At 33.0% G+C, this 57,671-nt stretch carries 51 protein-coding genes and 1 tRNA gene (2 of these 52 cut by a window edge); 35 read left to right on the plus strand and 17 right to left on the minus strand.

Translation table 11 applies throughout. The features are described from left to right. The 5 genes from VDP25_RS06505 to VDP25_RS06525 all read right to left on the minus strand — a co-directional run. Positions 1–160 carry the beginning of a hypothetical protein gene (locus tag VDP25_RS06505; protein ID WP_334468010.1) on the minus strand. It extends 281 nt beyond the left edge of the window, so the window shows 160 of its 441 coding nt (coding positions 1–160); its start codon is at positions 158–160; the stop codon falls past the left edge of the window. A 9-nt stretch (positions 161–169) separates the two neighbouring features. Next, positions 170–937: a MotA/TolQ/ExbB proton channel family protein gene (locus tag VDP25_RS06510; RefSeq protein ID WP_215927972.1), complete on the minus strand. Its 768-nt coding sequence runs from the start codon at positions 935–937 to the stop codon at positions 170–172. A gap of 75 nt (positions 938–1,012) precedes the next feature. Further along, positions 1,013–1,100: transfer RNA gene (locus VDP25_RS06515), tRNA-Ser, on the minus strand. Positions 1,101–1,174: 74 nt separating this feature from the next. Next, entirely contained in the window at positions 1,175–2,203 is a 1,029-nt protein-coding gene (locus VDP25_RS06520) for an asparaginase (RefSeq protein WP_215927974.1), read from the minus strand. Between the two features lies 1 nt (position 2,204). Beyond that, positions 2,205–2,972 carry a TatD family hydrolase gene (locus VDP25_RS06525; RefSeq protein WP_334468013.1) on the minus strand — a complete coding sequence of 256 codons (768 nt, stop codon included), beginning with the start codon at positions 2,970–2,972 and terminating at the stop codon, positions 2,205–2,207. 60 nt (positions 2,973–3,032) lie between these two features. Here VDP25_RS06525 and VDP25_RS06530 point away from each other — a divergent pair, with 60 nt between their 5' ends. Both VDP25_RS06530 and VDP25_RS06535 read left to right on the plus strand, forming a co-directional pair. Next, a complete protein-coding gene (locus VDP25_RS06530) occupies positions 3,033–3,485 on the plus strand; it encodes a retropepsin-like aspartic protease (protein ID WP_334468391.1) in 453 nt (150 codons plus the stop codon). Between the two features lie 57 nt (positions 3,486–3,542). Beyond that, the gene (locus VDP25_RS06535; protein WP_334468015.1) at positions 3,543–4,178 is read left to right on the plus strand and encodes a response regulator transcription factor; all 636 of its coding nucleotides are present in this window, start codon (positions 3,543–3,545) and stop codon (positions 4,176–4,178) included. A gap of 530 nt (positions 4,179–4,708) precedes the next feature. Here VDP25_RS06535 and odhB read toward each other — a convergent pair. Both odhB and VDP25_RS06545 read right to left on the minus strand, forming a co-directional pair. Further along, a complete protein-coding gene (gene odhB / locus VDP25_RS06540; RefSeq protein ID WP_215927981.1) occupies positions 4,709–5,923 on the minus strand; it encodes a 2-oxoglutarate dehydrogenase complex dihydrolipoyllysine-residue succinyltransferase in 1,215 nt (404 codons plus the stop codon). Positions 5,924–5,972: 49 nt separating this feature from the next. Continuing rightward, positions 5,973–8,729 (minus strand): 2-oxoglutarate dehydrogenase E1 component, encoded by a 2,757-nt coding sequence (locus VDP25_RS06545; RefSeq protein WP_334468018.1) that lies wholly within the window; start codon positions 8,727–8,729, stop codon positions 5,973–5,975. Between the two features lie 117 nt (positions 8,730–8,846). Between VDP25_RS06545 and VDP25_RS06550 the strand changes: the two genes are divergently transcribed. The 13 genes from VDP25_RS06550 (at position 8,847) to VDP25_RS06610 (ending at position 20,643) form a co-directional block, all read left to right on the plus strand. Beyond that, positions 8,847–9,389: an alpha-ketoglutarate decarboxylase gene (locus tag VDP25_RS06550; protein WP_334468020.1), complete on the plus strand. Its 543-nt coding sequence runs from the start codon at positions 8,847–8,849 to the stop codon at positions 9,387–9,389. Positions 9,390–9,696: 307 nt separating this feature from the next. After that, a complete protein-coding gene (locus VDP25_RS06555; RefSeq protein WP_334468022.1) occupies positions 9,697–10,182 on the plus strand; it encodes a c-type cytochrome in 486 nt (161 codons plus the stop codon). Between the two features lie 6 nt (positions 10,183–10,188). After that, positions 10,189–10,761, plus strand: coding sequence for a fasciclin domain-containing protein (locus VDP25_RS06560; protein WP_334468024.1), 573 nt, complete (start codon positions 10,189–10,191; stop codon positions 10,759–10,761). A 27-nt stretch (positions 10,762–10,788) separates the two neighbouring features. Further along, positions 10,789–12,747: a Sec-dependent nitrous-oxide reductase gene (nosZ, locus tag VDP25_RS06565; protein ID WP_334468027.1), complete on the plus strand. Its 1,959-nt coding sequence runs from the start codon at positions 10,789–10,791 to the stop codon at positions 12,745–12,747. 140 nt (positions 12,748–12,887) lie between these two features. Further along, entirely contained in the window at positions 12,888–13,502 is a 615-nt protein-coding gene (locus VDP25_RS06570) for a hypothetical protein (protein ID WP_334468028.1), read from the plus strand. A gap of 27 nt (positions 13,503–13,529) precedes the next feature. Then, positions 13,530–13,967, plus strand: coding sequence for a nitrous oxide reductase accessory protein NosL (locus tag VDP25_RS06575; protein WP_334468030.1), 438 nt, complete (start codon positions 13,530–13,532; stop codon positions 13,965–13,967). 4 nt (positions 13,968–13,971) lie between these two features. Next, positions 13,972–15,207, plus strand: coding sequence for a nitrous oxide reductase family maturation protein NosD (locus VDP25_RS06580; protein WP_334468033.1), 1,236 nt, complete (start codon positions 13,972–13,974; stop codon positions 15,205–15,207). After that, positions 15,201–15,908 (plus strand): ABC transporter ATP-binding protein, encoded by a 708-nt coding sequence (locus VDP25_RS06585; protein WP_334468034.1) that lies wholly within the window; start codon positions 15,201–15,203, stop codon positions 15,906–15,908. Before VDP25_RS06580 ends, VDP25_RS06585 begins: the two co-directional genes overlap by 7 nt. After that, positions 15,901–16,683: an ABC transporter permease gene (locus VDP25_RS06590; RefSeq protein ID WP_334468035.1), complete on the plus strand. Its 783-nt coding sequence runs from the start codon at positions 15,901–15,903 to the stop codon at positions 16,681–16,683. Before VDP25_RS06585 ends, VDP25_RS06590 begins: the two co-directional genes overlap by 8 nt. Before the next feature lie 2 nt (positions 16,684–16,685). Then, positions 16,686–17,108, plus strand: a complete 423-nt coding sequence (locus VDP25_RS06595) for a hypothetical protein (protein ID WP_334468037.1) — start codon at positions 16,686–16,688, stop codon at positions 17,106–17,108. 54 nt (positions 17,109–17,162) lie between these two features. Next, on the plus strand, positions 17,163–17,561 hold the full coding sequence (locus VDP25_RS06600) for a hypothetical protein (RefSeq protein ID WP_334468039.1): 399 nt from the start codon (positions 17,163–17,165) through the stop codon (positions 17,559–17,561). A gap of 99 nt (positions 17,562–17,660) precedes the next feature. Beyond that, the gene (locus VDP25_RS06605; RefSeq protein ID WP_334468041.1) at positions 17,661–18,506 is read left to right on the plus strand and encodes a hypothetical protein; all 846 of its coding nucleotides are present in this window, start codon (positions 17,661–17,663) and stop codon (positions 18,504–18,506) included. A 136-nt stretch (positions 18,507–18,642) separates the two neighbouring features. Further along, positions 18,643–20,643, plus strand: coding sequence for a TonB-dependent receptor plug domain-containing protein (locus tag VDP25_RS06610; protein WP_334468043.1), 2,001 nt, complete (start codon positions 18,643–18,645; stop codon positions 20,641–20,643). A gap of 19 nt (positions 20,644–20,662) precedes the next feature. On the opposite strand, the gene VDP25_RS06615 is transcribed toward VDP25_RS06610, so the two are convergent. After that, complete coding sequence (locus VDP25_RS06615; RefSeq protein ID WP_334468045.1) at positions 20,663–21,013, minus strand: hypothetical protein; 351 nt, start codon at positions 21,011–21,013, stop codon at positions 20,663–20,665. Positions 21,014–21,020: 7 nt separating this feature from the next. Beyond that, positions 21,021–21,995 carry a polyprenyl synthetase family protein gene (locus tag VDP25_RS06620; protein ID WP_334468047.1) on the minus strand — a complete coding sequence of 325 codons (975 nt, stop codon included), beginning with the start codon at positions 21,993–21,995 and terminating at the stop codon, positions 21,021–21,023. 150 nt (positions 21,996–22,145) lie between these two features. Here VDP25_RS06620 and VDP25_RS06625 point away from each other — a divergent pair, with 150 nt between their 5' ends. The 8 genes from VDP25_RS06625 to VDP25_RS06660 all read left to right on the plus strand — a co-directional run bounded on the left by VDP25_RS06625 (position 22,146) and on the right by VDP25_RS06660 (position 33,292). Beyond that, positions 22,146–22,754 carry a TetR/AcrR family transcriptional regulator gene (locus VDP25_RS06625; protein ID WP_215928002.1) on the plus strand — a complete coding sequence of 203 codons (609 nt, stop codon included), beginning with the start codon at positions 22,146–22,148 and terminating at the stop codon, positions 22,752–22,754. Beyond that, positions 22,751–24,076, plus strand: a complete 1,326-nt coding sequence (locus VDP25_RS06630) for a TolC family protein (RefSeq protein ID WP_334468050.1) — start codon at positions 22,751–22,753, stop codon at positions 24,074–24,076. The genes VDP25_RS06625 and VDP25_RS06630 overlap by 4 nt, the downstream gene beginning before the upstream one ends. A gap of 18 nt (positions 24,077–24,094) precedes the next feature. Next, positions 24,095–25,273, plus strand: coding sequence for an efflux RND transporter periplasmic adaptor subunit (locus VDP25_RS06635; protein ID WP_215928005.1), 1,179 nt, complete (start codon positions 24,095–24,097; stop codon positions 25,271–25,273). Between the two features lie 64 nt (positions 25,274–25,337). After that, entirely contained in the window at positions 25,338–28,871 is a 3,534-nt protein-coding gene (locus tag VDP25_RS06640) for an efflux RND transporter permease subunit (protein ID WP_334468053.1), read from the plus strand. Positions 28,872–29,011: 140 nt separating this feature from the next. Then, positions 29,012–30,766, plus strand: a complete 1,755-nt coding sequence (gene aspS, locus VDP25_RS06645) for an aspartate--tRNA ligase (RefSeq protein WP_334468055.1) — start codon at positions 29,012–29,014, stop codon at positions 30,764–30,766. Positions 30,767–30,908: 142 nt separating this feature from the next. Continuing rightward, positions 30,909–32,711 (plus strand): chloride channel protein, encoded by a 1,803-nt coding sequence (locus VDP25_RS06650; RefSeq protein WP_215928010.1) that lies wholly within the window; start codon positions 30,909–30,911, stop codon positions 32,709–32,711. 32 nt (positions 32,712–32,743) lie between these two features. Then, positions 32,744–32,989 carry a hypothetical protein gene (locus VDP25_RS06655; RefSeq protein WP_215928011.1) on the plus strand — a complete coding sequence of 82 codons (246 nt, stop codon included), beginning with the start codon at positions 32,744–32,746 and terminating at the stop codon, positions 32,987–32,989. A gap of 111 nt (positions 32,990–33,100) precedes the next feature. Next, positions 33,101–33,292: a cold-shock protein gene (locus VDP25_RS06660; RefSeq protein ID WP_020898101.1), complete on the plus strand. Its 192-nt coding sequence runs from the start codon at positions 33,101–33,103 to the stop codon at positions 33,290–33,292. An 83-nt stretch (positions 33,293–33,375) separates the two neighbouring features. Here the strand turns inward: VDP25_RS06660 and VDP25_RS06665 are convergent, their stop codons facing one another. Together VDP25_RS06665 and VDP25_RS06670 are read right to left on the minus strand one after the other, a co-directional pair. After that, entirely contained in the window at positions 33,376–33,843 is a 468-nt protein-coding gene (locus VDP25_RS06665) for a hypothetical protein (protein WP_334468065.1), read from the minus strand. 25 nt (positions 33,844–33,868) lie between these two features. Then, a complete protein-coding gene (locus VDP25_RS06670) occupies positions 33,869–34,318 on the minus strand; it encodes a nucleoside deaminase (protein WP_334468067.1) in 450 nt (149 codons plus the stop codon). Positions 34,319–34,383: 65 nt separating this feature from the next. Here VDP25_RS06670 and VDP25_RS06675 point away from each other — a divergent pair, with 65 nt between their 5' ends. Then, the gene (locus VDP25_RS06675; protein ID WP_334468069.1) at positions 34,384–36,165 is read left to right on the plus strand and encodes a 1-deoxy-D-xylulose-5-phosphate synthase; all 1,782 of its coding nucleotides are present in this window, start codon (positions 34,384–34,386) and stop codon (positions 36,163–36,165) included. On the opposite strand, the gene VDP25_RS06680 is transcribed toward VDP25_RS06675, so the two are convergent. Both VDP25_RS06680 and VDP25_RS06685 read right to left on the minus strand, forming a co-directional pair. Beyond that, positions 36,139–36,309: a hypothetical protein gene (locus VDP25_RS06680; protein ID WP_215928018.1), complete on the minus strand. Its 171-nt coding sequence runs from the start codon at positions 36,307–36,309 to the stop codon at positions 36,139–36,141. The two genes, VDP25_RS06675 and VDP25_RS06680, sit on opposite strands and share 27 nt — an antisense overlap. Positions 36,310–36,394: 85 nt before the next feature. Next, positions 36,395–37,735 carry a deoxyguanosinetriphosphate triphosphohydrolase gene (locus VDP25_RS06685; protein WP_334468072.1) on the minus strand — a complete coding sequence of 447 codons (1,341 nt, stop codon included), beginning with the start codon at positions 37,733–37,735 and terminating at the stop codon, positions 36,395–36,397. Between the two features lie 235 nt (positions 37,736–37,970). Between VDP25_RS06685 and VDP25_RS06690 the strand changes: the two genes are divergently transcribed. From VDP25_RS06690 to VDP25_RS06700, 3 genes are all read left to right on the plus strand, one after another. Continuing rightward, positions 37,971–39,275 carry a hypothetical protein gene (locus tag VDP25_RS06690; RefSeq protein WP_334468074.1) on the plus strand — a complete coding sequence of 435 codons (1,305 nt, stop codon included), beginning with the start codon at positions 37,971–37,973 and terminating at the stop codon, positions 39,273–39,275. A gap of 110 nt (positions 39,276–39,385) precedes the next feature. Further along, positions 39,386–42,187, plus strand: a complete 2,802-nt coding sequence (locus VDP25_RS06695) for a TonB-dependent receptor (protein ID WP_334468076.1) — start codon at positions 39,386–39,388, stop codon at positions 42,185–42,187. A gap of 311 nt (positions 42,188–42,498) precedes the next feature. Continuing rightward, positions 42,499–43,929, plus strand: coding sequence for a thrombospondin type 3 repeat-containing protein (locus tag VDP25_RS06700; RefSeq protein ID WP_334468078.1), 1,431 nt, complete (start codon positions 42,499–42,501; stop codon positions 43,927–43,929). A 75-nt stretch (positions 43,930–44,004) separates the two neighbouring features. Here VDP25_RS06700 and VDP25_RS06705 read toward each other — a convergent pair whose 3' ends face one another. Continuing rightward, positions 44,005–44,361 carry a toxin-antitoxin system YwqK family antitoxin gene (locus VDP25_RS06705; protein ID WP_334468080.1) on the minus strand — a complete coding sequence of 119 codons (357 nt, stop codon included), beginning with the start codon at positions 44,359–44,361 and terminating at the stop codon, positions 44,005–44,007. Between the two features lie 424 nt (positions 44,362–44,785). Between VDP25_RS06705 and VDP25_RS06710 the strand changes: the two genes are divergently transcribed. The 3 genes from VDP25_RS06710 (at position 44,786) to VDP25_RS06720 (ending at position 48,884) form a co-directional block, all read left to right on the plus strand. Continuing rightward, complete coding sequence (locus VDP25_RS06710) at positions 44,786–47,059, plus strand: inorganic phosphate transporter (RefSeq protein ID WP_334468082.1); 2,274 nt, start codon at positions 44,786–44,788, stop codon at positions 47,057–47,059. A gap of 149 nt (positions 47,060–47,208) precedes the next feature. Further along, the gene (locus tag VDP25_RS06715) at positions 47,209–48,060 is read left to right on the plus strand and encodes an OmpA/MotB family protein (protein WP_334468084.1); all 852 of its coding nucleotides are present in this window, start codon (positions 47,209–47,211) and stop codon (positions 48,058–48,060) included. Between the two features lie 104 nt (positions 48,061–48,164). Next, positions 48,165–48,884, plus strand: a complete 720-nt coding sequence (locus VDP25_RS06720; protein ID WP_334468086.1) for a DUF6503 family protein — start codon at positions 48,165–48,167, stop codon at positions 48,882–48,884. Between the two features lie 95 nt (positions 48,885–48,979). Here VDP25_RS06720 and VDP25_RS06725 read toward each other — a convergent pair whose 3' ends face one another. Both VDP25_RS06725 and VDP25_RS06730 read right to left on the minus strand, forming a co-directional pair. Continuing rightward, on the minus strand, positions 48,980–50,779 hold the full coding sequence (locus tag VDP25_RS06725) for a ribonucleoside-diphosphate reductase subunit alpha (protein ID WP_334468088.1): 1,800 nt from the start codon (positions 50,777–50,779) through the stop codon (positions 48,980–48,982). 3 nt (positions 50,780–50,782) lie between these two features. After that, complete coding sequence (locus VDP25_RS06730) at positions 50,783–52,057, minus strand: ribonucleotide-diphosphate reductase subunit beta (protein WP_215928035.1); 1,275 nt, start codon at positions 52,055–52,057, stop codon at positions 50,783–50,785. An 844-nt stretch (positions 52,058–52,901) separates the two neighbouring features. Between VDP25_RS06730 and VDP25_RS06735 the strand changes: the two genes are divergently transcribed. Together VDP25_RS06735 and VDP25_RS06740 are read left to right on the plus strand one after the other, a co-directional pair. Then, the gene (locus VDP25_RS06735; RefSeq protein ID WP_334468091.1) at positions 52,902–53,636 is read left to right on the plus strand and encodes a LytR/AlgR family response regulator transcription factor; all 735 of its coding nucleotides are present in this window, start codon (positions 52,902–52,904) and stop codon (positions 53,634–53,636) included. A gap of 192 nt (positions 53,637–53,828) precedes the next feature. After that, entirely contained in the window at positions 53,829–55,598 is a 1,770-nt protein-coding gene (locus tag VDP25_RS06740; RefSeq protein ID WP_334468093.1) for a tetratricopeptide repeat-containing sensor histidine kinase, read from the plus strand. Between the two features lie 40 nt (positions 55,599–55,638). Here the strand turns inward: VDP25_RS06740 and VDP25_RS06745 are convergent, their stop codons facing one another. Beyond that, complete coding sequence (locus tag VDP25_RS06745) at positions 55,639–56,211, minus strand: DUF3109 family protein (RefSeq protein ID WP_334468095.1); 573 nt, start codon at positions 56,209–56,211, stop codon at positions 55,639–55,641. A 170-nt stretch (positions 56,212–56,381) separates the two neighbouring features. Here VDP25_RS06745 and VDP25_RS06750 point away from each other — a divergent pair, with 170 nt between their 5' ends. The 3 genes in view from VDP25_RS06750 to VDP25_RS06760 are tightly spaced (at most 10 nt apart) and all read left to right on the plus strand, a layout consistent with a single transcriptional unit that may run on beyond the window. Beyond that, a complete protein-coding gene (locus tag VDP25_RS06750) occupies positions 56,382–56,963 on the plus strand; it encodes a MarC family protein (protein WP_215928049.1) in 582 nt (193 codons plus the stop codon). 10 nt (positions 56,964–56,973) lie between these two features. Continuing rightward, positions 56,974–57,174, plus strand: a complete 201-nt coding sequence (locus VDP25_RS06755) for a hypothetical protein (protein ID WP_215928050.1) — start codon at positions 56,974–56,976, stop codon at positions 57,172–57,174. After that, positions 57,174–57,671, plus strand: the 5' portion of a protein-coding gene (locus tag VDP25_RS06760) for an FAD-dependent oxidoreductase (RefSeq protein WP_334468103.1). It continues 108 nt past the right edge of the window; only the first 498 of its 606 coding nucleotides appear in the window; the start codon lies at positions 57,174–57,176; the stop codon falls past the right edge of the window. Before VDP25_RS06755 ends, VDP25_RS06760 begins: the two co-directional genes overlap by 1 nt.

The raw sequence follows: 57,671 nt of genomic DNA on the forward strand, positions 1-57,671 counted from the left end.
TTAGACCTAAGATAATATAACCTACCCAAGCCATAGGCTCAAAGAGACCGTCTTCTCCACCTGTTTTGATGGCTTCGTCACCAGCTGAGATAATTCTAATCAGAGATACAATTCCAATTAAACTTAAAACAGCGGCTACTATTTTTAATATTTTGTGCATAATTGTTTTTTATTTTTTGTGTCTTACTAATAAATCCATCAATGTAATTGATGCATCTTCCATATCATTTACAATGCTATCTATCTTAGCGATGATATAATTATAAAAAATTTGAAGTATAATTGCTACAATAAGACCAAATACTGTTGTTAAAAGTGCTACTTTAATACCACCTGCTACTAAAGAAGGTTGCATATCACCAGCTGCTTCAATTTTATCGAAGGCTTGAATCATACCAATTACCGTACCCATGAAACCAAGCATTGGTGCCAAAGCGATAAATAAAGAAATCCAAGATACATTCTTTTCTAATTGTCCCATTTGTACTCCACCGTAAGCTACAACAGCTTTTTCAGCAGCATCGATATCTTCGTCTGCTCTGTCTAAACCTTGATAGAATATAGAAGCAACAGGTCCTTTTGTATTTCTACATACTTCCTTAGCAGCTTCAATACCACCTGAGTTTAGTGCATCTTCTACATTTTGAGTTAATTTCTTTGTGTTTGTTGTTGATAGATTTAAAAAGATAATTCTTTCAATAGCAATTGCTAATCCAAGAATTAAACATAGTAGTACAATACCCATAAAGCCTGGACCACCTTCTATAAAACGCTTTTTTAATTCTTGATGAAACGTCAAGTCTTCTGCCGCAGCGTCGTCTTGAGTTACAGTTGTTACAGTTGCTGTTGCGCTTGCAAAGGCTGTTGTTGCGTTTGCATTAACAGTTCCGATAGCCATTAAACATGTTATGGCAAGGATAGAAAATAATCTTTTCATTGTTCTGAATCTTAATTTTATTAGTTAAAGTGTTAAAGATAAAAAAAAATATGTAATTCTATCATAAAATATCAGCAGAGAGGAAGGGATTCGAACCCTCGATACCCTTTTGGAGTATACACACTTTCCAGGCGTGCGCCTTCGACCACTCGGCCACCTCTCTGTAATTTATATTTAAAATTACACGATGCCAAATAACGAAAAAAACTTCAAACCCTAAAATTTATAATGTTATTTTTAAGACATTTCTCCTCTTAGAGGTGTTTCAAAATAAAATTGAAATTTTTCAGCTTCTACTTTTTCTCCTAAAAGGTACATCATTTTAGCTATTGCTGCCTCTGTAGTGATATCTTTCCCTGAGATAACTCCAATAGATTTTAACTGTGAACTTGTTTCATACTGTCCCATGTTTACACTACCTCCAATACATTGCGTAACATTTACAATATGTAGTCCATTCTTAATCGCATTTTCCAATGCTTGAATAAACCAAGATTCTGTTGTTGCATTCCCAGAACCATAGCTCTCAATAATTAGTCCTTTTATTAGCTTACTTGTTAGAATAGCTTCGCAAATTGGTCTAGATATTCCTGGAAACAATTTTAAAACACCTATATCAGAATCCATAACAGTACGTACAATAAGTTCTGTATTTGGTATAGGCTTCCAAAGCTGTTTTGTGTTTACATTTAAGTGTACTCCTGACTCAGCTAAATGAGGATAATTGAGCGACTCAAATGCTTCAAAATGTTCAGCATTTACTTTTGTGGTTCTATTACCTCTATATAATTTATATTCAAAATAAAGACCAACCTCTCTAATTACTGGCACTCCATTATCTTGAAGTGATGCCATCTGAATAGATGTAATTAAATTTTCCTTAGCATCTGTTCGCAAATCTCCTATAGGTAACTGAGAACCTGTAAATATCACTGGTTTTGCAAGATTCTCTAACATAAAACTAAGCGCAGAAGCAGAGTAACTCATTGTATCACTGCCGTGTAACACTACAAAACCATCAAACTTCTCATAATTATCTCCAATAATACTAGCAATATCTGCCCAATATTTAGGATTCATATTAGATGAATCAATGGGTTCTTCAAAAGAAATTGTTTTAATCGTACAATCCAAAAGACGTAATTCTGGAATTTTAATAAGCAAACTATCAAAATCGAATGCTTTTAGCGCACCAGTAAATGCGTCTTTAATCATACCAATGGTTCCTCCGGTGTAAATTAGTAGAATGTGTGGTTGTGTTGTCATTTTAAATTCCGAATATAGCTTTTGAATTTTCTGTAGTAATATGTGCAACTTCATCTGCACTCATTTGATAAAGTTCGGCTAACTTTTCTAATACCTTGTATATGTATGAGCTTTCATTTCGTTTTCCACGATATGGTTTTGGTGCTAAATAAGGAGAGTCGGTTTCTAAAACAATATGCTTTAAGTCTATTTGATTGATAAACTGATCTATTTTACCATTCTTAAACGTGACAACTCCACCAATACCCAATTTCATATTATACGAAATGGCTTTTTGTGCTTGTTCTAAATTTCCTGTAAAGCAATGAAAAATCCCATACAAATCATCTGACTTTTCTTGTTCTAAAACTTCAAAAATTTCATCAAAAGCTTCTCTACAGTGAATTACTATTGGCAATTGATATTGTTTGGCTAAATGTATTTGATGTCTAAAAGCTTCTATCTGAATATCTAAAGTAGATTTATCCCAATATAAATCTATACCTATTTCTCCTATGGCATAGAAAGACCTTGCCGCTAACTGTGCTTCTACATGAGCTAACTCATCTTTATAATTTTCTTTAACATGCGTTGGATGCAATCCCATCATTAAAAATACATGTTCAGGGAAATCTTTTTCTAATTGAAGCATAGATGCTGTATAAGTAGAATCTATCGCAGGAATAAAAAACCGTTTAACATTTGCATCAATGGCTCTATGGATCATTTCTGCTCTATCCTCATCAAAAGCTTCACTATATAAATGGGTATGTGTATCTGTAATAATCATATTGCAAAAGTAAGCGTTTACAGTATGATACCAATTCTTATATTTGTACAAATTGAAAAAATGGAAACACTAAAAGACTTCCTAATTGAAAAAGGGTATTCTAAAATTAAGCTAAAGCTCACAAAGACAAATCATTTTGAAATAAAGGCATCTATTAATGGTATTAAAGGACGATTTATTTTAGATACAGGCGCCTCTAGCAGCTGTGTTGGTTTTGAAGCCATTGAGCGTTTCAATTTAAGAGTAAAAGATTCTGAAATTAAAGCGGTTGGTGCTGGCGCCACTAATATGATGACTAAGATTTCTAAATCAAACGATTTAAAAATTGGAAAATGGAAAAAGAAACGTGTGGCTTTAATACTATTTAATCTTACTCATGTTAACACCGGACTTATCAGCCATAATGCACAACCTGTAGATGGTATCATTGGAGCTGATATCTTAAAAAAAGGTAAAGCCATTATAGACTACGAAAAAAAATATCTATATTTAAAATTAAAAGAAATTTTATAAGCAAAGGATTCTTAGTATATTCACACAACACTATATTTTAGTTGAATTAATAGCCAAATGAACCCTACCATCATTATAGCAGATGACCACCCGCTTGTACTTAAAGGTCTTCAAGATTTTTTAATTGAAAAAAAATTCAATGTTTTAGCAAGTGCTAAAAATGGAAAAGAAGCTCTAGCTTTAATTAAAGCTCATACGCCCGATATTGCTGTTTTAGATATTAAAATGCCTTTTTTTACTGGCCTTGAAATTGCAGAAAAATGTAAAGCAGACAAACTACCAACTAAAATTATACTTATTACTTTTGAAAAAGATGAAAAAACCTACAATGATGCTAAAGCATTAGGCGCTTATGGTTATATCTTAAAAGAATTTGCCCTCGAGGAAATTGAAAATTGTATAGCGTCTGTTATTAAAAATAAAACCTATTTTAGTCCAGACTTACTAAAATTTATAGAACTACAAGAACCTCCTAAATATTTTGAAGCATTAACTAAACACGAACAAAATATTGTTAAATTAATATCTAACAATAAAACAGGTGTTGAAATTGCAAACCTACTTAACATATCTACTAGAACCGTAGAAAAGCACAAAAGCAATATTATAAAGAAGTTAAAATTAGAAAGCAAACAAAACAGTCTGCTTATATGGGCTAAGGAAAATTCAGATTTTTTAAATACTCAAACCTAAATTAAACCTAAATTAATTTAAAAAATACGTAAAGTTACGTATAGTATGGTACCACATTTATTCAGACCTTTACATCAGTGATTTTATTATTATTTAATTGAATCGCTGTTATTAATTAAGGGTTAATAACGAGCTATTAGTTAGTTCTTAGGGGATTATTTAAGTCTCGGACATTTGTCCGAGACTTTTTTTTATAAAAAATACGTAAAGTTACGTATAGTATGGTATCACATTTATTCAGAAATTTACATCAGCTATTAATTAACACCTCAAATTAAATTCTTACTGCTCTGAATTAACTTATAATTCAGGACTTTTCTAAAACCATCATATTATGGAAACAATGAAAAATGAATCATCTACAAAAAGGGACAAAATTTTTATCATCTTGCTAATAGTAAGTTCTATAATTATTATCTCAGCAAATATTGCCGTTAATTTTTTCAGTTAGTTAATCTCTTGTTAGTTAGGAGTAAAAAAAAGCGCAATTCCAATGGAATTGCGCTTTTTAAATTTTATTAGCTTAAGATTTACATCTCTAAAGCCTTCTTTATGTTATTATCCATTAATAATTCTTCTGGATTTTCTAATGCTTCTTTTACAGCGACTAAGAAACCTACAGATTCTTTACCATCAATAATTCTGTGATCATAAGATAAAGCCACATACATCATTGGATGAATTTCAACATTACCATTTACAGCTATAGGACGCTCAATAATATTATGCATTCCTAAAATTCCACTTTGAGGTGGGTTAATAATAGGTGTCGATAACATACTACCAAATACTCCACCATTAGTAATAGTAAATGTACCGCCTGTCATTTCATCTACAGTGATTTGACCATCTCTAGCTCTTAATGCTAAACGTTTAACTTCAGATTCTATACCTCTAAATGATAAATTCTCAGCATTTCTAATTACTGGCACCATTAATCCTTTTGGCCCTGAAACTGCAATACTTATATCTACAAAATCGTAAGTCAACATTTCCTTACCATCTATCATTGAGTTTACAGCAGGATACATTTTTAATGCTCTAACTACCGCTAAAGAAAAGAAGCTCATAAATCCAAGACTAACACCATGCTTAGCCTTAAAGTCTTCTTTATACTGCTTACGTAATTCAAATATTGGCGTCATATTAACCTCATTAAATGTGGTTAACATTGCTGTTGTGTTTTTAGCTTCTACTAATCGCTCAGCAACTTTACGACGTAACATTGACATTTTACTACGAGTAGTTCCTCTATTACCTCCTGTTGGAGTTCCCATAGATGGCACTGCGTTTACAGCATCATCTTTGGTAATACGACCATCTTTTCCAGTTCCCGAAATAGAACTTGCATCAATTCCTTTTTCAGCTAACACTTTTTTAGCGGCAGGGCTTGCAGTTCCTGTTGCATAAGTTTTAGACGCTGCTGTAGTTGGTTTTGACTCTTCTTTTTTAGGAGCTTGCTCTACCTTAGCTTCTTCAGCTGGTGCTTCACCACCTTCTGGTTTTGCTGCGCTAGTATCAATTAAACAAACTATAGCACCAACAGCAACGGCATCACCTTCCTCGGCTTTTAGTGTAATTGTTCCACTAGCTTCTGCTGGCAACTCTAAAGTTGCTTTGTCACTATCTACCTCAGCAATGGCTTGGTCTTTTTCTACATAGTCACCATCTTGCACTAACCATTCTGCAATTTCTACCTCAGTAATTGATTCGCCTGGTGAAGGCACTTTCATTTCTAAAATCATGCTTTATTGTTTTATTTAAGCTCTAATTTGCGTTGTATTAATTCTCTTTTTATCTCTGGTTGTTTTTGGTGATATCAAAAACGTAATCTATAACCTCTTGGTGTCTCTTTTTAGAACGAACAGAACTACCAGCTGCTGGAGCTCCATAAGGCCTTCTACTTGCCACTCTAAATTGCTTAGCTTCATCTAAATGCATTAACATATGACTATAAGCTCCCATGTTTCTTGGTTCTTCTTGAGCCCAAACAATATCTTCTGCGTTTTTATACTTTGCTAAAACAGCTCTAATGTCTTCTGCTGGTAGTGGAAATAATTGCTCTATTCTTACTAATGCAACATCTTCTCTTCCTAGTTTTTCTTGCGCTTCTAATAAGTCATAATAAAACTTACCAGTCATAAAAACTAATGTTTTCACTTTATCAGCTTTAGCATTAGCATCATCAATTAGCATTTTAAAACTTCCGTTTGCAAATTCATCTACTGTAGACACTACTTTTGGGTGGCGTAACAAACTCTTAGGTGTAAAAACAATTAACGGCTTTCTGTAATCGGCTATCATTTGTCTTCTTAATAAATGAAACATGTTAGCAGGTGTTGTACAATCTGCTACAAACATGTTATCTTTTGCACATAATTGTAAATAGCGCTCCATACGTGCCGAAGAATGTTCTGCTCCTTGACCTTCATAACCGTGAGGTAATAACATCACCAATCCGTTTTGGAGTTTCCATTTATCTTCTGCAGCAGAAATATATTGATCTAACATTATTTGTGCTCCGTTGCTAAAATCACCAAACTGAGCTTCCCATATAGTTAATGTTTTAGGACTTGCCATAGCATAACCATAATCAAAACCTACAACTCCGTATTCAGATAATAATGAGTTATAGATGAAAAACTTCCCTTGGGTATCACTTAAAGTATTGTGAAGAATAATTTCCTCCTCACTATCTTCAACTTTAACAACAGCATGACGATGCGAAAACGTACCACGTTCTACATCTTGGCCTGATATACGAACATCATTACCTTCTAACAAAATAGAGCCATAAGCTAAATGTTCTGCCATTGCCCAATCCAAACGATTTTCATCAAACATCGTTTGTCTCGATTCAATTAAGCGCTGAATCTTTCTAATAAATTTCTTATCCTTTGGTAAATTAGAAATGGATTTTGTAATATTCTCTAGTCTTTCCTTAGGATAACGAGTATCTACAGGAAGCATCATTTTATCTTCTTCTGCAGTTTTAAAATCTACCCATTCATTTTGCATAAATGGAGTAATCTCTGTTTTCTTTATCTTACGAGAATCTTCAAGTTTTTCTTCAAGCTTATCCTTGTATTCTTTTTCTATTTTAGTAACAAAGTTTTTATCAATAACGCCTTCATTCATTAATCGCTGCGCATAAATATCTCTTGGATTATTGTGCTTTGCTATTGCTTTGTATAATAATGGCTGTGTAAATTTAGGCTCATCACCTTCATTATGTCCATATTTTCTATACCCTAGCATATCAATAAAGACATCACGCTTAAATTTCATTCTAAAATGTAATGCAAATAATGTAGCATGTACTACAGCTTCAACATCATCTGCGTTTACATGCAAAACAGGTGAAAGTGTAACCTTACCAACATCTGTACAATACGTACTAGAACGTGCATCTAAATAATTAGTAGTAAAACCAATTTGGTTATTAACTACAATATGTATCGTTCCGTTGGTTTTGTATCCATCGAGTTGCGCCATTTGAATCAACTCATATACTAAACCTTGACCTGCAATTGCAGCATCACCATGAACAATAATAGGTAATACTTGAGATGGGTTATCAGAATATTTGTCGTCTTGTTTAGCTCTAACAATTCCTTCTACAACAGCTCCAACCGTTTCTAAGTGTGAAGGGTTTGGTGCTATATTTAGATTAATTTTTTTACCTGCATCACTAACACGATCGCTGGTCCAACCTAAGTGGTACTTAACATCACCATCAAAAACTTCTTGCTCGTAATCTTTACCATCAAACTCGCTAAAAATATCTTTTGCAGATTTACCGAATATATTTGTTAAGGTACTTAAACGACCACGATGGGCCATTCCCATTACAAATTCTTTTACATCATAACCAGAAGCATGCTCAATTAAAGCATCTAAAGCCGGAATTAATGCCTCGCCTCCTTCTAAAGAAAAACGTTTTTGACCTACATATTTAGTATGTAAAAAGTTTTCAAAAGAAACCGCTTCATTCAGTTTTCTTAAAATTGTTTTCTTCTGATCTGGCGTGAACTGCGGATGATTGTCATTGACATTAAGCTTCTGCTGAATCCATTTAATTTCTTCAGGTTTTCTGATGTACATATACTCTACACCAATAGATTCACAATACACTTTTTCTAAGTGATCAATAATAACTTGCAACGTTGTAGATCCTAAACCTAACACTTCTCCTGCTGAGAAAGTGCTTTGCAAATCATTTTTTGACAATCCGAAGTTTTCAATTTCTAAGGTTGGTGCATATTTACGTCTTGCACGTACAGGATTTGTTTTAGTAAACAAATGACCTCTACTTCTGTAGCCATCAATAAGCTTTAAAACTTGAAATTCTTTTTGAACCTGTTCTGGTATTTGTGTAGAAACACCTTCTACAATTTCACCATCTAATCCGTAATTTTCGGATCCAAAGTCGTAACCTTGAAAAAAGGCACGCCAACTTGGTTCTACAGAATCTGGGTTTTTTAGGTATTGGTCGTATAGGTCAGCAAAATAAGCTGTGTGTGCCGCGTTGAGAAAGGAATATTTATCCATTATACTTTTTGAGACGTTTTCGTTTCAACATAATTTATTCAAAAATACAACTTTTACTAAATATAGATAAGGATTTATTATATTTATAACATATAGAAATTAACGCTCCCAATTATTATGAATAACAATTCCATTTCCTTAACAAAATCTTTACTTATTACTATCACTATTTGCCTTTGTAGCACAAGTGCATTCTCACAAGACCAAAGACCTAATAATCAGAGCTTTTGGAGGAATGTAGAATTTGGTGGTGGCCTTGGCCTTAACTTTGGCGATGGTTTTTTTAGTGGTGCTATTTCTCCTAATGCAGTTTATAGGTTTAACCCTTATGTAGCAACAGGTGTTGGCCTTAATTTTTCATACAGCTCGCAAAAAAATGTTTTTAAATCTACGGTTTTAGGAGGAAGTATTATTGGGCTTTTTAATCCAATCAACGACATTCAGATTTCAACAGAATTTGAACAACTACATGTAAACCGAAAATTTGACGATAGGTTTATAACAAATCTTGAAGAAGACTATTGGTATCCTGCCTTATTTATAGGAGCAGGTTACACCAGTAGAAATGTAACTATTGGTATTAGATATGATGTACTCTATGATAAAGACAAGAGTATTTATTCCGAAGCATGGATGCCATTTGTTAGATTTAGATTTTAAACTAAACACTCTCTCTTTTCCTTTTTTAATACCTTATAAGGTAAAATACATTGATTCTTAATGTTACTAAAATACCTTAAATAGAGTTTTATAACATTCATATTAAACTGATGTCACAGAACTCTATTTAAGGGCTTTCTCTAATTTTATTCTCAATTTAAAATTCACATAAACAACTCAAAATCAAATCTATTTGATGTGTTCTTGATTTATTTTCTCAAATAGGATAAATAAGTCTTAAATATGACATAAGTCATGTTTTTATTGTAGCATGCACTCTAAATTTGCTAAACTTAAATCTAGAACGATGAGAAAATATTTAAAACTATTATCAATGATTGCTATTGCAACTGTGCTTAGTTGTGGTGGTAACGACAAGAAGAAAGAAGAAACAGGTTACGGTAAAAAAGCACCAGCCAAAGTAGAAAAGAAAGTTGCAGCTTCGCAGCGTATAGAACTTACTAATAAAGGTGTTGGACCAATAACCTCTATAACCCTAGGTGCAGAAATAGATCAAGATATGGCTGCGCATGGTAAGGACGTTTATGCAAAAATGTGTACCGCTTGTCATAAGGCAGACAAAAAATTTATTGGTCCTGCACCAACAGGAATTTTAGAAAGAAGAACTCCAGAATGGGTTATGAACATGATTTTAAACCCAGAACAAATGGTTAAAGAAGATCCATTGGCCAAAGATTTACTAATGGAATTTAATGGAGCTCCTATGGCTAACCAACATCTTACTGAAGAAGAAGCTAGAGCTGTCTTAGAATATTTCAGAACCTTAAAATAATAAACCATGAAACCAATTAAACATGTGTTTCTTGTTTTTATAATCGCAATACTTTTCTGTTCCTGTAAAGACACGAGCAAAAACACTTCAGCCTCGTCTTCAGACGTAACCACCGAAACACAATCTACTGAACGAACTGGCCAAGCCTTTATTGAAGACGACGAAAGCACAACCGTGCTAAGTATCGCTATGGACTCTAAAGACCACACGACTTTAGTTGCTGCTGTACAAGCCGCTCAATTAGAAAATGCTTTAGTAAACGCAGGACCATTAATGGTTTTTGCACCAACAAATGAAGCTTTTGCAGCTTTACCAGAAGGTACTGTTGAAAATTTATTAAAACCTGAAAACAAAGATGCTTTGGCTAATATTTTAAAGTATCATGTAACTCCTGGAAACTATTCTAAAGACTTTTTAAAGAAATTTAAAAAACTGGGTCAGGCTAATAATGATTATGTAAAGGTAGAAGTTGTAGACGGAGAACCTATGATTGGAGGTGCAAAAATATTAGCAAGTATTAAAGCTGGCAACGGTATTGTACATGTTATAGACAAGATTTTATTGCCTCCAACTGAATAATACAAACGCTAATTAAAACAATAAACAATGAAAAAAATACTAAAATCAACACTTGCAATTGTAGCGGTTTTTGCCGTTTTTACAAGCTGCAACAATGCCGATAAGTCTAGTAATTCTGGTGCCTTATCTAGCAACAATGCAGAAAAAGTTTATGTAGCACCTGGAGAACACGATTCCCATTACGCCTTCATTTCTGGTGGCTATAGTGGTAACCTTACCGTTTATGGTTTACCATCAGGACGAATGTTTAAAGAAATCCCTGTATTCTCTCAATTTCCAACAAATGGTTATGGCTATTCTGAAGAAACGAAACCTATGCTAGAAACCTCTTATGGTTTTGTGCCTTGGGACGATTCGCATCACCCAGACATTTCTCAAACCAAAGGAAAACTAGATGGTCGTTGGGTCTTTATTAATGGTAACAACACCCCTCGTATTGCTAGAATTAGTTTAACCACTTTTGAAACTGAAGAAATTATCGAAGTTCCAAATAGTGCTGGTAACCACAGTTCTTCTTTTATAACAGAAAACACAGAGTATGTTGTAGCAGGAACACGTTTTTCTGTGCCAGTTCCTCAAAAGGATATGTCTATTAAAGACTATAAAGGCAACTTTAAAGGAGCTTTATCGTTTATCTCTGTAGATCCAGAACATGGACACATGGATATTAAATTCCAAGTATTAATGCCAGGTTTCAACTATGACTTATCACATCCTGGACGTGGAAAATCTCACGGATGGTTCTTCTTCACCACTTATAATACAGAAGAAGCCAACTCTCTATTAGAGGTGAATGCATCTCAAAATGATAAAGATTTTATCGCAGCTATAAACTGGAAAAAAATTGAAGAATATGTAAATAATGGTGGTGGCACAATGATGCCAACGGAATACGCACATAATGTATATGATGATGACACACATACAGCTACTTCTACAATGAAAAAAGAAGTACGTGTCGTTAACCCAACAGAAGTACCTGGAGCCGTTTATTTAATTCCAACACCAAAATCACCTCATGGATGTGACGTAGATCCTTCTGGAGAGTACATTGTGGGTAATGGCAAATTGTCTGCTAATTTAACTGTACACTCATTTACAAAAATGCTAGATGCTATTAAGAATGAAAAATTTGCTGGTGAAGCTTATGACATCCCAATTTTAAATTTCGAAGATGTTTTAGCAGGCTCAGTGGAACAACCAGGATTAGGACCTTTACACACTGAATTTGATGGAAAAGGCAATGCTTACACCACTTTCTTTATTTCTTCTGAAGTTGTAAAATGGAAATTAGGAACCTGGGAAGTTATTGACAGAAAACCAACCTATTACTCTGTAGGTCACTTAACCATACCTGGCGGAAACTCAGCAGAACCTTTTGGAAAGTACATGTTTGCCATGAACAAAATAACAAAAGACCGTTATTTACCAACAGGTCCAGAAATGGAGCACTCTGCACAACTTTACGATATCTCTGGAGACAAAATGGAACTGCTTCTAGATTTCCCTACACATGGCGAACCGCATTATGCCGCAGCTATTCCAGCAGAGATTGTTAAAAACAACTCTCGTAAAATCTTTAAGTTATCTGAAAATGAACATCCTAAAAAAGCACTTAGCGATGCCGACACTAAAATTGTTAGAGATGGTAAAAACGTTCATGTATATATGACAATGATACGTAGTCACTTTTCACCAGATAATATTGAAGGTGTAAAAGTTGGAGACAAGGTCTTCTTTCATATCACTAACCTAGAACAAGATTTCGATGTCCCTCATGGTTTTGCTATGATTGGTGCTAGAAATGCTGAGTTACTGATTGCACCAGGACAAACAAGAACCTTAACTTGGGAACCTCAAAAAGTAGGTGTTTGGCCATTTTATTGTACCGATTTCTGTTCTGCATTACACCAAGAAATGCAAGGTTATGTACGTGTGTCTCCTGCTAATTCCGACATTGAATTGTCCTGGTCTCTAGGAGAATAGTCAATCACTTTTAAAAATTTAGGGAAATTTTGTTTTAGTGTTTATTTTCCTAATATAAGGCGAGAGTTGACATGTCGCTCTCGCCTTTCTTTTTTAAATCACTATAAACTGAATGATTAAATTAGATAATACTGAATATTATGAAAAAGGCTGGAATTATAATGATTATAGGTTCATTACTCTTATTAGGGCTTTTTAAATTTCCTCTATGGAACATTATGCTAGGTGCACCTCAATATCCTGATCCATTAGGAATGAATATCTATATTCAAGGTATTAAAGGTGTTGAAGAATTTGATCTACAAAACATTGATGGTTTAAACCATTATATTGGCATGAAAACAATCCCAAAAGCAGAAGAAATGTGGGAGTTTTCAGTTTTTCCTAAAGTTATTCTAGGCATGGCCATTTTAGGGGTTGCTATTGGCCTATTAGGCTATTTTGAAAAGCTAAATTATAAATACTTTTTAGGTTGGTTTTTATTAATGTCCATACTTGGTATTTTGGGCATGTACGACTTTAACAATTGGTTAGTAGATTATGGCGGAAATTTAGATCCACACGCTATTATTAAAGTAACCAATCCAGATGGCACACCAATGTCCTACAAACCACCATTAATTGGTTATAAAAAGTTACTAAATTTTGATGTCGATTCATGGCCTCACATAGGAGGGTATCTTATGTTTATTGGCATGGCACTAACCCTTATTGCTTTTTGGATAGGAAGAAAAGCAAGTTTGAGAACACCATAATAGTAATCTAAAAAAAACACTACACTCATGCAAACACTAAAACACTATTCAAGCCTTGTATTACTACTTCTGTTTTTAAGTTGTAATGCTGGTCCAGAACCCATAAATTACGGAAGCGACAGTTGTCAATTTTGCACCATGACTATTGTAGATAAAGTTCATGCTGCAGAAATTGTAACTAAAAAAGGCAAAGTCTATAAGTTTGATGCTACTGAATGCATGATTAACTTTATAAAGGATTTTGACACTACTGAAATTCAATTGTACTTATCTAATAACTACACAGAACCCGAAGTTTTAATTGATGCTACAAAAGCCACCTTTTTAATTAGTGAACAGATTCCTAGTCCCATGGGCGCCTTTCTTTCTGCCTTTAAAAACAAGTCAGATGCCGAAAAGTTCCAAGCAGATAAAGGAGGCCAATTATACACTTGGGAAACCTTACTAGCAAAATTTAAAGCCTAGTAACATGAAACATATTTTAGCTTTATTAGCCGTCATTTTAATGACTCAATTTACTTATGCCCAAACTGTTGAAGTTTGCAAAACCTGCCCTATTTCAACATTAAGCGATGGTATTGCACAGGCAAAGGATTTTGATACCATTGTCGTTAAAAAAGGCACCTATAAGGAACATAATGTTATCGTTGATAAACCCTTGACCATCATTGGGGAAAATTATCCAATTATTGATGGTGAATTAAAAGGCGAAATCATTACAATTATTTCAGATAATGTTACTGTCGATGGTTTATTCATCATTAATGTCGGTAATAGTTATACTGCAGATTACGCAGCCATCCGTGTTAAAAACAGTAAAAATTTCTTGATTCAAAATTTGGTTTTAGAAAAGTTATTCTTCGGAATTTATATCGAAAAATCAAGAGATGGTAAAGTCTTTCACAACAAAATAATTGGTGAAGCTATAGAGGAATATAATTCCGGAAATGGTATTCAACTTTGGTACAGTAAAAACGTACTGATTGAACATAATTTTGTGCAGCATGTTAGAGACGGTATTTATTTAGAGTTTTCTAATTTTTGCACCATAAAAAACAACGTCAGTGCTTTAAACGTGCGTTACGGCTTACACTTTATGTTCTCTAATGACGATTTATACGAAGACAATACCTTTGAAAACAATGGAGCTGGTGTAGCGGTGATGTTTTCAAGACGTATAAAAATGTTTAATAATAGTTTTAAAGAAAATTGGGGAACCGCCTCTTATGGCTTATTGCTGAAGGAAATTAACGATGCCGAAATTAAAGGCAACACCTTTGAAGACAACACCATTGGTATTAATGTAGAAGGTTCTAACCGTATTAATTATACGCACAATACCTTTGAAAATAATGGCTGGGCGATTAAAGTTAAAGGCGCCTGCTATACCAACATCTTTACAGAAAACAACTTTTTGTATAATTCCTTTGATATTGCCTACAATAGCAAAGTCAATGATAATGAATTCGACAAAAATTACTGGAGCAGTTATACAGGTTACGACTTAGATAAAAATGGCATTGGCGATATCCCTTACCGCCCCGTAAAACTATTTTCATACATCGTAAATCGCACGCCAGAAACCATCATTTTGTTGCGCAGTATGTTTATAGACATCATTGATTTTTCTGAAAAGGTATCACCTGTTTTTACACCAGATGACTTATTGGACAACAACCCGCAAATAAAAAAACTAACATGGTAACGATTGAAAATCTACATAAAAAATTTGGAAAGAATCAAGTCCTTAGTGGTGTTGATTTATCAATAAGCGAAGGTGGAATTTTTGCCGTACTTGGTCCAAATGGCTCTGGTAAAACTACCTTAATAAAATCGGTTTTGGGTATGGTAATTCCTGATAAAGGCACTATCACTGTGCTTGGCGAAAACATTAAAAAGAATTCCGAATACCGACATAAAATCGACTACTTACCTCAAATAGCCAATTTTCCGAGTAACCTTCGTGTTAAAGAATTAATCAAAATGATTAAGGATTTACGAAAACCCACCAATGAAGACGAACGCTTAATTGATCTTTTTAAATTGAAACCCTTTTTAGACAAAAAATTGGGAAACCTTTCTGGTGGAACCAAACAAAAAGTAAATCTCGTTTTAACCTTTATGTTCGATAGCCCAATTGTGATTTTAGACGAACCAACTTCCGGTTTAGATCCAATTTCACTCATTAGATTAAAAGATTTAATTAAAGCCGAAAAAGCTAAAGGAAAAACCATTCTCATCACCTCACACATTATGAGTTTTGTTGAAGAAATTTCAGACGAAATTGTATTTATCCTTGAAGGCAAAATTTATTTTAAAGGTAGTATTCAAAAATTAAAAACCAAGACCAATCAACCCGATTTTGAACATGCGATTGCGTCTATATTAACCGATAACCATGCTTAAGATATTAAAATATAGTTTTTACGACCTTATGCGTAGTCGCTGGAGTTACGTGTATTTTGCCTTCTATTTATTATTAGGTGTTGTCTTGTTGTTTTTGAATAATGACTTATCAAAAGCCGTTATTACCTTAATGAACGTCATCATCGTTTTAGTACCATTAATAGGTACCATTTTTGGTGTGATGTATTATTATAATTCACAGGAATTTACAGAGTTACTTTTAGCACAACCTATTAAACGTTCGTCCATATTCTTAGGACAATATTTAGGTGTTGCCCTATCATTATCCATGAGTTTAATTTTAGGATTAGGCATCCCGTTTGTGTTTTATGGTTTATTTGAAAGCAGCGCCATTTGGGATTTTTCTCTTCTACTAATTACAGGTACATTTTTAACCTTAATTTTTACCGCTTTGGCTTTCAATATAGCGTTATCTAACGAGAATAAAATTAAAGGTTTTGGTTATGCCATTCTACTTTGGTTGTTCTTGGCGGTTATTTATGACGGCCTCTTTCTAATGACGTTAATTTTCTTTGAAGATTATCCATTAGATAAAGTATCGCTTATTGGCACTATGCTAAATCCTATAGATTTATCGCGAACGCTTATTCTTTTAAAATTAGACATTTCGGCATTATTAGGTTATACAGGCGCCGTTTTTAAACAATTTTTCGGAACAAGTTTTGGATTAATTGTATCTTTCGTAATGCTTACCATTTGGGTTATTATGCCAGTTTTACGCATCGTATTCAAATCAAAGAAAAAAGACTTTTAATTATGAAACGAATATTATTGAATTCAGTCATTATTATAATGATGTTATTAAGTTGTTATTCATGCAAAAACAACACAACAGAACCTCAAGCCATTCAACTTGAAGGCCTAACACTCAACCATAACGAAAAGTGGATTGCCAACGAAGAAACCCATATTGGCATGAAGCGTATTGATTCTATTTTAAAGAACAATACGTCAACAAGTGGAAAAACATTAGGCGATGTACTTTCAAAACAAACAAGTTATATTATTAAAAGTTGCGATATGGAAGGCGAAGCACACGACCAGCTTCATGTGGTACTCGTTCCTATTCTAGAAGAAATTACAGATATAAAAGACCTAGAAAATGCGTCAGATATAGATAAAAAGGTAACAACTTTAAAACGCTTAACAGCCACCTATTTTCAATATTTCAAAATATAGCTTTAACTGACATAAATCATATAATTAAAGACAAAATAGTCCGAATTTTGAATTATGATATTAAAGGTTATACATAAAGCCACGGCCTTGTTTTTAACGTTCGTTTTATTAGCGAACAATATTAACAATGTGGTTATTGTAACCGATTTTATAGTAAACCAAGATTTTATTGCTAAAACACTTTGTATTCAAAAAGACGATCAAAAAGGTTGTAACGGAAAATGTCATTTAGCAAAGCAATTAGTACAAAATAACACAAGTTCTAGTTCAGATGCACCACTACCAGACACTGACAGAACACGCTTAGACGTTTTTGTTATTTATGAAACTACAAACCAAACTATTGATAATTTCAGTCAATTATCAAGATTCCAAAACAATACACATTACAGAATAAAACAACCTGTTTCTGGCTTTTATTCTATCCACACACCTCCACCAGATTTAAGTTAGTTTTTTGAAGCTCTACAACGCGCAAATTTCCATTTTTTGAAACCAAATCGGCTTCAAACAGAACAATTACATCAAAAAAACAACTTAAATTCATTAAAAATGAAACTTAAATATATATTACCAATTGCATTTATTGCATTATTCTTTTCATGTTCAACAGACGACGATAACGATACATCAACCATAAATGAAGTTGAAGGCTTAGAACTTATTCAAACTATAAGTAATGGTAACGAAACCATAGAACTTTACAACGAAAAAGGTCTATTTGAAACTGGCTACAATAGGATTAGCCTTAGACTTAAAGACAACACTACAGGCAGCTATATTGAAGACGCTACTCTTTCTTGGATGCCAATGATGCAAATGCCAACGATGCAACATTCTTGTCCTAAATCTACAATTTCTAAAGCTTTAGGAAAAGATACCGTTTACGAAGGTTTTATTATTTACCAAATGACAAATGAAGATAGTTCTGGCTGGTCATTAACCATAAATTATAATATAGATGACACCGACTATTCCGTGACAGAAACCATTAGTGTATGGCAATATGAAAATCAAAATACAGCGAGTTTTATAGGCAGCGATGACAGCAGATATATCCTTGCGCTAGTTGAACCGAAAGACCCAAGTATTGCTGTAAACGAAATGAAAGTTGGTTTGTTTAAAATGCAAGATATGATGACATTCCCTGTTGTTGAAGATTATACTATTGCTTTAGATCCACGTATGCCTGGCATGGGAAATCATTCGTCACCAAACAACACAGATTTAACCTTTAATAATGCAGACAATTTTTACTATGGCGATTTATCATTAACCATGACTGGATATTGGAAACTAAATCTAAAGTTAATGAACGCTAATGGAGAGGTTTTAAAAGGAGAAGACGTAACAGAAGAGAACGAAGCAAGTAGCTTGTATTTAGAATTAGAGTTCTAAACTGTCCTTTACTGTTATTTAGAACGAGGCACGACGTGAAGAATCTCAACTGTAATACTGGTTGTGACTCTTCAGGTTCCCCTCTTCTTCTCTAACACATTTTACCCATTGATTTTAAACACTAAAATTTTTAGCTATGAAAACGCTAATAACAGTCATTCTATGTCTGCTGTTGTCTTCTTTAGGATTTACTCAAGACAACAATAAAGAGACAAAAAAAGACACTACAAAACTCGAAGAAGTCCTCGTACTTTCAAGACGTAAGTTAAGCAATCACAGACAAGAAAAAACACTGTCTAGCATTGATGATTATCTTGAAAAATCTAACAAAATAACCATGATAAAACGTGGTAATTACGCTTGGGAACCAACCATTAACAACATGGCAAGCGAGCGTCTGGTAGTGACTATCGATGGAATGCAAATTTTTGGTGCCTGCACAGATAAAATGGATCCAATAACGTCTTACGTTGATGTTTCTAATCTCGAAAAAGTCACTATTGGTTCTGGCCAAGAAGGCACAGAAAACGGACATTCAATTGGTGGTGGCATTGATTTAAAATTACCATCCTCTAAATTTAACGGTTCTGGTTTTAAATCTGGATTAGACCTAGGTTATGAAACCAATGGTAACTATAAAGCAACTGGATTAGATTTAGAATACATAGGCAATACATTCTTTATTAGCGCAGATGGTATTTATAGAAAATCTGATAATTATGACGCAGGTGGCAATGAAGAAATCTTATATTCTCAGTTTGAAAAATATAATCTCTCACTACAATCAGGTTATAAGTTTTCTGAAACTCAAAGTGTCGATGCTAACCTTATTTACGATAAAGCTACCGATGTAGGTTATCCTGCTTTGCCAATGGATGTTTCTTTAGCTGAAGCTTTAATTGCATCGCTAACGCACTATTACAAACCTGAAGATAAAGTCTTAAAATCCTTAGAAACCAAATTGTATTTTAATACCATAACGCATATTATGGACGATACAAAGCGACCTGTTGTTGCTATAAGAATGGACATGCCAGGTTGGAGCGATACGTATGGGTTTTACAGTAAAGCCGAACTGATAAAAAAGAAACATCATTTCATACTTAACCTTAATGGATTCTATAATAAATCACTTGCAGAAATGACCATGTTTTCTAATAACCCAAGTGAACCAGATATGTTTATGTACACTTGGCCAGACATTAGAACCCTGTATTCTGGTATTTTTATTAAAGATGATTTTCATTTTAGTGAAGATGAAACACTCGCATCTTCTATTAGATTAGGCTATCACAATAACAAAATAGCAAAAGAAGTTGGCATTCAGAGTCTTGAAATTTTCCATGATAAAGTAGACGAACAAAGCAATAGATTTTTAGTGAGTTTAGCATCTACATATCAACTTAAAAAGGACAATTACAATCTCTCTGCTGGTTTAGGTTATGGTGAACGCGCACCTTCCGTTAGTGAAGGTTATGGTTTTTATTTATTCAACAGTTTTGACAATTACGATTATATAGGCAACCCAAATTTAAAGGACGAAAAAGCCTTAGAAGCTAACTTTAGTTTTAAACAGAAATTCAACGATTTTGAAATTGGTTTAGAATCATCTTACTTCCATATCATGGATTATATTATTGGTGAGATTTCGCCAGACGTAAGCTCAATGACTATTGGTGCTAATGGTGTGCGTGTTTATACCGCATTAGACCATGCTTCTATTTTTAATACCTATGTAAATAGTAGTTATAAAATATCGGAACGTTTTGCAATCAACGGAACGGTTGGCTACAATTATGGAAAAGGAAATGATGGCGAAAACTTACCACTTATAAAACCGATTTCTTACTTTGCTGAATTCAATTACAACACAGCTAAATTTACTGCCGCATTGCAACTAGATGGCAACGGAACCCAAAGTAATTACAGCCGTAAGTATGGCGAAAACAAAACTGCTGATTATGCAATATTAAACCTTAATTTAGGGAATGTATTTTATAATAAACTCGGAAAAACAGTCTTAAAATATGGTATTGAAAATATATTAGATGCCAAATATTCTACCTATGCCGATTGGAATAACTTTCCGAGACAAGGTCGTAATTTTTATATGAATTTGTCTTTTGTTTTTCAATAAAAAATACTCATAATTTTAATTAAGAATATTTAGCCTTATACCAAACTTTTTGCCATTCGCGTTGCAAAATCATAAAAGTAACCTCTTCAGATAATTTTAAAGTATCACTACCATCTAAAGATTTAATTTTTGCTTCGGAAACATCTACAATATATAGTAAATTGAGATAGTCTGAAAACTTAGAATTTATTAAGTTAAAAACCGTTTCTTGCAACACAAACCTTAAGCTCGTTGGCAAGGTTTCTTCGTCAAACTCTAGGTCAATATTAGCATACAACACATCTTTATTGAGTTGAACAATAAGTTTTTTGTATAGGTTTAAACCTTCGGCTTCAGATATTAAATCTTCAAAATTTGATGGTAAACTCATATATGAATTATACACGTCTATTCATTAATTGTTCTCCAAACAACCTCAGTGATTGCTTTTTCTCTTCAGGAATCTCTAATCTTTCTAAAACTTCAAATGCTTTGCTAGTGTAGTCTTTTACTGCATTTTGAGTTGCTTCTTTTGCACCAGAATTAGTAAATAATTGCTTTACTTTTTCAACCTTATTAGTGTTAGGCAATTCTAAGTTTGACATAAAAGTCTTTAAATTCACTTTATCATCATCAGATCCTAACGCTATTGTTTTAAGGTATAAATATGTCTTTTTATTTTCAATAATATCTCCACCTACCTGCTTACCAAAAGTTTCAGGATTACCAAAAGCATCCAAATAATCGTCTTGCAATTGGAATGCAATTCCTAAAAGTCGTCCAAATTCATAAATAGAATTTTGATCTTCAATAGAAGCATTTGCTACAATCGCTCCCATTTTCATGGCAGCACCAACCAAAACAGCTGTTTTATATTCTATCATTTTAAGATATTCGGGAATCGTAACATCATCTCGTGTTTCAAAATCAATATCATATTGCTGTCCTTCACAAACCTCTAAAGCCGTTTTACTAAATAATTTAGCTAACGCCTGAAATGTTTGCGGATCATAATTTTCAAATAGTTGATAAGCCATAATTAGCATGGCATCACCAGAAAGTATTCCTGTATTTAAATTCCACTTTTCATGAACCGTTTGTTCTCCCCTTCGTAAAGGTGCATCATCCATAATATCATCATGTACTAATGAAAAATTATGAAAAACCTCAATAGATAAAGCTGCATCCATAGCTTTTGGCACATTTCCACCAAAAACATCAGCTGTCATTAAGGTTAAAATTGGTCGTAACCGCTTTCCTCCTAATTGAAGAATATAATTAATAGGACTGTATAAATTTTTAGGTTCTTTATTTACGATAAAACCTTCTAAATATTTTAGAAAAGGCTTTTGATAGTGTTCAATATGTTGCATAAGACAAAAATAATCTTTTAAACATATTTTAAGCTAATGTTGGCTATGTTAAAAAACCATTAAAACTTAGGAAACTTTTTTGGTTTTTAAAGTTTCCTATTGTAGCTTTGCGCAATAATAAAAAAGTTCCGTTAGCAAGGAAGATTAAAAATGAAAGAGAAAATAATATTTAAGTCTACTGATTTGTTCTTAAACCTAGGGTTTAAGAGTGTTACTATGGATGACATTGCTAATGAAATGGGTATTTCTAAAAAAACCATTTACCAGCATTTTCAGAATAAAACAAAATTAGTTGAAGCCACTGCAATGTATGTTTTTGAAAATATTTCACACGGTATAGATTGTATTTGTGAGCTCAATAAAAACCCAATTGAAGAGATCTATGAGATTAAGCGCTTTGTTATGCTTCATTTAAAAGATGAAAAATCATCACCTCAGTATCAGCTTCAAAAGTATTACCCTAAAATTTATAACTCACTAAAAAAGAAGCAGTTCGAAAAAATGCTTGGCTGCGTTACTCGTAACTTAGAACGTGGCGTTACTCAGCATCTTTACAGAGATTCTATAGACATAGATTTTATAGCACGACTTTACTTTAACGGTATGATTTCTTTAAAAGATCAGGACCTTTTTCCACACGAAAACTTTTCAATGCCAATGTTAATGAACAATTATATAGAATACCATTTAAGAGGTATCTGCTCCGAAAAAGGATTAGAAACACTAACAAAATTAAACACCAATCTAAATAACCTATGAAAAAAACACTAACGCTAATAATAGGTTTTATTATTTTTCAAACAGGATTTACACAAGAGCTACCCAAAAGTCTATCATTACAAGAAGCAATTGACTATGCCTTAGAAAATAATAGATCTGCTATAAATGCTGCTCGAGATATTGAAGCAGCTAAAAAGCAAAAATGGGAAACCACAGCTACTGGTTTACCTCAAATTAATGCCAAGATTGATTACACCAACAATATTAAGCAACAATTTGATGCTATTGATTTTGATCAAGATGGTATTGTAGATTTTGGTGCAAAGCAGTCTGTAAGTCCATCGATAACATTAAATCAACTTATTTTTGACGGCTCTTACCTTGTAGGCTTGCAATCGGCTAAAGTATTTTTAGAAATTTCCGAAAATGCAAAAACCAAAACAGATTTAGAAGTTAGAAAAGCCGTGATTAATGCTTACGGAAATGTATTACTAGCCAACGAAAGCGTTGAAATTTTAAAACGAAACGTAATTGTATTAGAAAAAAACCTTTACGAAACTCAAAAAATTTATGAAAATGGATTAGAAGAAGAGGAAAGCGTTGAGCAATTACAAATTACACTTTCGGGTTTAAAAAGTAATTTAAATAAAACCGAGCGCCTTCAAAATATTGCGCTTCAAATGCTAAATATTAATTTAGGTATTGATGTATCTAGCAATACAATTTTAACCGACACCTTAGAGTCTTTAACCGATAATAATATAGATCTCGATATTCTAAACATTGAAAACAATGTAGAAAATACTATCGATTATAAAATTGCGAATAATGACAAAATCTCTAAAGAATTACTCGTAAAACTTGAGATGAGTAAGGCACTCCCAACATTAAGTGCGTATATTAATGGTGCTTATATCGCCAACAGTAACGACTTTAGTTATTTTGACAAAGAACAACGTTGGATAGGAACTTCTGCATTTGGTGTTAACCTTAACATTCCAATTTTTAGTTCGGGCAAAAGAAGCGCTTCAACACAACGGGCAAAAATAAACTTAGAAAAAGCAGAAACCGACTTAACAGAAACCGAACAACGCATTAAACTTCAAATTGCATCAGCACAAAGCGATTATCAATTTGCTATTGAAGATTATGAAAATAAAAAAGAGAATTTAGCACTAGCCGAACGTATTGAAACCAAAAACCAAACCAAATTTTTTGAAGGTATTGGTTCTAGTTTTGAACTCAGACAAGCACAAACACAGCTATACTCTGCACAACAAGAACTCCTACAAGCTATGCTAGATGTTATAAACACAAAAGCAGCTTTAGAAACCGTTTTAAATACACCAACTCAAAATTAATCAATCATCACATTTAACATGAAAAATATATATTCAATAATAGCCATTACTTTTCTTTTTCTCTCTTGTGGAGGCGAAAAGAAAAACTCTGTAGAAACCGTCATTGAAAGTGGTAATTTAGAAACCATTAGAGCAAAAAGAGGAGAACTTGTTGGCGAACAACAAGCCATTAATGATAAAATAAAACGCTTAGATGAGAAAATTAAAGCTTTAGACACTGTAAAACATGTACCATTAATCACAACTTTTAAGGCTCAAGCCGAAGTTTTTAATCATGTTTTAGAACTTCAAGGAAACGTAACCACAAAAAATCTTTTAACCATCACACCAGAATACAATGGTATTTTAACACATGTTTACGTAAAGGAAGGGCAAAATGTAACTAAAGGGCAAATCTTAGCCAAAATAGACGATGGTGGATTAAGCCAACAATTAGCACAATTAAAAATTCAATCCGATTTAGCAAAAACGACTTACGAACGCCAAAAACGTCTTTGGGAACAAAATATAGGTAGTGAAATTCAGTTTTTACAATCAAAATCTACTTACGAATCGCAACAAGAAGCCGTAAATCAATTAAAACAACAAATTGCTAAAACAAATGTTAAAGCACCTTTTTCTGGTACCATTGATGATATCATTACAGAACAAGGAAGCGTCGTTGGCGCAGGGCAAACCCCATTAATGCGAATTGTTAATTTAGACAATATGTACATTGAAACCGAAGTCCCAGAACGTTATGTTTCTGATGTTACAAAAGGCAAAAGTGTTTCTGTAAACATTCCGGTTTTAGGCAAAACAATAGAAACCAAAATTCGTCAAGCCGGAGACTTCATAAATCCTGCAAACCGAACTTTTAAGATTGAAGTTGAAATACCAAATAATGACAAATCTATAAAGCCTAATTTATCTGCACGATTAAAAATTAACGATTATACAAACGAAAATGCCTTATTAATTCCACAAAGTGTTGTTTCTGAAAATTCAGAAGGAGAACAATACGTTTATATCGTATCTAACAAAGATTCTAAAGGAATTGGTACTGCACAACGAATAATTATTGAGACAGGAAAAACACAAGATGACGTTATTGAAGTTTTAAAAGGTCTAGAACCAGGAGCTGAAATTATTAAAGAAGGAGCAAGAAGTGTTAGAGATACGCAATCTGTAAAAGTCCTTGAAATAGACGAAAAATAATGGAAGGATTCTATTCTTCTAAAGTAATTAAACACTAATTCTATAGTCTAAAAAACAAACTTAAATGACTAATAATAAAAAAAACACAGAAAAAGAATTTGCGTGGTCGTCGTGGGCAATTAATAATAAAACCACGATGTATGTGCTTATTGCTGTCTTTTTCTATTTGGGAATTTCGGCTTTCTTCGATATGCCAAGAGAATCATTTCCAGAGGTAAACGAGACTAAAATTTATGTCAGCACAATTTACCCAGGAAACACCGCTGAAGACATTGAAAAGTTAATAACCGACCCTGTAGAAGACCGACTAAAAACCGTGAGTAATCTTGTAGAAATCACTTCGACATCTCAAGAAGATTATTCTATGGTTATCATAGAGTTTGATGAAAATATCACAGTAGAACAGGCCAAACAGAAGGTTAAAGACGAAATTGATTCTGAAACCGCTAGTGAAGATTGGCCAACATTTAACGGAGCAAAAGTAGAACCAGATGTTTTTGAATTGAGTCTTTCTGAAGAAATGCCAATTCTAAATATTAATATTTCTGGTGATTATCCAATTGAAAAATTAAAAGATTATGCCGAATATCTTCAAGATGAAATTGAAGATTTACAAGAAATTAAAAAAGCAGATATTCGTGGAGCTCAGGACAAAGAAGTAGAAGTTGCCGTTGACATTTATAAAATGATGGCAGCCAAAGTTACTTTTAATGATATCCTTGGTGCTATTGGAAATGGAAACATAACACAATCTGCCGGAAATTTAAAAGCAAGTGGACAAAGACGTACCATTAGAATTATAGGTGAAATTGAATCTCCTTCAGAGCTGAATGATTTTGTAGTTAAATCTGAAAACGGAAATTCTATTTATTTAAAAGATGTAGCAACCGTTTCTTTTCACGAAGAAGACAAAACCACTTATGCTAGAAAATCTGGAAAACCTGTTGTAATGCTAGACGTTAAAAAGCGTGCTGGTAAAAACATGGTTGCTGCTGCAGAACAAATTCAAGTTATTGTACAAGATGCTATTGATAACGAATTCCCTCAAGACGTAGAAGTCACCATTACCAATGATCAATCTTCTGTAACAATTGGTCAAGTAGATGATTTAGTAAACAACATCATCTTTGGTGTTATCTTGGTCGTTACCGTATTAATGTTCTTTTTAGGGTTTAAAAATGCCTTATTTGTTGGTTTTGCTATACCAATGTCTATGTTTATGTCATTAATGATATTAGGCATGATTGGCTATAGTTTAAACACAATGGTGCTTTTTGGACTTATTATGGGATTAGGAATGTTAGTAGACAACGGAATTGTAGTTGTAGAAAACGTTTACCGTTTAATGGAAGATGAAGGCATGAGCCGTATTGAGGCTGCAAAAAAAGGTATTGGAGAAATTGCATTTCCTATTATTATTTCAACAGCAACAACCGTAGCCGCTTTTGTACCCTTAGGCCTATGGCCTGGTATTATGGGAGAATTTATGAAAATTCTACCAATAACCCTTTCTATTGTTTTAGGCTCGTCTTTATTTGTGGCTATCTTCTTTAATTCGGTATTAGTATCGCGTTACATGACCACTGAAGACAAGGACATGCCTCTAAATCAAATTATTAAAACCACAATTATAGTTGCCGTTATTGGAATTATAATTTTAGTTTTCGGTGGTACATATCGTGGTTTAGGAACTATTATGGTATTCACAGCGATTATGCTTTGGGCATACCGTTTTTTCATCAGAAGATGGGCAAATAGCTTTCAAACTAAAGCATTAGTAAGACTTGAAAATTGGTACGAGCGTCGTTTACGAAGTGCATTATCTAAAAAACAACCTTATATTTTAAGTATTGGAACCTTCCTATTATTGATTGCGGCATTTATAGCCTTTGGAATTTCACTTTCTACACAACGTACTAAAGTTGAATTTTTTCCAGATAACAAACCCAATCAGATTATTGTCTACATAGAATATCCACAAGGAACAGCCATTGAAAAAACCAATGCTATAACGGCACAGATTGAACAGCGTGTTTATGAGGTTATTAATGCTGACCGGTTTATGGAAAACGGAAGAAACTTCTTAGTAGAAAGTGCTGTTTCTCAAGTAGGTGAAGGTGCAGGAAATCCTCAAACCGATATGGGTTCTGGTGCAGAAATGCCACATAAAGCTAAGATAACAGCTTCTATGCGCGAGTACAAATTCCGTCGTGGAGAAGACAGTGAGCTCTTACGTCAAAAAGTACAAGAAGCCTTAGTTGGTATTTATCCTGGGGTTTTAATTTCTGTAGAGAAAAATGCAGATGGACCACCTGCTGGCTCGCCTATTAACATTGAAATCATAGGTAATGATTATAATGAATTAATTGCAACAGCAGAACAAATGCGTGCTTTTGTTAATTCTAAAAACATTGCAGGAATTGACGAACTTAAAATCGATGTTAACAAGGACAAACCAACGATGCAAGTTGAAATTGACCGTAAAAAAGCCGGAGAATTAGGTGTTTCTGCCAAACAAATTGGAGACCAATTGCGTAATTCTATATTTGGTTCTAAAGCAGGAATATACAAAGAAGATGGTGATGATTTTGACATTTATGTGCGCTTTAATGAAAATACACGTTATGATAAAAGTGCGCTTTTTAATCAGAATATAACCTTTAGAGATAACACAGGTCAGATTAAAGAGATTCCTTTATCAACAGTTGCGAAACAAAAAAACAACTCTGGATTTAGTGCTATAAAACATAAAGCAACTAAGCGAGTCGTTACCGTTTATTCTGCTTTATCACCTGGCTATACAGATGCGCAAGCCATTGTAACCCAAATTCAAAATGAAATGAAAAGTTACAAGGGGTTATCAGAAGATATTCATATTGATTATACAGGTCAAATTGAAGAGCAGAACAAACAAATGGCATTCTTAATGGGAGCGTTTTTCACGGGACTTGGATTAATTTTCTTCATCTTAATATTTCAATTCAACTCTATCTCTAAACCAACCATTATTATGATTGCCATTTTCTTGAGTTTTATTGGTGTATTTGGTGGTATTGTACTTTCAGGAAGTGCTTTTGTGATTATGATGACGATGGTTGGGATAATTTCTTTAGCCGGAATTGTAGTAAATAACGGGGTGGTACTCTTAGATTATGCACAACTTTTAATAGATCGAAAGAAAAATCAACTCAATTTAAATGAAGATCAATACCTAACTAACGAAGACCTTTTTGAAAGTATCGTTACCGCAGGAAAAGCACGTTTAAGACCTGTTTTATTAACTGCAATCACAACTATTCTAGGGTTAATTCCGTTAGCAATTGGGCTAAACATTAACTTCTTTACGCTGTTTGCAGATTTTAATCCAAACATTTATATGGGAGGAGACAACGTAGTATTTTGGGGACCATTAGCTTGGACCGTTATCTACGGCCTGTTAATAGCAACATTCTTAACATTAATTGTAGTTCCAATTCTGTTTTATTTAAGTGTTAAACTAAAAATGTGGATGAACAAATCTAAAGTGGCTTCAACAAACGAAGTTATACCTCAGGAAACATTTAATATGAATAAGAGATTGGATGAAAATAACAGTTAAAACTCAATGTTAATAAATGAACCAAAAGAGAGCCTTAACAATTGTTGAGGCTTTTTTATTTGTTTATACCTTAAGTTGATTAAATTTGCAACCGCATTCATCAAAGCATTAGCAACGATGAATAAAATTAAAATTTCAATATGTACAGAAGTCACAATTGTGGTGAATTAAGAGCATCACACAGCAATACAGAAGTAACACTTTCTGGTTGGGTTCAAGGAATTAGAGACAAAGGATTTATGATTTACCTAGATCTTAGAGATCGCTATGGTATAACGCAACTTTACTTTGATGAAGAGCGTACTTCTAAAGACTTAATGGAAAAAGCGTCTAAGCTAGGTCGCGAATACGTTATTCAAGTTAAAGGTACAGTGGTTGAACGTGCTTCTAAAAACCCAAACATTCCAACTGGAGATATTGAATTATTAGTTTCAGAATTAACTATTTTAAATACGTCTTTAGTTCCACCTTTTACCATTGAAGATAAAACCGATGGTGGAGATGATGTACGTATGAAATATCGCTATTTAGATATTCGTCGTAATCCCGTAAAAAACAGTTTAATCTTAAGACATAAGGTTGCGCAAGCGGTTAGAAATTATTTGTCTAATGAAGATTTTATTGAAGTAGAAACCCCTTATTTAATAAAATCAACACCAGAAGGTGCACGTGATTTTGTGGTACCATCTCGTATGAATGAAGGCCAATTTTACGCATTACCACAATCTCCTCAAACCTTTAAACAATTATTAATGGTTGGTGGCATGGATAAATACTTTCAGATTGTAAAATGTTTTAGAGACGAAGATTTACGTGCAGACAGACAGCCAGAATTTACACAAATAGATTGTGAAATGGCATTTGTAGAACAAGAAGATATTTTAAATACGTTTGAAGGTTTAACACGTCATTTATTAAAAGAAATTAATGGTGTTGAAGTAGAAAAATTCCCAAGAATACTTTATGATGATGCCATGCGTTTGTACGGAAACGACAAACCAGACATTAGATTTGGAATGGAGTTTGGCGAATTAAACGATGTTACACAACATAAAGACTTTGGTGTATTTAATTCTGCAGAGCTAGTGGTTGGTATTGCTGTTCCTGGTGGTAATAAATTCACGAGAAAAGAAATTGATAACTTAATTAAATGGGTAAAGCGCCCACAAGTTGGTGCTTTAGGCATGATTTATTCGCGTTGTAATGATGACGGTTCGTTTAAATCTTCAGTAGACAAATTTTACGACCAAGAAGATTTAGCCAAATGGGCAGAAATTACAGGCGCAAAAGCAGGTGATTTAGTATGTGTATTGTCTGGCGATAAAAATAAAGTAAGAGCACAATTAAGTGCTTTACGCATGGAGTTAGCAACACAATTAGGTCTTAGAAAACCTAATGAATTTGCTCCTCTTTGGGTTATGGATTTTCCATTGCTAGAATGGGACGAAGACACCGAACGATACCACGCTATGCACCACCCTTTTACATCTCCAAAACCAGGTCAATTAGAATTACTAGACACTAATCCAGGCGAAGTAAAAGCCAATGCTTATGATTTAGTCTTAAACGGAAATGAAATTGGTGGAGGCTCTATAAGAATCCATGACAAAGCAACACAAGCCATAATGTTAAAACATTTAGGTTTTTCTGAAGAAGAAGCAAGAGCTCAATTTGGTTTCCTTATGGATGCTTTTGAATATGGTGCACCACCACACGGAGGTATTGCTTTTGGATTGGATAGATTAGTAGCTATTTTAGGAGGCCAAGAAACAATTAGAGACTTTATTGCTTTTCCTAAAAATAATTCAGGACGCGATGTTATGATTGATGCTCCTGCATCAATTGATAATGAACAACTAAAGGAACTGAGTTTAAAATTGAATTTGAAACAATAAATACTCCCTTTAGGAATTGCTTCCTCAAAATTGTATATTTGGTATAAGAGTGTAGTAAGCTCAATAAAATAAATAGGTTAAACCTGTAGGTTGATTACTGAGCTTTGTCGAAGTACAACCTACAGTTTTTTTTTGAAATAAGATGCCAACGAAATCTTTCATAAAACAATTTCTATTATTACGATACAAATATATATCGCAAAAGAACTTTGTTTACCTGTTAAGTGTTCTTGTTGGATTGCTTACAGGTGTTGCAGCTGTAACTTTAAAAAACATCACTTTCACCATTCAAAAGGGATTAGAAAAAGGTATTATTTTTTCTCAAAATCAGCTCTATTTTATACTCCCTGTTATTGGTTTATTCTTGGTATACCTCATAGCTAAATATCTATTTAAAAAAGGAATGACACCATCAATTCCACCTTTTATAAAGCGAGCTATTCCATCATTACTTTATTCTTTATTGAGACAAAAAGGGCTATTATCTTATAAACTTATTTACCATCCCTTAATAATGGCACCTTTAACAGTAGGTTTTGGTGGTTCTGTTGGGTTATTAGGACCTGCTATAACCTCTGGTTCTGCTTTAAGCTCTAATTTAAGTCGGATTTTACACGTTGATAAAAAAACAAGAACATTACTTATTGCTTGTGCAACCGCTGCTGCTGTAGCATCTATGTTTAAATCTCCAATTGCAGCAATTGTATTAGCTGTTGAAATTTTTAGTTTAGATCTTACATTTGCGGCACTACTACCCTTGTTAATTGCTTCTATATCTTCTGTTTTAACCTCTTATTTCTTTTTAGGAGATGAGTTACTTTTTAACTTTAATGTTACGGAAAAATTCAATCCAAAAGACACTCCACTCTATATGTTACTAGGTTTAGGAACAGGGATAGCATCCATATATTTCACCAAAATATATTTTGCTGTTTATGCCTTTTTCGACCGCTTTAAATCACGCTTTACAAAACTTTTAGTTGGTGGAGTTGCTATTGGTATTATGCTTTATTTTATCCCTCCACTTTATGGGGAAGGTTTAAGTTTTACTAAAGACTTATTTGAAGGTAATTACCTACACGCCTTAGGCGATAATCCTTTTGACAAATACGTTGACAATATTTGGGTTGTTATTGTATTACTCATTGGTTTTACCATATTTAAAGCGATAGCCATGACTACCACATTTGCCGCAGGAGGTGTTGGAGGAGTTATTGTACCAACGATGGTTATGGGAAGTGCTTTAGGTAATGTTGTTGCCAAAATCATTAATAATATTGGACTTGGACATCAGGTATCTGAAGCTAATTTTACACTCATTGGAATGGCCGGACTAATTGCCGGAGTGATTCATGCTCCATTAACCGCTATATTTTTAATAGCCGAAATTACTGGTGGTTATATTTTATTTTTACCGCTAATGATTACAGTCGCAATTTCATATATGATTACAAAAAATTATATGGAACATACAATTTACACGCGCGAATTGGCAGAACGTGGAGATTTATTAACACATGATAAAGACCAAAGTGTTCTTACGATGATGCAGTTAGATAGTGTTATAGAAAAAGATTTTATTGCATTAAACCCAGAAATGACCTTAGGAGAAATGCTTCATAAAGGCGTCTCTAAATCCAGTCGGAATTTATTTCCTGTAGTCGATAGTTATAAGCGTTTAGTAGGAATAATTCTGTTAGATGATATTAGAACTGTAATGTTTGATCAGTCGTTATACGATTCTACTTCGGTAGAAACTTTTATGCACAACCCGCCAAATTATATCGATTACGAAAAAGATACAATGAAAGCTGTGATGAAAAAATTTCAAGATAGCGGAGCTTGGAATTTACCCGTAATAAAAGAAGGCTGTTATTACGGTTTTGTATCAAAATCAAAATTACTAACCGCTTATCGTAACGAATTAATTAACTTTACATCTTAAGTCTATATAGACAATTGAATAAAAAATTTTGAATGAAACCTATAAAAATCATCACCTTTATTGCACTTGTCTCCTCAATAACTAGTATTGCTTGTGGTTTTTTATTAGATGTGCCTTACCATCAAAAACTAATTGGCTTTGGAGTTGTAGGTTTATTCTTCGTTGTTTTTCCATTGTTCTCCTATTATAGGTGGAAAGATAAAGATGTTAAGGACTATATGCTTTCTAAAGAAAATCTTGACAAGATGCGCGAAAATCAGCGTGATTCTAGAACGTGATTTATTAAATTCTGTTTCTATTATCGTGATATAAAACAAAATAAAACGATTTATTAACAGTGGACTTTATTTTTATATTATCTTTGCACTTTAATTTTTATTTATATTATAATGACTGGAACAGTTAAATTTTTTAATGATTCAAAAGGATTTGGATTCATTACCAACGAAGAAACAGGAAAAGACATCTTCGTACATGTATCAAACCTTAATGGCGTAGAATTACGCGAAGGTGACACAGTAGAGTACGACGAAGAAGAAGGAAGAAAAGGATTAGTAGCTGCAAATGTGCAAGTACTATAAGTAATATATCTTACAAGTTTCAACGCTCAACCAATGGTTGAGCGTTTTTTTTGCTCTATTACGAACTCAAAGACGTCATACAACTATTCAAAAACTATAGGCAAATCTGTTTTAGCAATCTTAGTAATATAAAAAGGTTGCGTCATCACACTCGTTGCATTTCCCGTAGGACTATTGTACATCACTTTAACAATAATCTTTTCAGACGTATTTGTCACAGCCAATTCTATACTATTACCACCACTTCCTTTTACAGTATTAAACACTGCAATGATTGTATATTTTGAAAAATCAACTTTAGTTTCAGAAAAACCATCAGAGACATTATTAACCTTATTCATCTGATGCATCAGATCCTCCCAATCACTTTGGTTTTCTATAATCATATTCTGCTTTGTTAACCCTTCTTTACCAGCACCATAAAGATTGCCCTTTGCAATTAAAACAGATTCTACAGTGGTCATTTTTGCATTATTTACAGCTGTTTTATGGCATTTACAACTTACAACACATATTAAAGCTAGTATTATTAGTAATGGATGTTTTTTCATGATAACTATACTGTTTTGTTTAAAATTAATTTAAGTTACGCTTTTCAATAAAAAAACGTTTCATTAAAGCAGAAGCTTCTTCTGCTAAAATTCCGCTCACAACTTCTGTTTTAGGATGTAATGTCGTTCCTAATGTTTTAAAGCCTCTTTGTACATCTGAAGCTCCATAAACGATCTTAGAAATTTGACTCCAATACAGCGCACCAGCACACATTTGACAAGGTTCTAAAGTCACGTATAAGGTACATTTATTTAAATATTTTCCTCCTAAAAAATTAGCAGCAGATGTTATAGCCTGCATTTCGGCATGTGCTGTTACATCGTTTAATAATTCTGTAAGGTTATGTGTTCTTGCAATAATTCTATTTTCTACTACAATAACCGATCCAACCGGAATTTCGCCTTTTTCAAAAGCAGCCTCAGCTTCCTGAAGGGCACGTTTCATAAAATAAGTGTCGTCAAATGGGTCTGTCATAGTTGTAAAAATACGATTCTAATTGCATAAAAAAATACATTTGCTTATAGTACATTTGTAATTGAATGAAAAACCTCTTAAAACATATTAATCTTCCTAAAGATTTACGCCAGCTTGCTCCCGAAGACTTACCTCAACTTGCTAAAGAGTTACGACGCTTTATTATTAACATCGTCGCTACAAAAGAAGGTCATTTAGGTGCTAGTCTTGGCGTGGTAGAATTGACTATTGCGTTGCATTACGTCTTTAATACTCCAAAAGATGAATTAATTTGGGATGTTGGTCACCAAGCTTATGGTCACAAAATCTTAACCGGAAGAAAAGATATTTTTGATACCAACAGGCAACTCAATGGTATAAGCGGTTTTCCAAAGCGCAGTGAAAGTGAATATGATGCTTTTGGTGTTGGACATTCATCAACCTCAATTTCGGCAGCCTTAGGAATGGCAATTGCTTCACAACTAAAAGGCGAAAACAAACACCATATTGCTGTCATTGGCGATGCTTCTATTGCTAGTGGAATGGCTTTTGAAGGTTTAAACCACGCCGGAGTTACAGATGCTAATTTACTCGTTATCTTAAATGATAATGCCATTGGTATAGACCCAAGCGTTGGTGCCCTAAAACAATATTTGACTAACGTAAAAAAAGGAACTGAAAAGCAAGACAATATTTTTGAAGCCTTAAATTTTAATTACTCCGGACCTATTGATGGTCATGATTTACCCTTACTCCTTTCAGAATTAAAACGACTAAAAACCGTAAAAGGACCTAAGTTTTTACATATTATTACCACAAAAGGAAAAGGCTTAAAACAAGCAGAATTAGACCAAGTAAAATACCACGCACCAGGAAAATTTGATGCAAAAACAGGTGAACTCCCAGTAAAATCAGACTTAAAGCAACCTCCAAAATACCAAGATGTTTTTGGTGAAACTATTGTAGAGTTGGCTTTAAAAAATGATAAAATAGTAGGTATTACTCCTGCTATGCCAACAGGAAGCTCCTTAAAATATATGATGGAAACCATTCCTAATAGAGCTTTCGATGTAGGTATTGCAGAGCAACATGCTGTTACACTTGCAGCAGGAATGGCAACACAAGGCCTTATTCCATTTTGTAATATTTATTCTACATTTTTACAACGCGCCTACGATCAAATCATTCACGATGTGGCATTACAAAACTTACCTGTAATCTTCTGTTTAGACAGAGCTGGTTTGGTTGGTGAAGATGGAGCTACACATCACGGTGTTTTTGATTTGGCGTATTTAAGTTGCATTCCTAATTTGGTGATTTTTGCACCAAAAGATGCTATTGCACTCAGAAATATAATGTACACCGTTCAATTAGGTATTGATTTTCCTATTGCAATTCGTTATCCACGCGGAAGAGGTCATCTTTTAGATTGGAAAAAACCTTTTGAAATCGTAGACATAGGAAAGGGCAAATGCCTTAAAGAAGGCCTTAAAATTGCCATACTTACTATTGGTACAACAGCAAAAACTATTGACGATGTAATTGCGTCTATCAATCAGAAAGATGCTATTGGACATTATGATATGCAATTTGTAAAACCTTTGGATGAAAATTTACTGCACCGTATTTTTAAAAAATACGATGCCATTATTACCATAGAAGATGGTACTGTTGTTGGTGGTTTTGGCAGTATGATTTTAAATTTTGCTAATACTAATAATTATAAACAAACCATTACTATTCTTGGTATTGAAGATCAGTTTATAGAACATGGCACTACAGACCAATTAAAAGCAATGCAAAAATTGGATGCCTCATCACTACAAAAGAGAATTGAAGACTTACTCTTCGCTCTCAACAATTGCTAAATCTGTATTATTTTCAACTTGTTCTACCTCAACAGTATCTTGTATTGATAACTGTTCTTGTGGATTTGAAATGTCGTCCAGCATTAATAAGCATGTTACTACAACCATGAAGATAACTAAGCCACCGAGTATATTATTTTTCATAAGTAGATGTTTTTTTGAGGGCTGATTATAAGGTAAATAAAAAACAAATATCGTTAAAAAACAAATTTATTCGATGAAATGCACGTTATAAAATATTACCTTTTAACTTCTGATGTAGCAACATAGCATTTGTATCTGATAATTTTGAAATGTATAAGCATACAGAAAGTAGGTTTTGATAAAGTGCATCACTCTCCAATTTAACCGTTTCCGGCAATATATTATACAATAAATTATCGTAATTAGACATATGACCTTTATAATAATTAAAAGCCATTTCACCATAAGCATTGAGTAATTGATTTAGAATTTCGTAACCCGCAATTTCCTTATTTAATACATCTTTAGAGCGGTAAACATTCTTAACACTTATATCAATAATATCTTTTATCTGCGCTTTATACTGACTTACCTCCAACAAAGCCGTTTCAAATTTACCAGCTAAAATAGCTTCTTCATGCTCCATAAATAGAGACGCGGCTTCATTTATTAATCGTCCTATCGCTAAGGCTCGTAAATAACTCACACGATCTTCAGTAGTTTTTAAGGCGTGATAATTTTCTGTTTTTATACTGCCTCTTACCAAATTAATTAAATATTCTAAAGCATATTCTTCTTCAATCAATCCAAGGTTAATACCATCTTCAAAATCAATTATAGTATAACAAATATCATCTGCTGCCTCCACTAGAAACGCTAAAGGATGTCTTTGAAAACTCAAATAATCATTACCTCGTTTGGATAAACCTAACTCTGATGCTACATCTATAAACATCTCTTTTTCACTCTGAAAAAAACCATATTTTTTATCTACTATATGATTGGTTGGCTTTTTAGGTAAAGATTCTTTAGGGTATTTCATAAATGCTCCTAAGGTTGCATAACTCAATCTTAATCCTCCTGCTCTACCTTCTCTACTTTCGGTTAAGATTTTAAAACCATTGGCATTACCTTCAAAATCACATAAATCTTGATATTCTTTTTCTGTTAAGAGTTCTTTAAATTTGCACCCCTTACCATTTTTAAAATAAGCTCCAATAGCTTTTTCTCCAGAATGACCAAATGGTGGGTTACCAATATCGTGAGCTAAAGCGGCTGCTGCCACTATTGCGCCAAAATCATTCATGGTATAACCATGTACACTCTCTAAATGTGGATGCTTTTTTAATAGTAATTGACCAACTTTTCGCCCTAAAGATCTACCAACAACACTCACTTCTAAACTATGTGTTAAGCGCGTGTGTACAAAGTCGGTTTTAGACAAAGGTATAACCTGTGTTTTATCTTGAAGACCTCTAAACTCGGATGAAAATATAATACGGTCATAATCAACCTCAAAACCCAAACGCGTTTCATCTTGCTCTTTTCTCAATCTTTTATTAGTGTCTCCAAAACGCTTTAAGGAGAGTAGTTGTTCCCAATTCATAGTAATAGTGTTATAAGATGCAAGATAAATAAATTGCTATACAATTGATTATATAAAGCCTAGATAGATATTATAAATTTCTAATGTTACGTAATTGTTTCCTTAACATAAATCTAGTTAATACTAGGCTAACACTCCACTAACCTTTTCATTACAAACCTTTAATTTTCAATTAACCTACAAGTGAGGTAATCATGTTTTCTTTGCAGCATAACATTTAATGAACAAAAACAAAATGAAAACAATTAAAAACTTATTTTTCTTACTTACATTTTCGCTCATCGCATTTAACTGTAGTAGTGATGATGATAACTCTAGTGGTGATGACGATGTAACACCAACAGCTAGCTTCTCTGATGATGCTGATGCTTGGTCTTCTTCTGTTGCACAAGGTGCACAAACTACAGGAGCTAATTTAAATGTATTTGGATGGACTTATACAGCTAGCCAAATAGCAAGTTCTGTTGATGGTTTATCTTATAGCAATCCAAGTTGGACGGTTGCTAGCCCACAGGCAGATGAGTCTCATTCTGGTTTTATTACTGCTGATGAAACTTGGACAAACGATAGGTTTCACATTTTAACTGGTAAAGTTTATGTACAAGATGGTGTAACATTAACTATTGAGCCAGGTACAATTATTAAAGGTGCTGAATCTACAGGTTCTAATGCTTCTGCATTAATCGTTGCTCAAGGTGGTATGCTTAATGCAAATGGTACTGCTAGTGCGCCAATCATCTTTACTGCAGAAAGTGATAACATCGCTTTAGGAACTAACGCAGGAACAAACCTTTCTATCGATGATAGAGCTTTATGGGGTGGTGTTTTAGTTTTAGGTAAAGCACAGGGATCTTTTTCTGGTGATGCAGAATCAATTCAAATAGAAGGTTTACCAGCTACTGAGCCAGGTTCTTATGGTGGTACTAATGATGCAGACAACTCTGGTGTATTAAACTACATCTCTATTAGACATGGTGGTGCTGTTATTGGATCAGATAACGAAATTAACGGTTTAACTCTTGGTGGTGTTGGTAACGGTACTACAATTTCTAACATTGAGGTAGTAGCAAACTTAGATGATGGTATCGAATGGTTTGCTGGTGCTGTTAATGTATCTAACGCTGTAGTTTGGGGTTGTGCTGACGACTTATTAGACTTCGATGAAGCGTACTCTGGTACTCTAACCAATGCACTTACTATTTCTACAAATGTAACAGATCACGCTATGGAAATTGATGGTCCTGCTGGTTCTTTTCAAGCCGGATTTACAATCAATGGTTTAACAATGATTGGTGATGCTTCTGCTATTATTGATGGTGTAAGTGGAAACAGAGAATATGCTGATTTAAGAGATGGTGCTTTATGTTCTATCAACAACGTTTACACTTATGGATTCAGAGCTGGTTCTGATGTAGAAATAGATGACGCTACTTCTGCTGAAAATTATGCTGCTGACAACATCAATTTCTCTAACTGGCAAGTTGTTTTCCCTTCAGGAGATGACAACTCAGTAATGTGGAACGATACAACTGTTGAGTAATCCATTAAGAAATATATTTTTATTTAAATACACAACCTGTGTACTATTAAAATAATTTCAAACTCATCTCTTTAACAGAGATGAGTTTTTCTATACTTTAAAATTTTAAGATGAAACATTTATTTACGTTATTAGTTTTTAGTCTATTTTCTTTAGTTGGATTCTCTCAAACTGGTGTAGTAACCGGTAAGATATATGACTCTGAATTTAATGACTTACTACCTTTTGCCAATATTGTGGTAAAAAATACCACGATAGGTACCACTTCGGATTTCGACGGAAATTATGAATTAGAACTCGATCCTGGCACCTACGTTATAGTCTATTCTTTTGTTGGTTATCAACCAAAAGAAATAACTGATGTGGTTATTGAAGCCAATAAAGAAGTTACAATTAATGTCACATTAAACCCATCTTCAGAAAGTTTAGATGAGGTTGTAGTTACCACTTCAATTAGAAGAAATTCTGAAGAAGCCGTTTTAAACTTACAACGTAAATCTGTTAATCTTTTTGACGGATTATCTATTGAAACCATGAAAAAAGCTGGTGCTTCAAACGTGGCTAGTGCTGTTAAGTCTGTACCTGGAGTTTCATTACAAGACGGAAAATTTGTATACGTAAGAGGTTTAGGAGATCGTTATACAAAATCTATTCTAAATGGTATGGATATACCTGGTTTAGATCCAGATAGAAATACAGTTCAATTAGATATTTTCCCGTCTAATCTTATTGAAAACATTATAGTTTACAAAACCCTAACTGCCGATTTGCCTGCCGATTTTACAGGAGGTGTGGTAGATATTGTTACAAAAGATTTTTCTAGTCGTGAAGAATACAATTTAAGTGTAGGGGTTGGTTATAATCCAAGCATGCATTTTAATTCAGATTTTATTACACAAAGTAAAAGTGGTACTGATTTCTTAGGTTTTGATAATGGTTTACGCGATGACCCAATTGCTTTAGGAGCGTCCATTCCTGCCTTAGCAGATAATAACCCTAGATTAACTGATCTTACCAGACGTTTTGAACCTGAAATGGCTGCACAGTCAGGTACGAGTTTTATGAACTACAACTTTGGATTTAGCACCTCTAATCAAATTGAAATCGGAGACCATAAATTAGGATACATTGCTGCGATTAGCTATAATACAGAAACTACACTATATGATGATTACACGCAAAACTTTTTATTTAAACCACAAAGTTTAAGTGAAACAGAATTAGTACCAAACAGATTACAGAAAGGGTATTTATCTGAAGAAAATGTACTAATCAGTGGTTTAGCCGGTGTAACTTATAAACGTGATTTTTCTAAATACAAAGCGGTATTTACAAAAGTGCAAAATGGAACCGCTAAAACGGGTAAATTTGAACAAGAAAGTTTTATAACCAACGCTGCTCTTTTCTACAGTGACAACTTAGAATACACAGAAAAAACCGTAAATAACTTATTGTTATCAGGTACACATGCGTTTAGTGCAGAAAGCACAAATGAGCTCGATTGGAGTGTTTCTGGAACCAATGTTAAGGTCAATGATAAGGATGTCCGTTCGACATTGTTTGAATACGATGACGGCCAATACATAATTAGACCAAGTATTGGAGAACCACGAAGAATATGGAGAAACTTAGAAGAAAACAACCTCTCCTCTAAACTGAACTTTACTAAAAAACATCAATTATTTAATAAAGAAGCGAAATTTAAAGCAGGTTTAGCTCAGGTTTACAAAGAGCGTGATTTTGACATTAATCAATACAGCTTAAGGATTTCCGGTACACCTGCAGCTGCATTTAGTGGTAATCCAGATAATTTATTAATTGATGAAAACATCTGGACTACAGATAACACAGGTGGTACTTACATCGTGAGCAATTTTGAACCTGCTAATACGTTCAACGCTTACGCTACAACTTACGCTGCATATGTTTCAGAAGAATTTAAAATAACTGATAAATTAAAAAGTGTTTTAGGTTTAAGATTCGAGAAATACGACAGTTATTATACAGGTAGTAACACCATAGGTGACATCAACTTTAATGATGAACGTATTATTGACGAAGCGGATATATTCCCATCTTTAAACTTAATTTATAGTCTTAATGATAATACTAATTTAAGATTGTCTTATGCTAAATCTACGGCAAGACCTTCTTTTAAAGAAGCTTCTGTAGCGCAAATTTTTGATCCTATTACTAATATTACATTTAATGGTAATATTGACCTTAAGACAACTTACGTGGATAATTTTGATTTACGTTATGAGATTTTTAGTGAGGATGCTGGTCTACTTGCTTTTAGTGGATTTTATAAGTCTTTTGATAATCCTATTGAATTAACCATTTTTGGATTAGAAGCGATTAATGATATTATTCCAAGAAATATTGGAGATGCTAAAGTTTATGGAGTAGAATTAGAATTTAGAAGAAACCTTGGTTTTATCTATGAAAATCTTAATAGTCTATCATTTAACACAAATATTTCTGTAATAGAATCTGAGCAGACCATGAATAATGCTGAATACCAAGGTAGACTTTCTGCAGCACGTGATGGAGAAGAAGTTGATAACAAAAGACAGCTTCAAGGTCAGTCCCCCTATTTAATTAATGCAGGATTAAATTACTCAAAAGATGGTATTCAATCTGGTATATATTATAATGTACAAGGAGAAACGCTTCAAATAGTTGGTATCGGTCAAGTATCAGATGTATTTTCTGACCCGTTCCATAGCTTAAACTTCAACTTTTCAAAGTCATTTGGAGAAAAAGAAAATAAGACTGTCACTTTGAAGGTGGATAACATTTTAAATGATGAAGTCAGATCTAATTACCAGTCTTATAATGCCGAAGATCAAATTTTTAGCAATTATAGTCCTGGTGTAGAATTCTCTTTAAGCTATGCTATAAAATTTTAATTGAAAACTTTTTCAAAATTTAAATATTAAAGCTGATTAAAGTTGTATTAACTTAAGGTAATTGAATAAAAATTTCAAAAAAACCATCTCTTATTAAAACAGGAGATGGTTTTTATTTGTTAAGCCTAGAATTTAATCTCTAGAAACTTAATGTCCTGTCAATATATCTATCGACAACATTAATAATATTATTATTCCAGTAAACAACATCATTTTACAAAAATATAAAGAGCAATAAACATATAATAAACTTTAGTTAATATTTACTAAAACTACTTTAACTAAATTTAACAAACCATAAATCATATATTATGAAATCATTTATTTACTTCTTTTTATTCTTTTTACTATTTTTTTATATTACTAACTTACAAGCTCAAGTTACTGGTAAGTATCACAGAGTTTATCAAGTACTTCCGCAGTACTGTGAAACAGGTATTACAACAAACACTGATTTAAAGTTAGTTATAAATATCGAAGACAAACTTGAAGTTGGTACTGTCTTTGAATACAACTTCGGTAGTGGTTCAAAATTCTGGACTGTTATTTATTCTCAAGATGGTAGTGGCTCAGATGAAGACCTCACCATTGACGGTTCTAATATTGTACCTATCGACTATTGTCCAAACTCATATAGATACCACAGGCTACAGTACTTAGGAAGTTCATTAACAGAATTAGAGAATAATTACTGCGACAGAATTCAAACTACGCAATATCAAATTAAAGTTGATATTAAGATTTCTCAAAAATTAGCCATTGGACATGTTTATTATATAAGTCAAAATGTTTATTCTTATCCTAGTGGATATTATTATGTTAAATATAGTGGTTTCCACGATAGTTCTGATGAAGATGCTATAATTGATAATTCTTCCGTTATTTCTTCATATAATTTAAGTGACTCTGACAATGATGGTATTTTTGATTATTGTGATAACTGTCCTAATACCCCTAATGCTAATCAGACTGATACTGATGGTGATGGTTTAGGTAATGATTGTGACAATGATATAGATGGAGATGGTATAATAAACTCAAATGATGATTGCCCAACAGTTTTTGGTCTAGGCTCTAATAATGGTTGTCCAGATAGTGATGGTGATGGTATTCCAGATAATCAAGATGATTGTCCTAATGAGGCTGGTGCAGCCTCTAATAATGGTTGTCCTCTGGGAGACCCCGATTTTATTATTACACAAATATCAGTCGAAGCAGATGACAATACATTTAGTAGCACACCAAATAGTCTGATTTTGGAACCTAATCAATATCATGAATTTTGTTTCACTATAAAAAATCAAGGTGAATCTGATGGAGATGTAGATAGTATTGAACCAATCCTGGCTAATAGTAATAACTTACTTAATGCCAATAAAGTTGCAAGTTTAGCAGTTTTAAATATAAACGAAAACTTAGAACCTAACGAAACTATCGAGGTATGCTATGAGGTTTTCTTGGCAAATCCTTATTTGGGAAATAGCTTAACCTCATATACTTATTTGCATGCTCTATTAAATTCGAACGATAATGAAGAAAACACTACTAACAATGATATTTATTGCTTAGTTAATACTACTTCAGCTCGAAATTACCCAAAAACAATAATAAATTTAAATACATTTTCGAGAACAATTGTTATTAATGAAGATGAAGAAAAGACAACAATGAGTAACTTAATCAATGGTCTATATGTTATTAAAGATAATATTGGGAACAATATAAAAATGATTAAGCACTAATCTTAATCATTTTATTAAATTATATAAAAAAGCATCCAAAATTTGGATGCTTTCTTTCTGATTTATAATAAAAAATTAATCTCTAGAGACTAAGGTTCTATCATTAGACCATTCAACCACACTTACAATAGCGTTGTCTCTATAATCTACTTCTTTTAGCGAATCACCTTCCCAAAAGAACCACTTTCCAACTTTTTTACCAGCATCATATGTAGCAACAGCTAATTTATTGCCTTCTACATCAAAACTCGTCCATTCTCCATGTAATTTACCATTGGCATCAAAAGTACCAGTTTGCTGTATTGCACCATTATCATGAAAATAAGTCGCAATTATTAAATCGCCTTTCTTCTCTAATTTTGGTTTATTCTTATCTTGAGCATAAGTAAAACCTACGCATAACATCAGTAATAATATAACAATCTTTTTCATATCTGTTTGGGTATTAATTAATATTCTCCTTACGAATATAACATTAATTTTACAATTATGTAATATTTACATAACATTAAGTTAACATAAAAGCATTAATTAGCTTATTTTCAGTATGTTAAAATTACAAGTTAATTCATATAATAAAACAATACATTAAATTTTTAGCTCTAGCTCATAGATTAGAAGTTAAATAACAGAATAACCAGAATTACAGTTTTGATAAGACTACAGTTTTAATACGCTAATTTTTAACGCAGATAAAATCAAGAACTATTCCTACACAACTTGATATAAAACCTTAAGATTTTTGACTTCAAAACAGCTACGCTTATCGCCATCAATAGAATTAATAATAACATTTAGGTAACATTCTCTTGGAAATAAAAAAGGTACTTTGCATTCAATTTATTATTCATTTTTAATGGAAAACCTTTATATCTATATGCTAGCTGCGCTTGCTTTTTTAGCCATAGCAGACTTAGTAGTTGGTGTAAGTAATGATGCTGTTAACTTTTTAAATTCTGCAATAGGATCTAAAGCAGTTTCGTTTAAAACCATAATGATCGTCGCTAGTATTGGTGTTGCAGTAGGCGCAATGACTTCTAGCGGAATGATGGAAGTTGCTCGTAAGGGCATCTTTAATCCTGGCGAATTTATGTTTAATGAAATTATGGTCATTTTTATGGCTGTAATGCTTACCGACATTTTGCTCCTCGATTTCTTTAACACCTTAGGAATGCCAACTTCCACAACGGTTTCAATTGTTTTTGAACTCTTAGGTGCTTCTGTTGCTGTTGCTCTCATAAAAATTTACAGTGATAGCGAACAATCTATTACAGACTTATCTGTATATATTAATAATTCTAAAGCGATTGAAATTATACTGGGCATACTACTGTCTGTCGTCGTCGCCTTTACAATCGGTGCCATTATTCAATATATTTCGCGAATACTTTTATCATTTAAGTTTCAAGAAAAGCCATCTTGGTATGGTGCTGTTTTTAGTGGACTAGCCACATCGTCAATTTTATACTTTATTCTTATTAAAGGGGTTAAAAATGCTAGTTTTATGAATGATGATGTTAAATCATTAATATCTACTAATCCTATCGCTCTAATTGGAATTAGCTTTATAGTTCTTACGCTACTATCTTACCTTTTAATAAAACATACTAAGACAAATATTTATGTTGTAATTATAGTTGTGGGCACATTTGCATTAGCTGTAGCTTTTGCTGGTAACGATTTAGTAAACTTTATAGGTGTACCAATCGCGGCCTTTAATTCTTACGAAGCATGGTCTATTAGTGGCGCATTACCAAGAGAATATGCTATGACAGCACTTGGAGAGCCTGTTAGAACACAACCATACTTATTACTTATAGCAGGACTTATAATGGTCTTAACACTTTGGTTTTCTAGCAAAGCAAAAGCTGTTGTAAAAACTTCTGTTGATTTATCTAGACAAGATGATATTAAAGAACGATTTGAACCTAATTTCTTATCTAGAAGTATTGTAAGATACTCTATTGGAATCTCTGACAGTCTTAACCTTGTGCTTCCTGATTCTTATAAAAAATGGGCAGACAAGCAATTTATAAAACCAAAAGTAGTTCTAAAAGAACAAGACTTACCTGCGTTTGATTTAGTAAGAGCTGCAGTAAATTTAATGGTAGCTAGTGTTCTAATTTCTATTGCAACTTCAATGAAATTACCTTTATCTACAACCTACGTAACATTCATGGTTGCTATGGGTACATCTTTAGCCGATAGAGCTTGGGGAAGTGAAAGTGCTGTTTATAGAGTTGCTGGTGTATTAAACGTAATTGGTGGATGGTTCTTTACTGCCTTTAGCGCCTTTGTAGCGGCTGCAATTATGGCTTATATCTTATACTATGGCGAAGGTTATGCTTTAGTTGGCTTACTTGTATTAGCCGTACTTTTACTAATACGCAGCTATATGTCGCATGTTAAGAAGTCTAAGGTAATGAAGGAAGTAGATCAGTTAGAAAAAGCTGAAAGTAGCTCTACACAAGGAGTTATTCAAGAAAGTGCTTCTAATATTGCTAGTGTTGTTAGACGTGGTAATAAAATTTACACGTCTGCAATCAATGGTTTAGCTGTTCAAGATTTAAAATTATTAAAGAAGAATAGAAAACAAATAGACAAATTATCTAATGAAATAGATGAGCTAAGAGATCATATTTTCTACTTTATTAGAAACCTTGAAGAACCGAGTTTATCGGCGAGTAATTTCTATATTAATATACTAGGCTATTTACAAGACATGACGCAATCCTTAGATTATATTTCTAAAGTAAGTCATAAGCACGTAAACAATAATCATAAAAAATTAAAGTTTAGCCAAATCAAAGAATTAAAAGATTTAGATGCACGTATGGAAGATTTATTTTCCAAAACCCAAATTGCTTTTGAATCACATTCTTTTGAACAAATAGGTGCTGTATTAACGGAAAAGTCGGAAGTATACAACTTAGTTAAAGAGAAAATTCAAAAACAAGTTGAGCGTACTCGTAGTGAAGAATCTAGTCCAAAAAACACAACCCTTTATTTTAGCTTGTTATTAGAGACTAAAGACCTATTAACAGCGACGATGAATCTTCTAGAAGAATATTTTGGTGCTCACGATAGTTCTGTAGAACCTGCAAAACTGAATACCGAACAAGAAGAATAAAAAAATATTACCAATAACAAATGCCTAATACTATTATAGTATTGGGCATTTTTTTTGAAAAATATGTAATCTTTTACAACTTTTAACATCCAAAAGGCACCTTTAATCGTATATATCACTTTAAAACGTTAACAACTAAAAATTATAAAATGAAGAAAGTTTCAATTCTACTAGTAACAACAATTTTATTGACCGCTTGTGTTTCAAAAAAGAAATACTTAGCCTTAGAACAAGAAAATGGGGAGATTAAAAGCGAACTCACAAAAACTAAAGTTGCAAAAGAAGATTTAGAAAATAAGTTTGCCGTTATTGAAGCACGTGTTAACCAATACAATTCTAAAATACAATCTTTAAATGAAGATGTTGAAGGACTAACTATTGAGAACAAAGCCAAGTTTCAAGTCGCTGAAGACGGTACAGTAGCTTCTGGTGCAAGCAAAGAAAAAATGCGTGAAACATTGAAAAATGTAGATGCAGAAAAATTAGCTGGCGCAAAGACTTTAAAAGATTCTATGAATTTAGCTATTCAGTACAACTTAAGTAAAGCAATGAACACTAGCGATCTTAACGAAGACGAAGATATCGTAGTAGATATTAACGAAACTGTAGTTATGATTTCTATTGCAGACAACATGTTATTTAACACTGCAAGTTACCGCGTAGGAAACAAAGCTGATAAAATTTTACAAAAATTAGCTGATGTTATAAACTCTGAGCCAAGTTTAGATGTTATGGTTGAAGGTCACACCGATTCTAGAAGCATTAATACAGATAAAATTGCAGACAACTGGGACTTAAGTGTATTACGTGCAACATCTGTTGTTAGAAAACTACAAAATCAATTTAAGGTTGCACCTGAGCAATTAATTGCTTCTGGACGTAGTAGCTACCAACCTTTAGTTGAAAATAACTCTAGCGCTAATCGTGCTAAAAACAGAAGAACACGTATTATTTTAATGCCAAATATTGACAAGTTTTTTGCTATGATGGAGGCAAAATAAATCACAAATCTATCTAAATTTACAAAAAGCATCCTCCCGTAAAATTCGGCATTGGGTGCTTTTTTTTGTTTGATATATTGTAATTTGTAGAAAAAATAATTACTATGAAATCTTTTCTTGCATTTGCATTCTTCTTATGCGCTTTATCTGGTTTTAGTCAAAATCTATCGTCTCAAGAACTATTAAACAAAGCCATTAATTACCACGACCCAAATGGGAACTGGGAACGCTTTAACGCTACGTTTACTGTGGTAATGACCATGCCAGAAGCCGCAAAACGCACTAGTAGTATTTCAATTAATTTACCTGCTGAATATTTTAGCGTTACCGCCACAAAAGACACTGTAACCACAACGTACACATTAGATAAAGGCAAGTGCCAAATGCAATACAATGGCAAAGTTTTAGATAGCATAGCTGCAAAAGAAAAGAACATGACTTGCGATAGAGCTACACTTTATAAAAACTACTATTCGTATTTATATGGTTTACCTATGAAATTGAAAGATCCAGGCACTAATCTTAGTGAAACGGTTGAAACAAAAACCTTTAAAGGCAAAACGTATTTGGTTCTAAAAGTCACATATGATGAAGCTGTAGGCAGTGATATTTGGTACTTCTATTTTAACCCAAAGACCTATGCTATGGAAATCTACCAGTTCTTTAAAACCGATGAGCATGGCAAAGCGAAACCTGATAGTGGTGAATATATAGTGCTTTCTGAAGAAACCCTCTTAAACGGTATTAAAATTCCTAAAGTGAGAGCCTGGTATTACAATAAAGCCGATAAATATTTGGGAACGGATACTTTGGTTGAAGATTAGAGTTTATCATTTGTATTACATAAAAAAGCATCTCATTTCTGAGATGCTTTTTTTTCTTAACACTTAAATTATTCAAATTTTGAACTTTTTGGGTTTTACCCTTCACAGCTCGTACATTCTTTCTTTTGCTTGAATTTTTGTGCTGCATTCATACTGTGTTGGTAGTACAATGATTTTACACCTAATTGCCAAGCCGTCACATAGATTTTATTAATATCTTTTACTGGCATATCTGGGTGTACCATAATATTTATAGACTGCCCTTGATCGATATGGTTTTGTCTATTTGCTGCCTGATAAATGATGGTCATTTGATCAATTTCAGAATAGGTTTTAAACACATCTTTTTCATGATCTGTAAGTCCTTCTAAATGTTGTACAGAACCATCATAATCTCTAATGCTTCTCCACACCTCACTAGTATTCATGCCTTTTTCTTCTAAAAGCGCTACTAAATAAGGGTTTTTAATTGTGGTTTTTATTTTCGCAATATCCTTTACGTAACTGTTAGACCAAATTGGCTCAATACCTTGAGATACTTGTCCTAAAATAAACGCAGAAGATGTTGTTGGCGCTACAGCGTTCAATGTTGTATTACGTCTTCCGTAACCTTTTAATACTTCTGGCTCACCAAATAATGTTGCTAATTCTTCAGATGCCTTAACAGACTTATCTTTTATTGTTTTAAATATTTCACTATTTAAATCAAACGCTTCTTTACTATCAAAAGCTACCATTTTAGATTGTAATAACGAATGCCATCCTAAAGCTCCTAATCCTAAAGCTCTATTTTCTTTAGCAAAGTTATAAGCCTTCTCCATAAACATGAAGGTTTGTCTGTCATCTCTATCTGCAGAATCTCTATACACTTCTAATTTCGTAATGAATTCTTCTAAAACAGCATCTAAGAAATATACCATTGTTTCAACAGCATCAGTATCTTTCCACTTATCGTAATGCAATAAGTTTATAGAAGATAATACACATACAAACGACCATTTTTCGTTTGTTGGTAACATAATCTCTGAGCACAAGTTACTTGCGTAGATTTCATGGTTTTTATCTTGATATACATCTGGAGCTGTATTGTTAGCATTATCTCTGAAGAAAATATAAGGATATCCTATTTCACCTCTACGTTGTAATACTTTTGCCCAAATGGCTCTTTTATCTGTATCTCCATCAATCATTTCTTGCATCCAATCATTTCCAACAGTTACACCATGCGTTAACTCTTGTATTGGATTACCTTCTGTTCCTATTTCTAAAAACTCATGAATATCTTTATGCTCTATTGGTAAATATGGAGAAAAACGACCTCTTCTAACAGAACCTTGACTTACGACATCAACCATTTTTTCAAACAGTTGCATAATGTGTACAGCACCAGAAGATTCTCCGTTATTTTTTACAGGAGCTCCTCTATGACGAAGTTTTCCAAAATAACCTGAAGTACCTCCACCTAATTTAGACATCATACCAACTTCTGACTGTGTATAGAGAATATCTCCCATATCATCAGAAATATGTGAACCAAAACAACTGATTGGTAAGCCTCGTCTTTTTCCAAAGTTAGACCAAACTGGAGATGCTAATGAATAGTAGCCTTCTGCCATATAGCCATAAAACTTATCGGCAAAACCATCAATACCTAATATTTTTTCGGCATTATTGGCAATTTCTCTGATTCTTTCTTCAGGAGTTGTATCTTCTGTAAGGTAACCAGATGCTAAAAATTGACGACTATGATCTGTTAGCCATTTTATTTCTGGTTCTGCTTTTGCTTCTTTTATAGCTTCTTTTCTGGCTTTAATTAGTTCTTCATGATTTGAAGTTGTTGTAGTTTGAGGGTTCTCTACGTTGTTGTCAATGTCTAAATTAGTGTTGTCGTTCATGGTTTAAAATAAGTCGTCGCTGGTTATACTTTTTGTTCTTTTGCTATAGTTGATAGATCTTTTCACGAAAAAATCTCCGTGTTTTGTTCCTATAATTTCGTCGTCAAACCATTCGGTTTGCTCTAATAATTTTTCGTCGACATCGAATACTTTTTCAATGCCAATACTTTCTAATGAATTGTTAAATCTCTGTTTTATAAATTCGTTAATCACATCTTTTGGCAAGAAATCTAATTCACCTGCTTCAAAAATCCAATCCACTAATTTGCTTTCTGATATAAAAGCCTCTTCGCATAATTCTTTAACTAAAATGCTATGCTCTTCATCAAACCATGTTGGGTTTTCATGCTTTATAATTTTGATAATATCAATACCAAAATCACCGTGTATTTGTTCTTCCTTAGAAGTTGCTTCAACCACATTAGACACACCTTTTAGCATATTCTTATGTTTGTTAAAAGCCATAATTATTAAAAACTGTGAGAATAAAGAAACATGCTCTATAAATAATGAAAATAATAAAATAGATTCTGCATACTCTTTATTGTCTTCACTTTTAGCATTCTTTAAAGCCGTTTCTAAATAATGAACACGTCTCATTATTACAGGCTTTTTCTTTAGGTTTTTAAACTCGTTGTTAAGACCTAATATCTCTAATAAATGTGAGTAAGCATCGTGATGACGTACTTCACTTTCTGCAAATGTTGCTCCTACAGATCCGATTTCTGGTTTTGGCATTTTATGATAAATGTCGCCCCAAAATGATTTTACAGCGACTTCAATCTGCGAAATAGCAAGCATTGTATTTTTAATGGCATTTTGCTCTACAACTGTCAATCTTGTTTTAAAATCCTGAATATCACTTGTAAAGTTAAATTCTGAATGAATCCAGTACGAATGTCTTATAGCATCTACATATTCGTTAAGTTCTGGATATTCGTAAGGCTTTAAGTTAATACGCTTTTCAAAAATATTTGTTTTTCTGCTTCGCGCTTGTTCATCTCTATATAATATGTAAGCTTTTGCAACACCATGAAAAGAACTCTCCATTAATTTCTCTTCTACAAGATCTTGCACTTCTTCTACTGTAGGCAAATACTTGTGATCTCTTGCTTTTCTTTCTAATAAGGTTTGTAATACTTTTACAGAAATAGTATTAGCGTCTTCTTTAGTACCATTTCCAACAGAAAGCATTGCTTTTTCAATAGCGTTAGAAATCTTATTTAAAACAAACGGACTCGTTTCGTAATCTCTTTTTATAATCTGTGTAATCTCCATGCTCATTTAATTTTAAAGACTAGATAGTCCTTAGAATGATGCGTAATCATTCAGGTTTTTAATTGTTAAATCCGTAAAAGGTGTTATTGTTTTTCCTAAACTAGGAATATAAGGGCGTATTTTTAAATTGATTTTCTCAACACTTTTCTAAATCAAAAAAACCAGAAAAATCTATTTTATTTGCCTTGAACAAAGATTGACAATTGTTGTTAAAAAAGAAAGGATATTTCATAAACGTTGTCAACAAGTTTTTAACAAACCCATGTAGCACCCGTAAAACTTGAAGATTTAAAAAAAACATTGCAACACCTTAGTTACAAGTAAGTTACGCTCTTTTTCTGTAATTGTATTTTGTAGGTTTTATCATGTTAAAAACAGGCTTAGTAAGCGTTTTTACTGATGGTATTACAATGCTATTTTAACTGTTAAAACCAAAATAAAAAAGAGCGTTTAGATAACGCCCTTTTTTCCCTAATAACTAACTAAAATTAATAATAAACAATAAAAAAATTACGTTATTATAAATTAACACTGAAATGAAAAAGTCAGAATTTTAAAAACTCTGATTATTTCCTAATTAATAGCTTTTAACCAAAAAAGCAACCCCTCAATTTGCTGTATTTTTGGTTAATTTCAATACCCAAAGATGCCTATAAATTGAGTGCTATCACAATTGTAATGTATGACTGGTTAAAAAAAGTGTATAAATGGGCACCGTATTTTAAGTGTATTTTTTTTTAGCATTCTACACATAAAACCATGCATTACATACATATTTAGATACAAAACATTCATTATGTATATACCTTTATATGTATATCTTTATATCAAATAATTCAGAAGCATGTTAAAAGCAGTAATCGTAGATGATGAGCCAAAAGCAATTCAAAGCCTCATATGGGAACTTAGTAACTTTAACCAAGAAATAGAAGTTATGGCTTCTTTTTCCAAACCTGATGATGCTTTAAAGTTTTTAAACACAAACACACCAGACTGTTTATTTTTAGATGTACAAATGCCCACTATTGGTGGTTTTCAGTTTTTAGAACAATTAAAAAATATAAATTTTGCTGTTGTAATCACTACCGCTTACGACGAGTATGCTATAAAAGCTTTAAAACACGAAGCAATAGATTACCTTTTAAAACCTATAGATTCTGATGATCTAAGCGCGTGCATCTCTAAAATAAAAAAACATAGCGAACGCACCGTTAATTCTCAAAAATTAGAACGTATGCTTTCTAATTTTAATTCACAATTCGATAAAAAAAAGATCACCATTAACACTGATGGGAAATTACTTTTTTTAGATGTAGATGATATTATCTATATAGAATCTGACGGTAATTATAGCACGCTATTTTTACAGAATAGAAAAAAAATAGTGCTCACCAAGAAATTAAAAGAAGTTGATGCCATCTTACCAGAACATTATTTTTTCAGAATTCACAATTCTTATATTATTAATCTCAATAAAATAAAAGCATTTATTAAAAATGAAGGGTATGTGATTATGGATAGTGAACACAAGATCCCTGTAGCGAGACAGCGTAAATCAGATTTTCTTGAAAAACTATAAACCAACACTATGAACTACTTATTTAAGTATCAACTACTAAACCTGTGTCTGGTTTTTTTCTTTTTTGTTTCATATGGCTCTACGCAACAGACAAGTTTTGAAAACTCATTAATCTACATAAAAAACAATTCACCCTCTGAACACACCAAAATTGATTCTCTATTTAAACCGTTTGAACACGATAGTGTAAAAATGAAACGTTTGCTTAGCGTTTCTAAAAACATTTCCGCCTTTGAAACCTGTAGCTATGCACTTAATGCTCTAGGGGTTATCCAAAGAAATATTTCTAAATATGATGAGGCTATTGCCTTACACGAAGAAGCAAAAACTTATGCAGACAAAGCTAAAAGTACCGAATTTAAGATTATTAGTCTAAATATGATTGGTGTTGTTTACAGGCGAATGGACATGGTTAAACTAGCACTAGACCACCATACAGAAGCTTTAAAAATAGCCTACTCCGTAATAAACCCATCACTTGCAGTAACCAAAAATATTGCGGTTTCACAAAATAGTATTGGTAATATTTATTTAGCTTTAAAGCAATATGATTTGGCCATCAATCAATTTAATAAATCCCTTGAAATTGAAAAAAGTATAGGTAATAAACTAGGCTTAGCTATTAATTATCACAATATAGGCTATGCAGAAGAAGCTAAAGGCAATTTAAGTTCTGCCTTATCCAATTTTCAGAAATCATTAGATTACAACAACATGATTGATTCTGAAACCGGACGCCTTATTTGCTATAATAGTATTGGAGAAGTTTATCTTAAACAAGAAAATTACGAGGAAGCAGAACCTATTATTAAAGAGGCTTTAAATAAAGCTCTAAATATTGACGACCAATACTATATTTCGGCTTCATACCTTAATCTTGGTCAATTAGAAATAGAAACCAACCAACTCACTTCTGCAGAAAAGCATTTAAAAAAAGCGCTCGACATTGCAACTTCTTATAATTTAAAATCTACTGTAGCAGAATCTAGCAAACTACTATCTGAGCTTAACCGAACCAAAAAAGATTTTGAAACAGCATTAAAATATTACCAACAAGCTGTTGAAATAGAGAACACCATATTAACTGAGCAAAATTTACAATATGTAAATGATATTGCAGTTGAATATGAAAATGAAAATAAAAATAACCAAATTAAAGCCTTAGCTTTAGAGAATGAATCTGTTCGTTTACGACTAGAGCGAAACAAACAGATCTTACTATACACATCCTTACTTATAGGAATAATAGGTGTCTCCCTTTTTATTATCCACAGAACAAAAGCTTTAAAACGAGACAAACATATTTTAACCTTAGAACAAGATATGTTGCGAAGTCAGATGAACCCTCATTTTATATTTAACTCGTTAAACTCCATTAAACTTTACATTATTAATAATGATAAAACTAATGCGGTTTATTACCTCAACAAGTTTTCAAAACTAATTCGAAAAATCCTAATGGCGTCAAAAGAGAAAGAAACATCCCTAAAAGACGAGCTCGAAACCATGAAGTTGTATATGAATATTGAAAACATTCGTTTTGATAATGAAATAAATTTTAACATTACTGTAGATCCAGCAATAAATACTGAAGCAACCAAAATACCCTCTTTAGTGCTTCAACCTTTTTTAGAAAATTCGTTATGGCATGGTTTGTCTTCAAAAGATAGCAACAAAAAAATAGATCTTATTGTAAGTAAAAAATTGCCCAATTTTATAACCGTTGAAATTATAGATAATGGTATTGGCAGAATTGCATCGCACAAAATTAATGAGAAGAAAAAACTAGAACGAAATTCTGTAGGTATAGATATCACAAAAGCAAGATTGGCTAATTTTTCAGAATCATTTCAAAATTCATACACTTTAGAAATTGAAGATTTGTACGAAGATGAAACCCCTTCAGGTACTAAAATAATCTTACACATACCAACAAAACTAAAGGCTAACATTACAATTTAAAGCCAAGCTTCAAAATTCTATTAGAGTAATGTAACACGTTTTATTTTCCGAAATTTTTCTCAGCCACTTTCTCCAATTCAGCATACCAATCTTCTCCAAATTTTCTAATAAGGGCTTCCTTTACAAACTTGTATATTGGCACTTGTAATTCTTTGCCTAAAGTACAGGCATCGTCACAAATTTCCCATTTTTCATAATTAACACCAGAAAACTCAGTGTATTCCTTCACTCGTATTGGATATAAGTGACAAGACACTGGTTTTTTCCATTGAATTTCTCCCTGATTATAGGCTTCTTCAATAGCGCAAAGTGCTGTTTTTTTCTCATCAAAAATAACATAAGCACAATCTGCTCCATTAATTAATGGAGTTTCAAAATCTCCAAAACTAGAGGTAATTGAAGTGCCTTGCGCTTCAATAGCATCAATCCCTTCTTGGCGAAGAAATGGCTTTACTTTTGGATAGATATCTTCTAAGATTTTTACCTCATCTTTATCTAAAGGCGCACCAGCATCTCCATCTATACAACAGGCTCCTTTGCAGGCTGAGAGATTACAAACAAAATCTTTTTCTATAATGTCTTCTGAGACTATGGTTTTTCCGAGTTGAAACATCCGGCAAAAATACTTAAACTTAACCGATATTTAATATTGCAAATATGTAATATTATCGCACCTTTGCAAAAAATTTCAAATCCACAGCGGATGTTTAGCCAATAAGATCATAAAAACCAAATACTTATAGCTATATTAAGAAACAATATAAAGATTAAAATCACAACGAAATGCAACTTAATTTTAAAGAAATATTTACAGCTTTTATGATCCTTTTTGCCGTAATCGATATTATTGGAAATATTCCAATTGTCATAGATTTACGTAAAAAAGTTGGACATATTCAAAGTGGAAAAGCCTCTATAATAGCAGGTGTAATCATGATTATTTTTCTTTTTGTTGGAAAAAGCTTGCTAAGTCTTATTGGTATAGATGTTAACTCGTTTGCTGTTGCAGGTGCTTTTGTCATCTTTTTTATTGCCTTAGAAATGGTTTTGGGTATTACGCTTTATAAAGACGATGAACATAGTGCTGTTACAGCTTCTGTTTTTCCATTGGCTTTTCCGCTTATGGCAGGACCAGGAACATTAACTACTTTATTATCGCTACGTGCAGAATTTGCCATTGAAAATATAATTGTTGCTGTAATTAGTAATGTTGTTGTTATTTATATAGTATTAAAAACATCTTCAAAAATAGAGCGCATCATAGGTACCAACGGAATTAACATTATAAGAAAAATATTTGGTGTAATTTTGTTAGCCATAGCAGTAAAGTTATTTGCCCACAACATTAAAGCTTTACTGGTTTAAATTTTTAAACATGAAAGTATTTACACTAATTCTATCCGCTATTGCATTAGCACTCATTATTTTTAATGCGACAAAGTTAAATTTTGAAGCGCTTTTTGAAGGAGAAAGTCAGACCGCACTAATTACAATTACGGCTGCGTTTTGTGCAATTATTTTATTACAGATTCTTAGAATTTCTAAGAAGATTGAAAAATTAAGCAAACAACGATAATGACTTTTGATGCTCTAATTATTGGCGGTGGAGCTGCAGGATTATCTTGCGCTTTAGTTTTAGGTTCTGCACAACACAAACCTTTTGCAGAAGGCAAGCACATTGGCATTATAATGCACCAAAAAACATCGCATTTACAAACCGCTTTGTTTAATAATGTTTTAGGATTACAAGCAGGTACGCTAGGTGCAGACATTCTAGAGGATGGTAAAAACCAATTAACAGATCTTTATCCGCATATCTCTCAGATTGAAAATGAAAAGGTAAATGCTATCGATAAAGATCACGGTGATTTTATAGTTACTACAAATCAAAACAGTTACCGATCTAAAATTGTAGTTGTTGCTGTAGGCTACACTAACTTAATGACCATAAAAGGTCTTAAAAACTACACAGAACCACACCCAAGAGCTGCTATTGAAAAAGATAGAATTTGGTTAAAAAACACAGATCATCTCATTGAAAAAAACCTTTACGTAGCTGGCACTTTAGCCGGT

The sequence above is a fragment of the Winogradskyella sp. ECml5-4 genome, from assembly GCF_036903175.1.
GTDB lineage: Bacteria > Bacteroidota > Bacteroidia > Flavobacteriales > Flavobacteriaceae > Winogradskyella > Winogradskyella damuponensis.

What these genes read in the sequence shown, in the direction of transcription:
- VDP25_RS06525 (WP_334468013.1), bottom strand. Translation starts at nt 2,972, where the DNA reads ATGATTATTACAGATACACATACCCATTTATATAGTGAAGCTTTTGAT.
- VDP25_RS06750 (WP_215928049.1), top strand. Translation starts at nt 56,382, where the DNA reads ATGCAACTTAATTTTAAAGAAATATTTACAGCTTTTATGATCCTTTTT.
- VDP25_RS06605 (WP_334468041.1), top strand. Translation starts at nt 17,661, where the DNA reads ATGAAACTTAAATATATATTACCAATTGCATTTATTGCATTATTCTTT.
- odhB (WP_215927981.1), bottom strand. Translation starts at nt 5,923, where the DNA reads ATGATTTTAGAAATGAAAGTGCCTTCACCAGGCGAATCAATTACTGAG.
- VDP25_RS06675 (WP_334468069.1), top strand. Translation starts at nt 34,384, where the DNA reads ATGAAAAACCTCTTAAAACATATTAATCTTCCTAAAGATTTACGCCAG.
- VDP25_RS06725 (WP_334468088.1), bottom strand. Translation starts at nt 50,779, where the DNA reads ATGAACGACAACACTAATTTAGACATTGACAACAACGTAGAGAACCCT.
- VDP25_RS06510 (WP_215927972.1), bottom strand. Translation starts at nt 937, where the DNA reads ATGAAAAGATTATTTTCTATCCTTGCCATAACATGTTTAATGGCTATC.
- VDP25_RS06695 (WP_334468076.1), top strand. Translation starts at nt 39,386, where the DNA reads ATGAAACATTTATTTACGTTATTAGTTTTTAGTCTATTTTCTTTAGTT.
- VDP25_RS06730 (WP_215928035.1), bottom strand. Translation starts at nt 52,057, where the DNA reads ATGGAGATTACACAGATTATAAAAAGAGATTACGAAACGAGTCCGTTT.
- VDP25_RS06610 (WP_334468043.1), top strand. Translation starts at nt 18,643, where the DNA reads ATGAAAACGCTAATAACAGTCATTCTATGTCTGCTGTTGTCTTCTTTA.
- VDP25_RS06635 (WP_215928005.1), top strand. Translation starts at nt 24,095, where the DNA reads ATGAAAAATATATATTCAATAATAGCCATTACTTTTCTTTTTCTCTCT.
- VDP25_RS06665 (WP_334468065.1), bottom strand. Translation starts at nt 33,843, where the DNA reads ATGAAAAAACATCCATTACTAATAATACTAGCTTTAATATGTGTTGTA.
- nosZ (WP_334468027.1), top strand. Translation starts at nt 10,789, where the DNA reads ATGAAAAAAATACTAAAATCAACACTTGCAATTGTAGCGGTTTTTGCC.
- VDP25_RS06580 (WP_334468033.1), top strand. Translation starts at nt 13,972, where the DNA reads ATGAAACATATTTTAGCTTTATTAGCCGTCATTTTAATGACTCAATTT.
- VDP25_RS06700 (WP_334468078.1), top strand. Translation starts at nt 42,499, where the DNA reads ATGAAATCATTTATTTACTTCTTTTTATTCTTTTTACTATTTTTTTAT.
- VDP25_RS06715 (WP_334468084.1), top strand. Translation starts at nt 47,209, where the DNA reads ATGAAGAAAGTTTCAATTCTACTAGTAACAACAATTTTATTGACCGCT.
- VDP25_RS06545 (WP_334468018.1), bottom strand. Translation starts at nt 8,729, where the DNA reads ATGGATAAATATTCCTTTCTCAACGCGGCACACACAGCTTATTTTGCT.
- VDP25_RS06560 (WP_334468024.1), top strand. Translation starts at nt 10,189, where the DNA reads ATGAAACCAATTAAACATGTGTTTCTTGTTTTTATAATCGCAATACTT.
- VDP25_RS06585 (WP_334468034.1), top strand. Translation starts at nt 15,201, where the DNA reads ATGGTAACGATTGAAAATCTACATAAAAAATTTGGAAAGAATCAAGTC.
- aspS (WP_334468055.1), top strand. Translation starts at nt 29,012, where the DNA reads ATGTACAGAAGTCACAATTGTGGTGAATTAAGAGCATCACACAGCAAT.
- VDP25_RS06555 (WP_334468022.1), top strand. Translation starts at nt 9,697, where the DNA reads ATGAGAAAATATTTAAAACTATTATCAATGATTGCTATTGCAACTGTG.
- VDP25_RS06720 (WP_334468086.1), top strand. Translation starts at nt 48,165, where the DNA reads ATGAAATCTTTTCTTGCATTTGCATTCTTCTTATGCGCTTTATCTGGT.
- VDP25_RS06630 (WP_334468050.1), top strand. Translation starts at nt 22,751, where the DNA reads ATGAAAAAAACACTAACGCTAATAATAGGTTTTATTATTTTTCAAACA.
- VDP25_RS06600 (WP_334468039.1), top strand. Translation starts at nt 17,163, where the DNA reads ATGATATTAAAGGTTATACATAAAGCCACGGCCTTGTTTTTAACGTTC.
- VDP25_RS06595 (WP_334468037.1), top strand. Translation starts at nt 16,686, where the DNA reads ATGAAACGAATATTATTGAATTCAGTCATTATTATAATGATGTTATTA.
- VDP25_RS06690 (WP_334468074.1), top strand. Translation starts at nt 37,971, where the DNA reads ATGAAAACAATTAAAAACTTATTTTTCTTACTTACATTTTCGCTCATC.
- VDP25_RS06650 (WP_215928010.1), top strand. Translation starts at nt 30,909, where the DNA reads ATGCCAACGAAATCTTTCATAAAACAATTTCTATTATTACGATACAAA.
- VDP25_RS06740 (WP_334468093.1), top strand. Translation starts at nt 53,829, where the DNA reads ATGAAACGTTTGCTTAGCGTTTCTAAAAACATTTCCGCCTTTGAAACC.
- VDP25_RS06615 (WP_334468045.1), bottom strand. Translation starts at nt 21,013, where the DNA reads ATGAGTTTACCATCAAATTTTGAAGATTTAATATCTGAAGCCGAAGGT.
- VDP25_RS06745 (WP_334468095.1), bottom strand. Translation starts at nt 56,211, where the DNA reads ATGTTTCAACTCGGAAAAACCATAGTCTCAGAAGACATTATAGAAAAA.
- VDP25_RS06680 (WP_215928018.1), bottom strand. Translation starts at nt 36,309, where the DNA reads ATGAAAAATAATATACTCGGTGGCTTAGTTATCTTCATGGTTGTAGTA.
- VDP25_RS06620 (WP_334468047.1), bottom strand. Translation starts at nt 21,995, where the DNA reads ATGCAACATATTGAACACTATCAAAAGCCTTTTCTAAAATATTTAGAA.
- VDP25_RS06550 (WP_334468020.1), top strand. Translation starts at nt 8,847, where the DNA reads ATGAATAACAATTCCATTTCCTTAACAAAATCTTTACTTATTACTATC.
- VDP25_RS06640 (WP_334468053.1), top strand. Translation starts at nt 25,338, where the DNA reads ATGACTAATAATAAAAAAAACACAGAAAAAGAATTTGCGTGGTCGTCG.
- VDP25_RS06530 (WP_334468391.1), top strand. Translation starts at nt 3,033, where the DNA reads ATGGAAACACTAAAAGACTTCCTAATTGAAAAAGGGTATTCTAAAATT.
- VDP25_RS06625 (WP_215928002.1), top strand. Translation starts at nt 22,146, where the DNA reads ATGAAAGAGAAAATAATATTTAAGTCTACTGATTTGTTCTTAAACCTA.
- VDP25_RS06705 (WP_334468080.1), bottom strand. Translation starts at nt 44,361, where the DNA reads ATGAAAAAGATTGTTATATTATTACTGATGTTATGCGTAGGTTTTACT.
- VDP25_RS06575 (WP_334468030.1), top strand. Translation starts at nt 13,530, where the DNA reads ATGCAAACACTAAAACACTATTCAAGCCTTGTATTACTACTTCTGTTT.
- VDP25_RS06660 (WP_020898101.1), top strand. Translation starts at nt 33,101, where the DNA reads ATGACTGGAACAGTTAAATTTTTTAATGATTCAAAAGGATTTGGATTC.
- VDP25_RS06735 (WP_334468091.1), top strand. Translation starts at nt 52,902, where the DNA reads ATGTTAAAAGCAGTAATCGTAGATGATGAGCCAAAAGCAATTCAAAGC.
- VDP25_RS06670 (WP_334468067.1), bottom strand. Translation starts at nt 34,318, where the DNA reads ATGACAGACCCATTTGACGACACTTATTTTATGAAACGTGCCCTTCAG.
- VDP25_RS06535 (WP_334468015.1), top strand. Translation starts at nt 3,543, where the DNA reads ATGAACCCTACCATCATTATAGCAGATGACCACCCGCTTGTACTTAAA.
- VDP25_RS06570 (WP_334468028.1), top strand. Translation starts at nt 12,888, where the DNA reads ATGAAAAAGGCTGGAATTATAATGATTATAGGTTCATTACTCTTATTA.
- VDP25_RS06655 (WP_215928011.1), top strand. Translation starts at nt 32,744, where the DNA reads ATGAAACCTATAAAAATCATCACCTTTATTGCACTTGTCTCCTCAATA.
- VDP25_RS06520 (WP_215927974.1), bottom strand. Translation starts at nt 2,203, where the DNA reads ATGACAACACAACCACACATTCTACTAATTTACACCGGAGGAACCATT.
- VDP25_RS06710 (WP_334468082.1), top strand. Translation starts at nt 44,786, where the DNA reads ATGGAAAACCTTTATATCTATATGCTAGCTGCGCTTGCTTTTTTAGCC.
- VDP25_RS06755 (WP_215928050.1), top strand. Translation starts at nt 56,974, where the DNA reads ATGAAAGTATTTACACTAATTCTATCCGCTATTGCATTAGCACTCATT.
- VDP25_RS06590 (WP_334468035.1), top strand. Translation starts at nt 15,901, where the DNA reads ATGCTTAAGATATTAAAATATAGTTTTTACGACCTTATGCGTAGTCGC.
- VDP25_RS06685 (WP_334468072.1), bottom strand. Translation starts at nt 37,735, where the DNA reads ATGAATTGGGAACAACTACTCTCCTTAAAGCGTTTTGGAGACACTAAT.